This is a genomic window from Subtercola sp. Z020, from assembly GCF_002931235.1.
Taxonomy (GTDB): Bacteria; Actinomycetota; Actinomycetes; order Actinomycetales; family Microbacteriaceae; genus Subtercola.
In genome coordinates, this window is record NZ_PSTT01000121.1 from 1 (window position 1) to 56,702 (window position 56,702).

The window sequence follows — 56,702 nt, forward strand, 5'->3', positions numbered from 1 at the left end:
GTGTGGGGGTGAGTGTGGGGGTGGGGGTGAGTCCCGCGGCCTCCGGCGAGCCCCACGCCTCCGTGCGCTGGGTGTCGTCGACTGCGGGAAGGGAGCCGACCGCGGCGTCGAAGGAGTGTGCGCCCTGGGTCACGACGGTGCGCAGCCGGCCGGAGGAGTGAGTTCCAGCATCCACCTGTACCTCGACAGTGTCGCCCGGCACGACCACCGACGATCCTGCGGGGGTGCCCGTGAGGATGACGTCGCCGGTCTCGAGCGTGAAATGCTGCGACAGGTCGGCGACGATCTGCGCGAGCGAGAAGATGAGACCTGCCGTCGTGTCGTCTTGAACGACCTCGCCGTTCACCCAGGTGCGAAGACGCAGACCGGCGGGGTCGACCTCGTGGGCATCGATCAGCGAGGGGCCGAGGGGGGTGTATCCGTCGCCGCCTTTGGAGCGGACGTTCGAGCCCTTGTCGTTGGCTCGAAGGTCGTAGAGGCCGAAGTCGTTTGCGGCGGTGACGAATGCTACGTGTGACCATGCGGCCTCCGCAGTCACCCACCGCGCTGGGGCGCCGATGACGAGTGCGATCTCACCCTCGAAAGCGAGCAGCTCGGTGCCGGCAGGGCGGACGATCTCGTCACCCGAGGGGGCGAGGGAGCTCGACGGTTTGAAGAAGTAGGAGGGGGCGCCCGGGCGGCGGCCGCGCTGGTCAGCGCGCGAGGCGTAGGCGAGGTGAACGGCCACGATCTTGCCGGGCCTCGCGCCGAGAACGGCAAACCGGGGGTCGGTGTCGGTCATCAAAGCTCCCTTGCGTCGTGCTCGAAATCGTATACGATAACGAACACCCCAGCAACCAGGCCTCGTCATCGACGACGAACTCAGGGGTACGACGACGACGTCCAGAAGGAGACTTCATGTCCAGCTCGCATCCTCAGGGCTTCACGCCCACCGGCACCATCTCCACCTCCACAGACCGCCGCCGCGTGGTCCTTGCCACGATTGTCGGGACCACCGTCGAGTGGTACGACTTCTTTCTGTACGCCTCGGCCGCCGGTCTCGTCTTCGGTCAGCTGTTCTTCGCTCCCGCGGGCCCCGGTGTCGCGCAGATCCTTTCGTTTCTCACCGTGGGTCTGAGCTTCCTGTTCCGCCCGCTCGGCGCCTTCATCGCCGGGCACCTCGGCGACAAATACGGCCGCCGTTTCGTGCTCATGATCACGCTCATCCTCATGGGCGCGTCGACCACTCTCATCGGCGTACTGCCCACGTATGACGCCATCGGCGTCGCAGCTCCCTCGCTGCTGATCCTGCTTCGTGTGTTGCAGGGTATCTCGGCCGGTGGGGAGTGGGGCGGTGCGGTGCTCATGGCCGTCGAGCATGCCCCCAAGGCCAAACGAAGCCTGTTCGGCGCCGCGCCGCAGCTCGGCGTGCCCCTTGGTCTGCTGCTCGCGAGCGGCATGCTGGCGCTCATGGCACTCATCGCCCCCGGCGACGCCTTCCTCGTTTGGGGCTGGCGTGTGCCGTTCCTGCTGTCGTTCGTGCTCGTTCTCGTGGGCTACTACGTGCGCCGGAAGGTCGAGGAGAGCCCGGTCTTCGTCGAACTGGCCGGGCGCAAGGAGCAGACCCGGATGCCGATCGTGCAACTCTTCCGCAAGCACGCGCTGCTCGTGATCATTGCCGCATTCGTCTTCGCCGGCAACAACGCTGTCGGCTACATGACCACTGGTGGTTACATCCAGCGCTACGCGACCAATCCTGCCGGGCCCCTCGGCCTCGCTACTGCCGACGTGCTCGGTGCAGTATCGCTCTCGGCTGTGTCGTGGTTGGTGTTCACGTGGCTCGGCGGGTGGCTCGGCGACAAGATCGGGCGCCGCAACACCTATGTCATCGGGTGGATCGCGATGCTGGTCGCAATCGTGGCGCTCTTCCCGCTCGTGAATACCGGGAGTGTTGGAATGCTGGCCCTCGGCCTGGTGCTGTTGACGGTCGGCCTCGGGCTGACGTATGGCCCGCAGGCCGCGCTGTACGCTGAGCTGTTTCCGGCATCCATCCGCTTCTCGGGGGTTTCGATCTCGTACGCGATCGGCGCCATCTGCGGCGGCGCATTCGCGCCCACCATCGCGACGGCGCTTGTGGACGCTACGGGGACGACAGTGTCGGTCACGGTGTACCTGGCGATCATGGCCGTGCTCGGACTCGTGGCGACATTGCTGCTGCGCGATCGCAGCGGTATTCCCCTCGGCCCTGACTACGAGGCTGAGCAGGCGGTCAGCCCGATCCGGGCGCTGTCGCGGGCATGACGCGCCACGCTTGATGGCCCCGCGGCATTCGGTGCAGCGGGGCCATCGGGGCGGCCTTGCTCAGAAGGACGCCTCGAGACGCTCCGAGGTCTCAGATCGCGCGGCCCGGCGTGAGGATGCCGCGGGGGTCGAGTGCGACCTTGATCGCGCGTTGCACGTCGAGGGCCGCGGCATCCTGCTGCCAGGGGAGTTCGTGACGCTTGACAGAGCCGATGCCGTGCTCGCCCGAGATCGTGCCGCCGAGTGAAAGCGCCAAGCGGGTGATGTCGTCGATGACGAGCTCGGCGGCGGCGTACTCCTCAGGGCTTTCGCCCGCCTCGACGGTGGGGTGCAGGTTGCCGTCGCCGGCATGGGCGACGACCGCGATACGTCGGCTGTGGCGCTCGGCGATCTCTCCGATGCCGCGGAACACCGTTGCCAGCTCCGCCACGGGTACTCCGACGTCGCACGACACGCGCAGCCCCTGGGCGGTGAGCGCAGGGTTTGCGAGGCGCCGGGCCTCGAGCAGGCTGTCGGACGCGGAGATCTCGGTCTCGGTGGCGCCGTGCGCGCGGCAGATCTCGGTGATCGCGCCGGCGGTCTCGTGGGCGGTGAGTCCGACCGTCTGGCCCACCAGCATCGCGGCGCCGGGCGAGGGCAGCCCGCTGGGATGGAACGCCTCGATGATCTCCACGCTTCTCGCATCGATCAGTTCGAGCACCTCGGGGGTGGCGGGGCCCGACACAATCGCCGTGACCGCACGGCCGGCGTCTTCGATGTCGTCGAAGCTCGCGCGGAACGTACGGGGCTCGCCGGGCGGTACAGGTTTGAGACGCACGGTCGCGGCAGTGATCACGCCGAGCGTGCCCTCGGAGCCGGTGAAGAGGCTGGTGAGGTCGTAGCCGGTGGTGTTCTTGCGGGTGCGGGCGCCCGTGCGCATGACGCGCCCGTCGGCCAGTACCACCTCGAGGGCCGCCACGACATCGGTTGTGACGCCGTGCGCGACGCAGCGCAGACCACCCGCGTTCGTGGCGATGTTGCCGCCGATGGTCGACCATCTGGCGCTTGCCGGGTCGGGCGGGAAGAACAGGCCCTGGGCCAGGGCCGCGTCATCGAGGTCCGCCGTCACCACACCCGCCTCCACGTCGGCGAGACGGTTTTCGACATCGATCGAGACGATACGGTTCATCGCCTCGAGCGAGACAACCAGCCCGCCGGCGTATGCGACGGCCCCGCCGGAGAGGCCCGTGCCCGCTCCGCGCACCGAGACCGGGATGCCGCGGACGTTCGCCCAGGCGAGAGCGAAGGACACGTCTTCGGTCGAGGTGGCCCGGACGACGCCGATCGGCCGCCCTCCGGGTTTCGCGCGGGAGCTGTCGAGCGAGTAGGCGATGAGGCTCTCGGGGTCTTCGAGCAGGCGGCCGCCGAGGGCGGCGCGGAGCTCGTCGAAGCCGTCAGCGCTCACGAGTTGGCCTTGATGATCTCGCGCTGGTACGGCGCAATGACGTCGCCGCTGATGCGCAGGTCGAGCAGCAGGAACGGGCGCTCCGAGGGAGTGCGCCGCGTCCACTGCTCAAGGGCATCGAGATCGGCGATTTCACGCACGACGACACCTTCGGCGCCGAAGCCCCGCGCAACCGCCGCGAAGTCGACCTCAGGGATGAGCATCGGTTCGCGGGCGAGACCCTTGAGGCCGTAGAGGTTGACCTCGGCGCCGTAGGCGGCATCGTTCCAGACCACCGCGATGCCGTGGCCGCGCGCCGAGCGCACGGCGCTTTCGAGATCGGCGATCGCCATCAGTCCGCCGCCGTCGCCCGTGGTGAGCACAACGGTCGACTCCGGGCGGGCGGCGATGGCACCCGCCACCGAGGGGAAGCCCAGGCCGATCGACTGATAGGCGGTGCCGATCATCATGATGCGTTCGGGGGACTCGACGGGCCAGTACATGTTGGACCAGCCGATGAAGTGGCCACCGTCGGAGACGACGACGCGGTCCTCCGGCAGCAGTGTGGCGAGGCGCGCGGCGGCCGAGCGTGGATCGAGACGGCCGTCGGGGGCCTGACCCGCTCCCTCCTCCTGCGCGCGCAGAGGCGCTACGTCCACCTGATCCCGCCACCCGGAGGAAACCGCTCCGCGAGAGCGCAGGCGCTCGAGGAGCGCCTCGGCCGCCACCGCAGCATCCGCCCGAAGGAACCCGCCCACCTGCGCGTGTGTCGCGGTGGCGGCGACGTCGATTTGGAAGACTGTCGTGTTCGGGGCGAGAAGCTCGCCGAAGCGCATCGTGAACTGGTTGAGGCCAGCGCCGAAGACAACGGCCACATCGGCTTCGCGAACGAGCTCCATGGCCCCCGCGGCGCCGAAGCCGCCTGTGACGCCGAGGTCGTAGGCGGGCTCGGGGAAGATCCCGCGCCCGAGGGCAGTGGATGCGGTGATCGCGCCGGTTGCCTCGGCCAGTCGCCCGAGTGCGGGGCCGGCCCCGCAGAGCCACGCGCCGCGGCCGGCGAGCAGGAACGGCCGTTCCGCTCCAGCGAGGGCCTCGGCGATGCGGTCGAGGGTCGCGTCGGCGGCGGCGCCGTGCGGCGCGAGCGGCGCGGGGAGGGTGACAGTGCCGGCATCCGTGATCGGCCCGGCCTCGCGCGCAACGACGTCGTACGGGATCGCGAGCACGACCGGTGTGCGGTAGGTCAGCGCGTGCTCGAGTGCGATGAGTACGGTGGCTGTGGCATCCCGATCGCCGACGGTGTAGGTTCGCACACCTACCGCCGAAGCGAGGGCGACCTGGTCTACGCCCCACGGGCGAGGGCCCGAGGTGGGCTCGTCGCCGACGACGAGGAGCAGCGGAATGCGGGCCTGCGCCGCCTCGGCCAGGGCTGTGAGGGTGTTGGTGAATCCGGCACCATAGGTCGCAGTGGCTGCAGCGATGCGGCCCGAAGCGCGATAGTGCGCGTCGGCGGCGACCACGCCGCCCGCCTCGTGCCGCATCGCGGTGAAGCTGACATCGGTTTCGCGGTGCAGCACGTCGAGAAAATGCGCGTTGCCGTTGCCCATCACGCCGAAGACGTGGTTGAGGTGGCGGCCGAGAGCGTGGGCGACATGCGCGGAGACGATGGGCATTGCGAAGCCTTTCGCGAAACAGGAACGGGAACGGGCCGTATGTGTCTCGCGCGGCGTGGCGCTACATGCTCCTTTTTCGAGCCGCGACGCTCGACCTCGAGCGTCTGACAGCACTGATCGTATACGATCAGTGCTGCTCCGCGCAATGTACGGGGCGGAGCAACGCGGCCTAGAGGGCCCTGCGGATAGCGGCTGCTGTGGCCTTGAGTCGCTCCGCGACTGTCGCGTCGTCGGCGTCGGTGCTCACGTGCACAGCGGCCACTGCCGCGGGCGTCCGGCCCTGCACGGCGAGGGGGACCGCCACGGCGTGCAGAGACGGAACGACCTCGTCGTGGCTCGTCGCCCAGCCGCGCTCGGCGGCGTCGGCGATCTCGGCGGCGAGTCGGGCATCGATGCCCTCCGGCCAGCGTCTCGGCGGCAGTTGCGCGAGGATCGCCCGTCCGGGCGCTCCTCGCGTCACTGAGTGCCGGGCGCCAGGCCGTTGAGCCACGGCCGTGGTGGCATGCCGGGGCTCGACGCTGGTGAGAGTGACGCAATCGTCGTGATCGAGCACAACGAGGAAGCACGTCATTCCGAGGTCGTTGGCCGCGGCGGTCAGCTCGGGCAGAGCCTCGGCTTGCAGGTCGGCAGCGACGCCGGCGGCCAGCGCGGCGAGGCCTGTTCCCAGGCGCACCGCGCCCGCAGCATCCCGTGAAACCAGTCCGTGTACCTCGAGGGTGCGCAGCAGGCGATAGGCCACGGAGCGATGAAGCTCGACGCGAGCGGCGAGGTCGTCGATCGAAAGGGGAGTGCGGGCGTCGGCAAGTTCTTCGAGGAGGCGGATGCCGCGGCTCAGGGTCTGCGACGCGGGTGTCGCGTCTTGCCGTGGAGTCATGGTTCGACTACTCTCTCGTTCGATAGCGGAACGCTGTGTTCGAATATAGAACACGGCGCGACGTGACGCAACGGTGACAGTGACGTCAGGAGAAACAATGCAGTTCCACCACCACGGCTACGTCTCGGGCGACCCGCGCATACAAGTTGCCGCGGGTGGCGGTATCGATCGCCCCGCCGACCTGCCCGACGAGGTAGACGTTCTGATCGTCGGCTCGGGACCGGCGGGCATGTTGCTCGCGGCTCAGCTGTCACAATTCTCGCAGTTCACCACTCGCCTCGTAGAGAAGCGCGGCGGGCGCCTTGCTCTCGGCCAGGCTGACGGCATCCAGCCCCGCAGTCTCGAGACCTTCCAGGCGTTCGGGTTTGCCGACCGCCTCACCGCCGAGGCGTACAACATCGGCTGGATGAACTTCTGGTCGCCTGACCCAGAGGACCCCACACGGATTGTCCGGAGCAGCCGCACCGAGGACTACGGCTACAAGATCAGTGAGTTCCCGCATCTGATCGTCAACCAGGCTCGCGTGCTCGACTACTTCGCGGAGGCCGCCGCCCACGGCCCTGCCCGCATCGTGCCCGACTACGGTGTGGAGTTTCTCGACCTCACGGTCGGTGAGGGTCTGGTCGAGGTGCGCGTGCGGACCGAGACGGGCGAGCGCACTGTTCGCGCGAAGTACGTCGTCGGCTGCGACGGTGCGCGTAGCGGGGTGCGCCAGGCGATCGGTCGCACGCTCGTCGGAGGGGACGCCCGCCACGCGTGGGGCGTCATGGACGTGCTTGTCGAAACAGACTTCCCCGATTGGCGTATCAAATGCGCAATCAACGCTGCCGCGGGCAACATCCTGCACATCCCGCGCGAGGGCGGGTATCTCAGTCGCATGTACATCGACCTCGGTGAGGTCGCCGAAGACGACGATCACCGCGTTCGTCAGACGTCGATCGACGAGGTGATTCGCAGGGCGAACGCGATCCTTCACCCGTACTCCGTCGACGTGAAAGAAGTGGCGTGGCACAGCGTGTACGAGGTGGGGCATCGGGTCACTGACCGGTTCGTCGATGACCTCGACGAACCGCGCGTCTTCCTCACAGGTGACGCCTGCCACACGCACAGCGCGAAGGCTGGTCAGGGTATGAACGTCTCGATGCAAGACGGCTTCAACCTCGGTTGGAAGCTCGCACACGTGCTCACCGGCCGTGCGCCCGCGGAGCTGTTGCGCACCTACGACGCGGAGCGTCGCCCTGTCGCCCAGCAGCTCATCGACTTCGACCGCGAGTGGTCGTCGCTCATGGCGCGCAAGCCCGGCGAGACCACCGACCCCGACGAGCTCGCGACCTACTACCTCGCCACCGCCGAGTTCCCCTCCGGCTTCGGTACGCACTACGCCCCGTCCAGCATCGTTGCACCTGAGGCAGCCCAGGAACTGGCATCCGGATTCCCCGTCGGAAAGCGCTTCCGAAGCGTCGAGGTCGTGCGGGTGTGCGACGGCAATGCTGTGCACCTCGGGCATCACGCCAAGGCCGACGGACGGTGGCGCATGTATGTCTTCGCTGATGCCGACGGCTCGGCGCTTCGTGAATGGGCGTCGAAGGCCCAGGGCATGGTCGAGCGGTTCACGCCCGAGGGCTCCGACCTCGATGCCGTCTTCGACGTGAAAGCCATCTTCCCCGGCCGCTGGGAGGACGTCGTCGATGTGCCGTCGCTGTTTCGCCCGCGCTCCGGGCCGCTCGGCTTGACCGACCTCGAGAAGGTGTTCGCCGCCGCGCCTTCGGCCTGGACGAGCGCCGACATTTTTGCGGAGCGCGGGATCGGTGCCGACGGCGCCCTGGTCCTCGTGCGCCCGGACCAGTACGTCGCGCACGTACTCCCGTTGACGGCCTCGGACGAGCTTGAGCAGTTCCTGGCCGGGGCACTCACCGTGCCCGCAGTTGCCGAAAAGAGGCGGAAGCCCGCCCTGATCCAGGAGGACCGATGACCGATCCGCGCGAGAGCGAGCTGCTCGCATCCGTGCCCACCGGGCTGCTCATCAACGGCGCGTGGCGTGAGGCAGTGGGAGGCAGGACCGTCGCAGTGAACGACCCAGCCACTGGCGACGTCATCCGCGAGATTGCCGACGCGAGCGTCGATGACGGCATCGCGGCGATGAATGCCGCGGCCGATGCGTTCCCATCGTGGGCGGCGACGCCGGCACGTGAGCGTGCCGAGATCCTCCGCCGGGCGTTCGACCTCCTACAGGAGCGCACAGAAGACGTTGCGCTGCTCATGACGCTCGAGATGGGCAAGCCCCTCGCCGAGGCGCGGGGCGAGGTCGCGTACGGCGGCGAGTTCCTCCGCTGGTTCAGCGAGATCACCGCTCACACCCAGGGCCGTTACGGCGCGAATCCCGAGGGCACCGGCCACATGATCGTCACCCATCACCCGGTCGGCCCTTGCTACCTCATCACTCCATGGAACTTTCCGCTGGCGATGGCGACCCGCAAGATCGCGCCTGCGCTTGCTGCGGGCTGCACGGTCGTGATCAAGCCCGCGACGCTCACCCCGCTCACGACGATGTTCTTCGCGCAGATACTGCAGGACGCCGGTCTCCCCGCCGGTGTCGTCAACGTCATCACGACAACAGACACCGGCCCGGTCTCGGAGCGCATCATCTCCGATCCGCGCCTACGAAAGCTTTCCTTCACGGGCTCCAACCCGGTCGGTGTGAAGCTGCTGCAGCAGGCCGCGCCCAGCGTGCTCCGCACCTCGATGGAGCTCGGCGGCAACGCTCCCTTCGTCGTTTTCGACGACGCCGATCTCGACAAGGCGGTCGAAGGGGCGATGCTCGCAAAATTCCGCAACATGGGCCAGGCGTGCACCGCGGCGAACCGATTCATTGTGCACCGCTCGATCGTCGGGGAATTCACGCGCCGGGTCACCGAGCGCGTGCGCAGTATGAAGGTGGGCCGTGGCACGGAGGAGGGCGTGCAGATCGGACCCCTCATCGACGACCGCGCGGTCGTCAAGGCCAGGACCTTGGTGGAGGATGCCGTAGAGCGCGGCGCTGTCGTCACCGCCGGCGGGGCCGGGATGGACGGCCCTGGCACCTTTTTTCAGCCGACCGTCATCGCCGACGTTCAGCCGGGGAGTGACATCCTGCGCGAAGAGATCTTCGGACCCGTGCTCGCGATCATCCCTTTCGACGACGAGGACGACGCCGTGCGGCTCGCCAATGACACCGAATACGGGCTCGTCTCCTACGTCTTCACCGAGTCGATCGTGCGCGGGCAACGCATGATCGACCGACTCGAGACTGGAATGATGGGCCTCAACGTCGGTGTCGTCTCCAATGCCGCGGCCCCGTTTGGTGGCTGGAAGCAGTCCGGTCTCGGCCGCGAGGGCGGCGACGAGGGCATCCACGAATATCTGCAGACGAAGTACACCTTGACGGCTAGCCCCCTTCCGGCCTGATCATTCCGCATCGACGGGCGCGGAGGCGGAGTCAGGCATCGACGCGGCCGCCCACACGGATGGCGGGGTCGTTCAGGGCGTCTTCGGGCACGTTCAGGTCTCTGCCGCCGGGCTCAGCGATGGTGAAGGTCGTGAGCACGGTGATGAGGCAGAGCAGGGAGAGATAGCCGGCGATCGGTATCCACGCACCGATACCGGCACCCGGCACGCCCGGGCCGCCCTCTGCGGTGATGGAGAGGGAGAGGATCAGTGCTCCGAGAAGCGGGGCGATTCCGCCGGCGAGTACAGCCGAGACTTCGCGAGCGGTGGCTACCCCGAGATAGCGCTGGCGCGAACCGAACAGCTCGCACATGAAGGCGCTCTGCGAACCGAACATGCCCCACGAACCGATCCCCAGCGCAAGGGTCACCGCCACGATGATCAACACGGTGTTGCCGGTGCTGAGCAGATACCAGAGCGGGAAGGCTGTCACGAGCTGGTAGATGGCGAACGCGCGATACACCTTGACCCGTCCGTATCGGTCGGTGAGGCGCCCGGCGATCGGCACGACGACAGCGCCGAGCGAGGCGGCGAAGACGAGGGAGAGGGCACCGATCGGTCCGGTGACACCGACGGCTGCGCTGGTGACGTACGCCACGGCGAGTGCCTGGAAGATGGACGACGATCCGTTCTCTGCCATACGGATGCCGATGCCACGCAGCACCGTGCCCCGAGAGACCGTGAGCAGGCTGCGGATGGGGGTCCGGTCGATCTCGTCGTGAGCCTGGAGCTTCTTGAACGTGGGCGATTCTTTGAGGCGGAGCCGGATGAAGATCGCTGCGACAAGGAGGAGCGCGCTGGCGAGAAAGGGGATGCGCCAGAGCCAGGTGTCGGTGATGGGAATGGTCTGGCTGACGTTGAAGAGGAGGAAGTAGACGAGCGCGGCTGCGACGGTACCGATCTGGATGCTCATGAACGGGAGGGACGCCCAGAATCCGCGTTCTGTGGCGGGCGCTGATTCGGTCATGATGATCGATGCGCCGGCCATCTCGGCACCCGCACCGAGGCCCTGCAGCATCCGTAGCGCCACCAGGAGTATCGGGGCGAGGATTCCCACTCCGCCCCACCAGTCGCCGGGATGGGAGTTGTAGGTCGGCAGGAGGCCGATGAGCGTGCTCGAACCGCCCATCAACAGGATCGTGACGACGAGGACGAACTTGCGTCCGACCTTGTCGCCGATGCGGCCGAAGACGATGCCGCCGAGCGGCCGCACCGCGAATCCCAGGAAGTAGGTTGCAAAGCTCAGGATGAGGCCGGTCGCCGGGTTCGCAGAAGGAAAGAACAGTGGGCCGAAGATGAGTGCCGAGGCCAGGCTGTAGAGGGCGAAGTCGTAGTACTCGAGCGCGCTGCCGATGCTGCTGCCGAGTGCGGCTCGACGGAGGTCTGCGCGCGTGATCCCGGGGATGGGGGTATCGAGGGTCGTAACGTCGTTGTCAGTGGACATGTTCTACCTATTCTCTGCTCAGGGTGTAATGGCGGGATGGACCGAGTGCGGTCATTCCCCGGTGAAGCGCGGCGCCGTCTTGTTCAGGAACGAGGTGACGCCCTCGGCGAAGTCGGCGGTCGCGGCTGTGTAACCGCTGGCGAGTGCTTCGAGAGTTGAGGAGGGTGCGCTTAGCGAGGCGGCGCGGACCAGCTGTTTAGAGACCTGCACGGCGAGGGGAGCGCCGCCCAGGAGGTCTGCCGTCAGCTGTTCGACGGCCTCATCGAGCGTGTTGCTGGGGTGGTGCTCTGAGATGAGCCCCCAGCTCAGCGCTGTGGGCGCATCGATCTGGCGGCGGGCGAGGATGAGCTGTTTCGCTCGGGACTCGCCGACGATGCGGGTGAGTCTCTCTGTGCCTCCCCAGCCGGGGATGGTGCCGAGTCCGGTCTCGGGCAGGCCGAAGCGCGCCGAATCCGCTGCCACACGGAAGTCGCAGCACAGGGCGAGTTCGAGGCCTCCGCCGATGGCGACTCCGTCGACGACGGCGATGGTGGGTTGACGGAGCTCTGCGAGCAGGGTGAAGACACGATGGCCCTCGGCGATCCACGTCTGCCACATCTGCTGCGGCGTGAACTCGGAGAACTGACGGATGTCCGCTCCGACCGAGAAGGCGCGGTCGCCGGCGGAACGGAGCACGACGGCTCGGGCATCTGACGTGCGGATCTCCGTCAGGGCCGATTCGAGCTGCTGCACCATCTCCATGGTCAGGGCGTTGAGCTTCGCGGGGCGGTCGATGAGAACCTCTGCGACCCCTCGTTCATCGATGGACACGGCGATGCGGCCGTTCGTCACGGTCTGTTCGGTCATGAGAGGGCTGATCCTTCCCGGGCGAAGCCCGACTCCTGTTGGAGGAGTTTCGTCATGACGCGAGAGTTCCGCTGATGCTCGGGCAGCTCGAGGCCGAGCGGGCCCGGGCGGAACAGCCGTGCATCCATCTGGCGCAGGTCGGGGGCAACCGCGAGGGGGAATTCACTGCGGTCGAGTACGTCGCGTTCGAGGTTGGCACCCGGGGCGACCTCGACGACGGTCAGACCGCTCGGGCGCAACTCGAGCACGGCACGTTCCGTGATGTAGGTGACCCGCTGCCCCGTTTCGAGAGCGCGGCGGCCGGAGAAAGTCACCTGCTGGACCTTGTTCACGAGCTTGGTGTGGGGTCCGTCGCGTCGGATGTCGAGACGGCCGTCGGTGATCGCTATGTCACGGCGACCGGCCGTCAACGAGCCGACGAAGACGATGTTCCGAGCGGCCGAGGTGATGTCGGCGAACCCGCCGACGCCGGCTGTGACGTGGCGCCGGCCGGGCAGGTAGTGCACGTTGACGCTGCCCTCCTGGTCGATCTCGAGGAACGAGAGGAGGGTGCGATCGAAGCCTGCGCCCTGCAGCAGGGTGAACTGGTCGCTGCTCGGCATGATGGCGTCTGGATTCTGGGCCACACCGAAGACGAAGTCCAGCAGCGGTATGCCGCCGACGGCACCCTGTTCGATGACCCAGCTCACCGCATCGGCATGCCCTTCCTCGAGGAGGATGTGCGGTACGAGTGCTGAGACACCGAAGCCCAGGTTCACGATCTCACCGTCACGGAGTTCCAGTGCTGCCCGCCGGGCCATGATCTTCTCCAGCGAGAAGGCCGGAGCTTCGAGCGCCGAGAGTGGTCGCCGCAACTGGCCCGAGATGGCGGGGTCGTAGAAGGTGTTCGTCGTCTGCATCTGATCGGGAACGACGACGATCGCGTCGACGAGTATGCCCGGAACCCGTACGCTCTGCGGCGGGATCGAGCCGGCGCTGGCGAGACGCTTGACCTGCGCGATCACCAGGCCGCCGTTGTTGTGCGCTGCGTAGGCGAGATCGAGGGCGCCCAGTGGCGAGGCCTCTTCTTCGAAGGAGAGATTGCCACCCTCGTCGGCGGTGGTGGCCCTGATGATCGCGACGTCTGGTCGGAGAGCTTCGAAGAACAGCCATTCCTCACCGCGACGTTCGGTCACCTCGATGAGATCGTGCGGAGTCGTGTCATTCATCCGCGCGCCCTGGCGCCGCGGGTCGACGAAGGTGTCGAGGCCCACTGTGGTCAGGACACCCGGCTGTCGGGCCGCACCTGCGCGATGCATCTGGTAGATGACGCCCGAGGGGAGGTTGAAGGCCTCGACGCGGTTCTCTTCGACCATCGCCCAGATCTTCGGGGGTGTGATGGAGGAGGGTCCTGAGGGGAGCGAGCCGGCGATGATGCGTCTGAGTAACCCGGGCTCCGCCAAGTGATCCACGCCGGTGATGCCCGAGGTGTCGCCGGCTGCGATGGGATGAACGGAGGTGATGTTCCTGGGGGAGCCCGTTTCGGCGAACCGCAGGCCGATGCCGGCCAGGGTCGCATCGGGACAGCCGAGCCCCGAGGAGGAACTCACGGAGACCGTGTCTTCGTCGCTCACGAGGTCAGCTGCCTCGCGAGGGGTGAGTATGGGCTTCTTCGTCATTGAGGTGCTCTCGATCCGGCTGATCCATTGCGGAACCGATCTTTCGTCGATCCGATGATGGATGAATCTACGCTTTACTGGATCGATCCACAAGCCGTGCAAGAGATATTTGGGCGCTTTCGATAATTATTGCCCGTGATGTGGTAGATCGATCCAGTGAGGTCGGTCGGCACAGCAGGTGCTATCCGTGGCGCGGTCGCCAGGAGACTGTCGAGGCCCGAATCCTCAGCTGTGGCTCGATCAGCGTGTGCGAGTACGACTCGGGAACACCTTCGGCGATGCGTCGGAGGAGAAGTTCGCCGCACGCCAGACCGATGGCGCTCGGGAAGGTCGCGACAGTTGTCAGTGGCGGAACCTGGTGCTCCGAACCCGGGATGTCGTCGAACGCGGCGACGGCGATGTCCGTACCGGGCCGGAGGCCTCGCGCGTGGAGTTCGGCGTATACTCCGACGGCGATCACGTCGCTGTAGGCGACGATCACGTCGGGAAGGGTGCCGCCGTCGAGGAGCCTGGCCGTGGCGCGGGCCCCGTCGGAAGCGTTCGTGTGACTGGTGATCCGCTGCTCGGGCACGACTTCGATTCCTGCGCCGGATACCGAACGCGTGAATCCGTCGATCCGTTCCAGGCCGGCCGAGGTGGAAGCCGGCCCGCCGAGGATCGAGACAGAGCGCGCCCCCAGAGACGAGATGTGGGCGCCGAGCAGTTCCCCGGCGCGGATGTTGTCGGCTCCGACGTAGTCGTGCTCGAGGCCGAAGTGCCTGGCCAGGAGCACGAAGGGTACCTGCGATCCCCGAAGCAGCAGGTCCATCTTCGCGGGCTCCGTCTCGGCCGCGGGGAGAAGGACCAACCCGTCGACACCTCGCTCGAAAAGCCTCTCGATCTGGGTCTCCTGCCGGCGGAGGTCGTCTCGGCTGTAGCAGAGCAGCAGGGTGTACCCGGCCTCGTAGGCTGCGCCCTCGAGCGACATGGCCAACTCGGCGAAGTACTCGTTCCTGATCTCTGTCACGACGAGCCCGAGAGCCATCGACTTCTGGCTGCGAAGGGTGGCTGCCTGTCGGTTGTAGACATAGCCCAACTCGAGCATCGAGGCCCTGACCCGCTTCTTGGTGACCTCGGGGATGCTCGGATCGTCGTTGAGCACGAGCGACGCAGTGGAGCGGCTCACGCCCGCGTGCTCGCTGACGTCTTTGAGAGTGATGCGACCCATGGTGCTACCTTCCCGGTGTGGAGGTGGAGTCCCGGATCACGAGATCTGCCGTCACGATGACCGGCTCGGGCGTCTCGGGCGAATGAAGGCGTGCCTGCAGGAGCTTCCATGCTCCCGACCCGACCACCGAGGTGGGACTTCGAACGGTCGTGAGTGCGGGCCGGACGTGTCGCGTCAGCGGGATGTCGTCGAAGCCCGTGACAGAGATGTCGTCAGGGACTCGAACGCCCAGGTCGCCCAGCCTGGTCATGACGCTGACGGCCGAGAGGTCGTTGAAGCAGACGATGGCTGATGCCCCCGTCGCGAGCAGATCCTCCACCGCGTCGGCCGCCGTCTCCAGCGATCCGTCACCTTCGATGCGCGTTGCTGCGAGACCGAGTCGACGGGCTGTCTCGACGGCCCGCCAGCGCTCCCTGTCCTGCCAGGAGAGGGACGGTCCACTGAGATACGCGACCTCGGTGTGCCCGAGCTCGAGAAGGTGGCCGCAGAGATCGAGAGTCGGCGTGAAGTTGTCCACGGCGATGGCCGGCAAGCCGACCCCGGATTCGAGCCGGTTCACCAGAACGATGGGCTCACCTTTGTCGCCCAGCCTGCGGAGGCCGGCGTTGGAGATGCGGGATGACAGCAGGATGAGCCCGTCGACCTGGGGGCGCAGGTCGGCGACGGCTTGTTCTTCGCGATGGGGGTCGCCCCCGGTGTCGGCCAGAAGAAGCCGGAAGCCGGCAGCGCTGGCACCGATTCCGACCTGCTCGACGACGTCGTAGAAGTACGGGTTCGTCATCGACGGCATGAGGATTCCGACATTTCCCAGATGACCGAGGGAAAGGCTCCTCGCCGCCACGTTGGGCGTGTATCCCAGCTCGGCGACCACCGCAGTGACCCTGGCGGAGAGGGATGCGCTCACGGTACCGCTTCTGGTCAGGACTCGAGACACGGTCGCTGTGGACACACCGGCCGCGTGCGCCACCTCGTTTATCGTCACGGGCGACGCTGGTTTTCGGCGGGGGCTACGGGCCTCTGCCACCGGTGCGTCCTCTCGTCAAATGTTCCCGAAGCCATCCAGGGCTGCCTGCAGTGCCTCTTCGGGTTGCCGCGCCCACCAGAGATCGCTGAGCACTTCGACTTCGATCAGTCCCGAGTATCCCGCGGCCTCGGCGTGGTCGACGAACGCTCTCAGGTCGATCACGCCTTCTCCGGGCATCCCTCGGCTGGACAGTTGGCCGTGGATCGGGGTGACCCAGTCGCAGACCTGCACTGAGTATATTCGGGCTCCGGCCCTGGCCACCTCTGCCGGATACGTGACATCCCAGAACACGTGATAGGCGTCGAGTGCTATGCCGACGACGTCGACTCCGAGCTCTTCCACGAGGTCGTTCGCTTCACTGAGACTGCTGATGGCGGAGCGGTCCGCAATCATCATGGGGTGCATGGGTTCCACGGCGAGTCTCACACCGGCGGCGGTGGCGTAGGGCGCGAGTTCGGCGAGACCGTCCCGGATCTGTCGTCTGGCGCGTTCCAGGCTCCCGCCGCGCGGGGCGCCGCACACCATCACGAGGCAGTCCGCGTCGAGCGCGTGGGCCTCGTCGATGGCGCGGCGGTTGTCGTCTCTGAGTGCTCCCACTTCGGTCGGATCGGCGTGCGTGAACATGCCGCCGCGGCAGATGCTCGACACCCGCAGTCCTGACTCCCTCATGGTGCGGGCGGCTCTGGCTGCTCCACGGTCGGCGTAGACGTTCCGCCAGAGGGCGACACCGGGTATCCCTGCAGCTGTTGCACGTCGTATGAGTTCGTCGAAACCCGTGGATCGAAGAGTGATCGAATTGAGGCTGAAGCGGTTCACCTCCACCTAGACCACCCCGTGCATCTCGAAGAAGCGCGTGGCGCGGAACGCCGTCACCTCGGGGTCGGGGAACAGGCCGATCCTGTCGGCCTCGCGCACGATATCGGCGAGGTGCAGGAGCGTTCGGCCGCTCTCCAATCCGCCCAGCATGCGGAAATGATTCTGGAAGCCCGAGAGGTAGGCGATCCAGGCGATCCCGACCTTGTAGAAGGGCGTCGGGTTCGCGAAGACGAGCCGGCTGAGCGCCTGCGTCGGCTCCAGGATGCTCCGGAATCCGTCGACATCGCCCACGTCGAGGCGGGCGAGAGCGGCAGAGGCGAACGGAGCGAGGGCGGCGAACGCTCCGAGAAGTGCGTGACTGTGTCGGGCCCCGTCGCCGGCGATCATATCGACGTAGTTGTAGTCGTCTCCGGTGAACAGCAGCACTCCCTCGGGGAGTCGACGCCGCAGCTCGAGCTCGTATGCGGGGTCCAGTAGCGAGATCTTTATTCCGGCGACCTTGGAGGTGTTCGCCTCGATGAGGTCGACCACGGTCTGCAGGGCGGCGGCTGGTGTGGGCTGGCCCCAGTACCCGGCGAGAGTGGGGTCGAACACCTCTCCCAGCCAGTGCAGGATGATCGTGCCGCCACTCGCATCGAGCACCCTCTGATAGACCGAGAGATAGTCCTCGGTGGTCCGCGCAGCCTGAACGAGCTGTCGGCTGGCCATCACGACGGCGGTCCCGCCCCGGGACTCGACGAATTCCAGTTGCGACAGATAGGCGTCGCCGATCTGCATCAGCGAAGCCGTCTGCGTCTGAATCGCATCCGTTGCGATGCCGACGACGACTCCGGCGCCGCCACGAGGGTCGGCTTCCATGGTGCGACGGGCCAGTTCGAGCGCGTCGTCTGCGGCCAGGCCCATTCCCCGCTGGGCCGTGTCCATCGACTCGGCGACGCCGAGGCCCGTGTCCCAGATGCGGTGTCGCAGTTCCAGTGTGGTGTCCCAGTCGATGTGATCGTGTCGAACGGATTGCGCGGCCCTGAGCGGATCGGCGACCACGTGACTGGCAGCGAAAGCAGCACGGCTGCGAACGGGTCTGCCGGGAACGTCGAGGTGCTCAGGCGCCCGGAGCACCAGGGATTCCCCGCGGCCTTCAGTGGTGGGCAGGGTGATCTTGCAAGTCATAAGTAAGGCCTTACATTTGTCGGTTGTGCTTCCTCTAAAGGCAGGCTAATGTCACTGACAGCCGATTGTAAAGGCTTACATAAAGCACTCCTCACGGGGACTGCAGAGGAGGCATCTATGGGTGAAACCCCTTCGGAAGACGAGTTCGCCGGCCGCACCGTCGTCGTCACCGGCGCGGCCGGAGGCATCGGCAGAGAGATAGCCGCGGCGTTCGATCGTCTCGGAGCAGATCTGGTCCTCGTCGATGTGCAGGTCGTTCCGAGTGCACTTCGGCACGTTGTCGCGACCGTCGAAGGAGACCTGCGACAACCGGAGACGGTCGCTGAGGTGGTTCAGGCGGCACTGTCTGAGACGGGCCACCTCGATGTGCTGGTGAACGCTGCCGGTGTGCAGCTCCGCAAGCCCGCCGTCGACCTTGTCGACGACGAATGGCGGCGACTGGTCGACATCAACCTTTCCTCCCTCTTCGCGCTCTGCCGCGCCGCGGCCCCCCATCTCGTCGCCAGCGGTGGATCGATCGTGAACATCTCATCGAGTGCTGCCACCCATGTGCAACCCGACATCGCTCCGTACGGGGCGACGAAGGCGGCCGTCTCGCAGTTGACGAAAGGGCTGGCCGCCGAGCTCGGGCCACTGGGCGTCAGGGCGAACGGTGTTGCGCCGGGATACATCACCACGCCCATGACGGCGTCCAATCTGGCGCGCGCAGACGTGCAGGAGCGGATCTTCGGGCGGCTGCCGCTGCAGCGCCTCGGGACTGCCGCCGAGGTCGCAGACACGGTCACCTTCCTGGCATCTGATCGGGCCCGATACATCACGGGCGCGATCATCCCTGTCGATGGCGGCTACAGCGTCACCTGATCAACCGGCCCCACTGAAACGAGTTGCCGAACCATGAAAGTCGTCATCGCACCGGACTCCTTCAAGGGGTCCCTCGCCGCTCCGAGAATCGCTCACATCATCGCCGAGGAATGGCGGAGGACTCGCCCTGCTGATCAGACCGTCATCGTCCCCATGGCCGACGGGGGTGAAGGCACCCTCGAGGCGTGCGCGACGGCGATGCCGGAGGCTGTTCGCCACCACCTCACCGTGATCGGCCCGGACGACCGACCGGTCGAGAGTTCGTGGTTGCAGCTCGCCGATCCGGGCGATGGCAGCGGTGCGACCGGGATCATCGAGTTTGCGGAGTCGAGCGGGATCACGCTGCTCGAGCAGCCTCTCCCCTTCTCAGCCCACAGCTACGGCTTCGGCCAGGTCATTCGGGCAGCAGTGACCGCGGGCTGCCGTCATCTCGTGCTCGGTCTCGGGGGGAGCGGTTCCTCCGACGGCGGGCACGGTGCACTGACCGCCCTCGGCGCCCGATTCGAGGATCGTCGGGGTCTGCCGGTCGGTCTGGGCAATTCGGCTCTTCGATCCATTGAGCGCGTCGACGTGAGCGCCATGCACCGCCCTCCTCGAGGTGGCCGGGTGACCGTTCTCTCGGACGTGACCAATCCGCTGCTGGGAGCCGCCGGTGCCGTGCGAACCTTCGGCGAGCAGAAGGGGATCACCGCCGCCACGGCCGCCGCTGCAGAGTCCAACCTGAAGCACTATGCGCGGCAGGTGCAAGCCGCGTTGACGGCCGACCCGGATCGACCGGGTGCTGGGGCGGCCGGCGGAGTGGGCTTCGGATTGGTCGCCTGGGGCGCCACCATCACCTCGGGTGCGCGCGCGGTCGGTGAACTCCTCGACCTACCGGCCCAGATCGAGCGAGCCGACATCGTCATCACCGGCGAAGGCCGCTACGACAGCCAGTCGGAGCGCGGAAAGGTGGCTGACCACGTTCGGCGGTTGGCCGACCGGTTCGACAAGCCTGCGCTTCTCATCGCGGGCCAGATCACGGTCGAGTCCACACCGTTCGCCCTTCGTCGGTCGCTCGCCGACCTGGCCGGGAGCCCCGAGGCGGCACTCCGCTCGCCAGAGCGATGGTTGCGTCAGGCCGTCTCCGAACTCGCTCAGGCCAGCGCCTCGCTGCCCGGCTGAGCCCCGGATGCCCCGGGCGCCCCTGCTTGCCACTGCCAGTTCGTGCGGTCGTAGAGGTGCCCGAACCCCGCCCGCACGAGGTTGCGGTACGAGGTGTCGTCGGGCGCCGCGCCCGTCTCCGCAGAGACGAGCCGGCAGCCGGCCTCAGCGGCCGCCCTGACGCGTGCCACCAGCAGCGCGTACTGCACACCGCGGCGCCGGTGGGAGGGGAGCGTGCCGCCGGTGTTGAGGGAGGCGGCGTCGCCGACCAGGTGGAGGGCCCCGGCGCCGACGAGCAGGTCGCCGTCGAAGGCGCCGAAGACACGCGCGTCGGGGTCGGCGATCGTCCCGCGCAACATCGGGGTCAGGTCGGGCTCCAGCATGCCGAACGCTTCGCGTACCACCCGCTGCCACGCGGGGGCATCCTCATCGGTCAGCGCCCGCACCGCGAGCCCGGTCGGCCGGTCGTCGATGGGGCCGGTCAGGCGCGCAAATTTGGCCCACTTCGAGGCGGGAACCAACCCGAACCGGCGACGGATGGCCGCCCAGTCCGGCGGCTCGGCCGCGGGTGCCAGTGCGATGATCCCGGCATCCTTTCCTGACGAGCGGAAGAAGTCTACGATCTCGCGAACGGTCGCGGCGTCGACGGTGTCGCCCGGCCCGAATCCCAGAGCCTTCGTCCAGTACCCGGAGGGGTCTTTCCGCATGGCGGTGACGACGCCGCCGCCGATGCGGGCCGTGCGGATGCCCAGCTCTTCGCGAACGCTCTCGGGAGCTCCGAGGAGGAAACGGCGGAAGTACTCGGCCTCGGCCTTCTCGGCGAGGGTGGCCTGGTGTGCGTCGTGCGAGGGAGTCATGGAGTCCTGGGGTGTGTGGGCGGATCGATCTGCCGAATCTGTCACCGAACAGCACCGGCGACGTCAGGGTTTTCCCTCAAATCCCGATCATCGCTCTCGATTTCGCCGCGTATCCCGAGCTTCGGGATCTCTTCACCGGTCATGATGAGTGTGCTTTCGCCACACACTCGAGTTGGGAAGGGTCGGAACGAGGATGCCCTCTGTGCTTCTCTGCAGCATGCCGGCCGACGGCATCCGCGACGCGCTGGCCCGCGAGACCGTCGACGCGGTGCTCCACGAGCCCACCTTCGTCGGGATCGCGGGGTTGCAGTCCCTGGCGCCCGCGCTGAGACCCCTGACGGTGATGTGCGGCATCCTGCCCCTCGGCATCTCCAGCCGGGACACGGCCCCGTTCGGGCTCGGCCTGCCCCCACGGTCGGGGATCACGGGTCGGATGCGCAACGGCCTGTTGCGGTGGGTCGCGAGAGCGATCATCCTGAGGCCGGTGCACCGGCAGGCCGACGAGGTGCTGCGGCAACTCGGCGCCCCACCGCTCGGCGGTCGCTTCTTCCTGGACCTGTTGGCTTCCGACGACCTGCTGGCACAGTTCACCGTGCCCGATTTCGAGTACCACCGAAGCGACGCGCCGGCGAACCTGGAGTTCTTCGGTCCTCTGCTCCCTCGCTCGTCGGCTGCGACGACACTTCCCCCGTGGTGGCCCCAGCTCGGCGACTCGAGGCCTGTCATCCACGTGAGCCAGGGCACCGTCGCCAACCAGGACTTCGGCGAACTCATCCGGCCCACTCTTCGTGCCCTGGCGGCGGAGGACGTGACCATCGTCGTGACAACCGGAGGCAGGCCGCTCGGCGATCTCCCTGAACTGCCCGCCAATGCGTTTGCAGCGGAATTCATCCCGTACGACACTCTGATGCCGAAGACCGACGTCTTCGTCACGAACGGCGGTTACGGCGGCCTGCACTCTGCGATGAGGTACGGGGTGCCCGTCGTCGTGGCCGGCGACACCGAAGACAAAGTCGAAACGTCTGCGCGGGTGGCGTGGGCGGGGGTCGGTGTCAACCTGAAGACACGCGGACCCAGCCCGCGCTCGGTGAATCACGCGGTGCACAGGGTTTTGAACGATCCCGGCTTCGCGAGGCGAAGCGCGCTCATCGGCGAGTCCATCCAGGCCGCACCCGGCGTGGCGGGGTTCGCCGCTTCGCTCGAACGCCTGATCGAGGCGCGAGGCGCGCGGCCCTGAGATGCCCTGCGACCCACGGCCGCACGATCAGGCGATCAGAGATCAGGCGATCAGACGATCAGGCCGCCTGACACCGGCACCGTCGCCCCCGTCATGTAGGTCGACTGCGAGACCCAGTAGACGACGTCGGCGATCTCCACCGGCTCACCGACGCGGCGCATGGGCGTGCCCTGCTCCATCGCCGCCCGCGCCTCGGCTCCCGCCGCGAGGAACATGTCTGTGCGGGTCGGACCGGGTGCGACGATGTTGATGCGGAACTTCGACGCGAACTCCTGCGCGACCGTTCGCACGAAGCCTTCGAGGCCCGCCTTCGAGGCCGTGTAGTTCGCCTGGCCCACGTGGCCCAGCCGGGCTCCGACAGACGACACCAGAACGATGGACCCGCCCCTGACGATCTTCGATGCTGCCGCACGAACGACGCGCATCGGCCCGACCAGATTGGTCGCGATCACCTCGTCGATGTCGCTGTCGGACATGCGCACGAGCGGGGAATCCCGCGTGATTCCCGAGGCGACGACAACGACGTCTGCTCTGCCGAATCCACCGACGAACGAGAACAGCCCGGCCACCGCTCCCGGGTCGGTGATGTCGAACTCGAACCCGATGACCCCGTCGGGCGTTCCCGACCCGCGGTGGGTGCCGATCACTCGGTGGCCGTGTGAGGCGAAGGTGGATGCCACGACCGCGCCGATTCCGCGGGAAGCGCCGATCACCACCACGTTCTTCGCTGAGTCGGGCACGACGGGCGGGTTTGTACTGGGCATGGGTTCTCCCGAACGGTTGAGACGGATGAGCGTGACGACCCTGTCAGATCACGCCACCTCCAGACACCAGTGGTTTCCCTGAAGCTCCGGATGATCCGTGCCCTCACACTCGGAGGGTGACTGCGACTTCTGACCGACGCCTGCGCGTCGCCATCATCGGTGCCGGCATCGGCGGCCTCGCCGCCGCCGTGCTCCTGGAACGCGCTGGGTTCGAGGTGAAGGTGTACGAGCGCGACGCGTCGGTCGACACACGGAACCAGGGCGGGAGCGTGGCGATTGACGGCGACCTCGGAGGTGCTGTCATCCGTTCCATGGGCCTGGCCCGGGAGTTCGCGCTCATCGCGCACCCCGAGGCAGCCACGTCCCAGCACCGCGATTCGACAGGATGCGTGCTCGCGGAACAGCCGGCGGATGCTCGGAGCGGCGATGCCGAAGTCGAGCGACCGGAACTGCGCCGGATGCTCCTGAATGCTCTCCCCGACGGCCTGGTGCGCTGGGGGCATGCCCTGACAGGGCTCCGCCCGGTCGAGGGCGGATGTGAACTGGGCTTCTCCTCGGGACGCACCGCGACAGCAGACATCGTGGTCGGGGCGGATGGCGCGTGGTCGCGCGTGCGTCCCTCCCTCTCCGAGGCCGTGCCCATCCACTCGGGAATCACGTTCCTCGACCGTCGGTTCGACAACGTAGCCGTCAGTCATCCCGCTCTCGCCGAACTGATCGGGCCCGGCACGCTGTTCGCTCTCGACGGGCAGCAGGGCTTCATCGCGCAGCGCCTCGGGGACCACGCCCGGGTGTACGTCGCGTTCCGCGCGCCGCTGTCAGAGACGAACAATCGAGATGTCGGCGCCGTGCGCCAGGATCTCATCGGGCTGTTCCGCAGCTGGTCGGCCGAGTTCGAGCCGTTCCTGGCAGACAGGGCATCGTCGGAAGACCTGCGGCCCGTGTTCGAGCTTCCCGTCGCGCACCGGTGGCGCAGTCCCGGGCCCATCACCCTTCTCGGCGACGCCGCCCACCTCCAGTCGCCGTTCTGCGCGCTCGGCTCGAACGGGGCCCTTCTCGACGCCGCTGACCTCGCTGCCGCACTGACCGCCGAACCCCTGGCATCGCGCGCGCTGGCGAACTACGAGAACCGGATGTGGCCGCGGGCTGAGGCCTTCGCCTCTGCCGCCCGCACGACCCTCCGAAACGCCTTCGACGCCAGAGGGCCGAGGTGGTACCTCGCTCAACGCCGCGTCGTGTCGTGCCGGCCGCCGTGGTCGGAGCGGTGATCGCGGGATGGCTGCTGACGCGGGGGCGCTGCTGACGCGAAGCGCCGCTGAGAGGGGGGCGCTGCTGCTCGGGGAGCGCTACTGCTGGGGGAGCGGCTGCGACATCCGGGGCTCCGCATCGACGATGGTGCGACGCAGACCGCGGGCAGCGACCACGGTGCACAGTGCGCACGCGAGCGCAGTCACCCCGAGGAGCAGCCACATCGGAGCGAAGGAGGTCAGCGCAGCGAGGGCCGCCGGGAGGAGGAATCCGACATAGGTCAGCGAGTAGTAGACCGCCGTGATGCCCGCGAGATCCTGCGGTTTCGCGAGGGCCTGCGCTGCGGCGAGCCCGGAGACCATCGCGAGCCCGTAGCCGGCACCGAAGACGGGCGCGGCGACGAGCACGATCCACACCTGGGGCGAGGAGGCGGCCGGAATCAGCAGGAGGGCGCCGACGGCGATGAGGGATCCCCCGACCAACCCCATGCGGCCGCGCAGCACCTTCGCGAGGTGACCCGAGAAGAACTGCGTCACCCAGCCGGTGCCGAGAGTGATGACCGTCACGAGGGTGGCGAAGCCGACGGTGAAACCGGGGATGCGATCGGTCACCAGGCTCGGACCGACGGCGAACGACAGGGCCGGCGCCGCGAACACCCACGGTGCGAGCGGGAGGATGACCCGCCGGAAGGTGGGCCGGGCCGATCGCGGAACTTGGAGGTTGCCGAGGAGCTTCTTCGCGCCCGGGTCGAACCGCCTTGTCTCGGATGCGCCCAGCAGCACGAGCAGAGCCACCACGCTCGCGGCGATCTGCACGAGGTACGGCAGCACGGCCGGCCACGGACCCCACTGCGCGAGCGCCCCGCCGATGCCGGCTCCGCCCCCGAAGCCGATCGTCAGCATGCCCGCCGCGCGCCGGGCGCCGGCCGCAGACCGGCCCTCGGCGATCGAGAGCTCCTTGATCCACGACGTGCCGACGACCATCCCGGCCGCCACACTCAGACCGCAGATGAACCTCCCGGCGCAGAGCCCGGCGAAACTCGCGCTGGAACCGGCGAGCACGACGCTGCCGAGGATGCCGAGCACGAGCCCGGCGATCAGCACCGGTCGCCGCCCGTACCGATCCGACCACGCCCCCGACAGAGCGAACCCGGGAACGATTCCGATCACATAGGTTCCGAGCAGGATGAACACCTGCACCTGCGAGAACCCCTCCACCTGCCGGTAGTACTGCAGCAACGGCAGAAACTGGTTGCCACCCCACCCCAGCACGATGAGCGAGGGGGCGACGAGCAGCCAGGAACGGGGGCGCGGGATGCCGCTCACTCAGGCGTTTCGGGTTGGTAGACCTTTCGGAACGCGTCTTTGCGGGCGATTTTGCCGCCGCGGAACTCGTAGATGTCGCAGCCGCGCGTCTCCCTGACCACCCCGTCGGGACCGGGCCCGGTGAAGGACCAGGTGCCCGCACCGCGGGACCCCGCGATGATGGGGCCCTCATCCTCGTGCCTCTCCTGCCCGGTGTCGTGGGCGAGCATGAGCGCGAAGCCCTCCCGCACCTGCTCCCTGCCCGACCAGGTGCGGCCGGGCTCGGGGCCGACAGAGGCGCTGTAGACGCAGTCGTCGGTGACGTGGCTCATCAGCGCCTCGAGGTCGTGGCGGGCCCACGCGTCACTGAACGCGGCCAGCACCTCGGGCGTCATCTCGCTCGTGCCGTCATCGGGCGGGAGGGAATCGTTCATACCTGAACTATGGCACCGGCCCCGGGGCATCTCCAGCCCGCTTGCGGACATGGCCGCTAGAGGGCGGTGCGGCCGCGCCGTTGCGCGCGGCGGGCTCAGTAGGCGAGGGTGTCTTTCGGGTACTCGCTGAAGCGGGCGGTGTAGGAGGAGGAGAAGCGGCCGAGGTGGCCGAAACCCCAGCGGCGGGCGACATCGGCGACCCGGGTGGTGGCGGGATCGGCCGAGAGCAGGTCTTGCCGCACCCGGTCGAGACGCACCTCGCGGAGGTACGTTGACGGAGTGCAGCCGAGGTGCCGGCTCATCAGTTCCTGCAGACTGCGGATGTGCATGCCCGCCGCGACCGCGATGTCTGCGGTGTTCAGGGGCTGATCGGCGTTGGCGTGAACGTATTCGAGGGCGAGGCGGAGGCGCCGGGTGCTCTCGGTGCGCAACTCGTCGGGCACGTCGACCGCTCGCCACGGGAACAGGTCGAGCAACTCCCGCACGAGTGCCGTCTGCGCCGAGAGTCTCGCCAGGGGAGGGGTGGTGTCGCCGACGATGAGCGGCGTGACGTCGCCGAGCGTGTTGCGCCATCGGGTGAACGCCTCTGCGCTGGGCGTGGCCGCGTAGTCGAACACGATGCGCTGCGACGGGCCGGCGTGGCGCTCCGCCGCGATGTCTTCGAGGAACCGGGCGTCGATGTCGACGATGCCGTGCCGGTGCGGGGTCATGGAGAACGCGAACGACGTCTCGGTGGGGGTGAGGAACGGCTGCGAGCCGACGCTGGTCAGCTGGCCCTGCGGATAGTCGATCGTCACCGAGCCGGAACGGAACCACGACATGACGTAGTTGCGGGACCACGGAATGACCCCCTGCAGATGCCCGGTGAACAGGCCCGACTGCAGCTTCAGGCGGTCGTCACCAGCCGACGCGAAGCGAAAGCTGAACGCTCCCGGTCCCGGCCAGGCCCTGAACTGCCGGCCGGTGTATCCGGCCTCCAGGCGGCTGCGCGCCTCCTCGATGTCCGTGGTCGTCCACTCGATGCGCTCGACGGGTGGGAACGGAGCGGAGGTGGGTTCTTCGTACGGGCTTGCCGTGTAGATGGTGGTCACAGATCTCCTTGCCAATCTCCACGAGCATCCTCAATTACGAAGTCCATCGAACACGATCTCACCCGTTTTGCGCCACCCGGAGGGTGACGGCATTCGGGCGCCGTGGTCTGCGCCCGGTCACTCGATCGACGCGGAGTGCGCCCACCGGCCTGCATCCGAGGTGTAGACGACCCGGGTGTGGCGCCGGTCGGGTGACCCCTGCCAGAACTCGACGCGGGTCGGGATGATGCGCCAGAGCGCCCAGTCGGCGGGGTCGACGCCGGCGCGGGCGGCGGGTGAGCGGGCTGCGAAGTCGGCGTCGCTCTCCGCCCGCGTCGCCGGCTGCACCGCACCGCGCATCCGCACGGCCCGCATCACCGGCTGCCACCAGAAGTCGAGCGCCGCGACAGGCTGGCCGGAGAGCTGAGCGCCTTTGCGTGAGGAGCGCTGGCTCGCGAACGCCCAGCCCCGCCCGTCGACGCCCTTGACGATGAGGGTGCGCGCATCCGGAACCCCGTCGTCGTCCACCGTGGCGAGCGTCGCCGCGTGGGGCTCTGCGCCGCCGGCGCGTGCCGGGGCGGCGGGAGTGCGGCACAATTGGGCCGGGGGTGCGTGATGGCTGCTGATGAGCGCGATGTGGAGCAATGGTTGCGGGCGGTGGGCCTGCCGTCGTTCGTGCGCGACGGGGCGCGGGGCGATCGGCTGGTGAGCCGCGTGGTGCCGTTCGTCGTGTTCGCGCTCTGCCTCGGGGTGCTCGTGCAGCTCGCCGTCGGCGCCGATGTCGACGTGGACCTCGATTCGGGGCTGCTCGTGGTGCTGCTCGTCAGCTCGCTGCTGCTCGCGGCGGCAGCGCTCGTGGCCCTGCCGATCATCGTCGGGATTCTGTCGGCGCGGGTGTTCCGGGCGCGCCCTGGAGCCGCTCTGCCGACGGGGATCGTCGCGCTCGTCTGCTACCTGGTCGTACTCCCCGGAGCGACGGCCCTGACCGCCTCGCCCGGCGAAGCCGCCTGGCACGCGGCGGTGCACCTCGCGATCGTGGCGCTCGCCGTGCTGCTCACCTGGCTCGGTGTCGGGTCGTTGCTCGCCTGGGCGGCGCACGCGGCGCTGCAACAGCTGGCGGCGATCGGGGCGCTGGTCACGCGGGCCCTTCCCCTTCTCATGCTCGTTGTCGTGTTCGCGTTCTTCTCCAAGCCGCTCTGGGATGTCACGAGCACGATGTCGGCCCGTCGCCTCGTCGCCGTGGCGCTGTTCTTCCTCGTGCTCGGCATCGTGTTCGTGATTCCGGTGAGCCGCGTCGAGATGAAGGAGCTCGACGAGAGCATCGAGCCGGCGGAACGAATCCGCCTCGTGCAGTCGTCGGGCCTCCTGCAGCTCGACGACTACGCCTCGATGCCCGGCCCCCCGCTCGCCCGCCGGGAGCGCGTCAACCTGCAGGCGGTGCTCGTGCTCGCCCTCGTTCTGCAGACGCTGGTCTTCGCAGCAATCGTCTGCGTGTTCCTCATCGTTCTCGGCTCCTTCGCGTTCTCGCCGGAGGTGCTGCGCGAGTGGGTGGGCGATCGTCTCAGCATGGTCGAGCTGTTCGGCGCGGAGGTGCCGTTCACCTGGGCGCTCGTCAACACGGCGATCTTTCTGAGCTTCGTCTCGTCGCTCAACTTTCTTGTGTCGGTCACGACCAACGGCGCCTACCGCACGGCGTTCTTCCAGCCCCTCATCCACGACGCCCGGGCGGGGCTCGCCGTGCGCGCGGCCTACCTCCGGCGGGTCGAGGCGGCCCACCAGGGGCGCTGAGCTCTCGAGGCGTGCTCCTGCGCGTGAGCTTGCGCGTCAGCTCGCGCGGCGATCGGCGCGGTCAGCCCAGGTGCCCGCCGCCGTCGACGTGCAAGGTGGTGCCGGTGATGAAGGTGTTGTCGACGGCGAGGAGCACTGCCCCCACGATGTCGGCAGGGGTGCCGACCCGTCGCGCGGGGTTCGCGGCCGCCGTCGCCTCGAAGAAGTCGCGCTTGCCGTCGTCGCCCATGAAGTCCCAGAGGCCCGAGTCGATGATGCCGGGGGAGATCGCCACGGCGCGCACGGGGGCGAGCTCCACGGCGAGGGCCTCGGCCATGAAGGCCACGGCACCGTTCACGGTGGCCATCACACTGAGGCCGGGGGCCGGCTTCCAGGCGGCGACGCCGGAGAAGAACACGAACACGCCTCCGGGCCGCATCGAACCGTGCAGGTGCTTGGCGAGCAGCAGGGGCCCGGCGACCTTGGCGTCGAAGGCGTTGTGGATCGCTGTGCGGTCGAGGGCGTCGATCGGGCCGTTCGCCGATGCTGCTGCGAGGGAGACGACGGCGTCGAACGGCCCGCGCTGCTGGAGGTCGACGAGGGTGTACTCGTCGGCGAGGTCGGCGTGCACGATCGGCACGTCACGGAGGGCCTCCGGCAGTGTGGATGCCGTGTGTTGCGGGTCGCGGGCCCCGATGACCGGCTGGTCGCCGCGCTCGAGGGCGGCCGCGGCGATGGCGTGGCCGATGCCGGAGCCTCCGCCGATGAGAAGGATGCGCTTGGGGGTGGTGTTCGACACGGTGGTTCTCCTTGACGGTGTGAGTGGTGAGTGGTGGGGGTGGTGAGTGGTGAAGTGGGCGAGTGGAGAGTGGTGGGCGGTCTCAGCGGGTGCCCACGGCGACCCGGCCCCGGGCGGCGCGCAGGCCGAGAACGACCACGGCCGCCGTGCCGATGAGCGCCAGAACGGCGGCGAAGTCGAAGTCGACGGTGAGACCGGAGACGCTGACCGCGATGCCGCCGAGGGTGGAGCCGACGGCGAGGGCGACCTGGATCGTGGTGACGAACATCGCGAGGCCGGCTTCGGCGCCCTCGGGCATCGCGCTGACCATCCAGGTCTGCAGGGCGAGCGGAAGGCCACCCCACGCCAGGCCCCAGACGATGAGGAGCGCGAAGACGGCCGCCGGCAGATGGGCGGCGAGCGGGAGCAGGGCCACGGACGCCGCCAGGGCCAGTCCGCCGCCGACGAGAGTTCCCCGCAGGGACCGGTTGAGCGCGGCGCTGGTGGCGAAGTTGCCGACGATCCCGGCGACACCGAACACGAGCAGCGCGACAGAGACCAGATCGGGGCTGATTCGCGCCGCACCCCCAAGGAACGGGCTGATGTAGGTGTAGGCCGCGAACTGCGCCGCGAACAGCAGCGCCGCGACGACCAGGCCGACCCGCGCACGGGGAACCGTGAACAGCTCCAGCAGCGCCGCCGGGCGCACGCGCTGCTGCGAGGGCAGCGCCGGGAGCGCGCTCAGCTGCAGCACGATCGCCATCACGCCGATGGCCGCGCCGATGACGAAGGCCAGGCGCCAGCTCGACGTCGCGGCGATGAACGCGCCGAGGGGCAGGCTGACCACCGTCGCGAGCGAGATCCCCACAGTGATGAGGGAGGCCGCCCGCACGGTGTGCTCCGGGGCGACGAGCCGGGGTGCGATTCCGAGCCCGATGGCCCAGAACCCGCCGAGGGCGACCCCGAGCAGGATGCGCGCCAGCAGCAGAACGGGGAAGGCCACGGCGGTCGCGGCGACCACGTCGGCCAGAACCAGAACGACACTCAGGCCGAGCAGCACGACCCGTCGGTCGAGCCGCGAGGTCGCAACCGTGACCACGGGCGCGGCCACCGCGGCGGCGAGGCCGGTCACGACCACCATGAGTCCGGCGACCCCGATCGAGACGCCGAGGTCACCGGAGATGGAGGGGAGGAGCCCGATGGGCAGGAACTCAGAGAGGACCGTTCCGAATGAACCCACGGCTACTGCCGTGACCCCGAACCAGCCGTTGCGTTGTGTGCGTGTCATGATCGTGCTCCTTCTCTCTGGTGGGTTCGGGTCAGGCGATGGTGCTGCCGCCGTCGACGGCGAGCTCGCTGCCGGTCATCCCCGAGCTCTGGTCGGAGACGAGGAAGAGCACCGCCGACGCGACCTCTTCGGGCCGCAGCACCCGGCCGAACGGCAGGCCGCTCGCGATCTTGGCCAGCAGCTCGTCGGGGTTGCCCGGTGCGAGCCCCTTGAGGCCGGGTGTCTCCGTCGGGCCGGGAACGACCGTGTTGATGCGGATGCCGCGGGGGGCGAGTTCAGCAGCCCAGGTGCGGGTGAGGGTCGCCACGGCGGCCTTCGACGCACCGTAGAGACCGAACGCCGGCTCCGTGCCCGAGGCCGATGAGGACCCCGTCACCACAATCGCCGACCCGTCGTGAAGGAAGGGCAGCGCACCCTGCACCGTGAGGGTGGTCGCGCGAACGTTGGTACCGAACGTGGTGTCGATGTCTTCTGCGGTGACGAACTCGAGCGGCTTGAACTCGCCGATGCCGGCGTTGACGTGCACGGCATCGAGTCCTGTGCCGCGCGCGGCCACCGCCTTGTAGACCGTTGCGATTCCGTCGGGCTCCGTGGCGTCGGCCCGTACCGGCGTGACGGCGTCGCCGAGTTCGGAAGCAAGCGCGTCGAGCGCCTCCTGGCGTCGCCCGGTGACGAAGACGTGGGCGCCCTCTTCGACGAAGCGGCGAACGACCGCCAGCCCGATTCCCGATGTTCCGCCCGAGACGAGCGCCGTCTTTCCCTGCAATGCTCCGACCATGATGTCCTCCGATGTGAGTTGTTGACTGCTTGATCTAAAACGATAGGTCATACTGGATGAAATAGTCAATAACTCTTTCCTGGAGGTTTCGGATGCCACGCCCACGCATGTTCGACGAGGCTGAGGTCATCGACCGCGCCCGGCGCGCCTTCGCCGAGACAGGGTTCGCGGGAACGTCGCTCGACGATCTCCTCGAAGCGACGGGTCTCGCCCGACAGAGTCTCTACAACAGCTTCGGTGGCAAGAAGGAGCTCTTCATGCGCGCCTTCCTCAGCGACACCGCCGGCGCCGTCGACGCCGTCAAGACCGTTCTGCAGAGCGCGGAGGACCCGATCGCGCGCATCCGCACCCAGCTGGTGAGTGCCGCCATCGAACACGGCTCCGCCCAGTCCGCGCCGTCGCTGTTCCTGCGGGCCGCCGTCGAGCTCTCCAGCCGGGAGCCGGATGTCGCGGCCACCGTCGCCGCCGCGTTCGACTCGATCCGGGCCGACTACACGGCGTGCATTGTCGACGCCCAGAACGCCGGCGAGATCGACAGCGGCGCCGACGCCGATGCGCTCGGCACGTACTTCTGCGCCGTCATCGAGGGCATGTCGACGCTCGGCCGGGTCGGCGTGCCCCGCGCGACCCTCCTGCAGATCGGGTTCACCAGCCTCGCCACCGTTCCGATCACGCCGCTCGGTCTCGAGCACCTCGGCACAGAAGACGGCGACTGGACGTAACAGCTCGCGTCTTGCGTGTTTGTACGCATGCCGTGGAGTAGGCCGCAGTGCGACCATGGCCGCACACTGTGCATCCGTTCCGATCGACGAGGAGAATCATGACCGCGCATCCCGCCCCCGTGCAGAACCTCGACCTCGGCGGCATCACCCTCACCTTCGTGCCCGACGGCGAGTTCCGTGCCGAACCGCAGGTGGCGTATCCGCACGGGCACGAGCACATCGTCGGGGAGGGTCTCGACCTGGTCGACGAGAACGGGATGCTCGTGCTCAGCGTCGGGGCGGTGCTCCTTCGTTCGGGCGATCGGCGGGTTCTCATCGACGCAGGCATCGGTGCACGGAACATCCCGCTCGTCAGGCCCGGCACCACCCACGACGCCTACATGCGCGGGGGCGCGCTGCTGCAGAACCTCCGGGCACTCGGCGTGGAACCCGGGCAGATCGATGCCGTTCTGCTGACCCACCTGCACGCCGACCACGTGGGATGGCTCGGCGATGAGAGAGGTTCGAGTGTGCCGACCTTCGCCAATGCCGAGTACTGGGTGACCGAGGAGGAGTGGAGCTTCTGGGCGAAGCCGGAGAACGGCGGCGACCCGGTCGGCCCCAGGCGGCACGAACTCGACATCATCGACTCGCGCCGGCGCCCGCTGACGGCCGGGTCGCAGCCGCTCGACGGAGTGTTCGCCGTGCCGACGACCGGGCACACGCCGGGCCACGTCGCCTTCTCGATCGAGGGGACGGAGGGGCGCGCACTCGTCGTCGGTGACGCGGTGCACTGCCCCGCCGAGATCGTTCACCCGGAACTCGTCTGGGTCGGCGATCACGATGCCCCGCACGCCGTGCGCACGCGCGTGGAGATCGCCCGGAGGCTTGCGGAGGAGGGGGTGACGCTCGTGGCCCCGCACTTCCCCGATTCGGTGTTCCGGCGCGGGTCGTGACTCCGGCGATGCGCGCATCATGAGTGAGCAGAGGGCCGTCTTCGGCTGGCGCTTCACCGCGCCGCTGATGCTGGCGTCGACACTCAACCCGATCAACAGCTCGATGTTGGCGACGGGCCTGGTTCCGATCGCCGACGAGTTCTCTGTCGGGCCGGGTACGGCCGCCATTCTGGTGTCGGTGTTGTACCTCTGCAGCGCGATCATGCAGCCGACCATCGGAAAGCTCGGCACCGTTGTGGGCCAGCGCCGGGTCTTCGTGATCGGACTCGTTCTCGTGTCTGTCAGCGGGGTCGTCGGCACGGTGGCTCCGACCTTCTCCTGGTTGCTCGTCTCGCGCGCTCTGCTCGGCATCGGCACCTCGGCCGCCTTTCCGACAGCCATGGCGATGATCCGCCAGCGCGCCGACCAGGCCGGCGCGGGTGCTCCGACTCGTGTCATCGGGTCGCTGTCGATCGCCTCGCAGGTCTGCACTGTGATCGGTCTGCCGCTGGGCGGTCTGATGGTCGGCCTGTTCGGCTGGCGCTCGCTGTTCGCTCTCAACATTCCGCTGGCGATCGCTGCCGCCGTCGCCGTGCTCGTCTGGGTCGACCGGGACGAGCCGCGGCAACGCCGGCCTCTCGGGAACGTCGTGCGTTCGCTCGACCTCCCGGGCGTCGTGCTCTTCTCGGGTGCGACGATCGCCCTGCTCGTGTTCCTCGGCGATCTCTCTTCGCCGGTGTGGTGGATGCTCGCCGCCGCCGTGCTTCTCACCGCCGGGCTCATCGCGTGGGAACGCCGGGCGCTCGACCCGCTCATCGACGTGCGGGCGCTCGCCGGCAATCCGGCGCTGGCCCGAACGTACCTGCGCCAGTTGGTCACCGAACTCGCGGTGTACACGGCGTTGTACGGCCTGAGCCAGTGGATGGGTGAGGCGGTCGGGCTGGATCCGGAAACCATCGGACTGGTGATGATCCCTCTCTCCGCCACCTCGATCGTGATCGCCCGGATCGCATCGACGCGGGGCTGGGTGCGGGGGCCGCTGATCATCGGCGGCGTCGCGGTGGTCGCGGCAGGCGGTCTGCTCCTCGTGGTCGGCAGTTCGACGACCGGGGTGATCGTCGTCGTGATCGGTGTTCTCGTGCTCTTCGGCATCGCGAACGGCTTCGGCACGATCGCGATCCAGACCTCGCTCTACCTGCAGGCGCCCGCGCACCAGATCGGCGCCGCCTCGGGTCTGCTCAGGACTTTCGGATATGTCGGTGCCATCTTTTCGTCCAGCCTCATCACCCTGACGTTCGGCGCCCGGGCTGAGGATGCCGGACTCCACACGCAGGGGCTGATCGTCGGTGGTCTCGGCATACTCCTTGTTCTCCTTGCCTTCGATCGTCACGTGCCGTGGTCGACCGAGCGCACCACGGCCCCGTCTCGAAGAAAGGTCGCCTCGAGTGAACTCCCCTGACAAGCGCCACCGCCCGAACGCGCGGGTCTCCCATCCGGTCGCCATGCGTCATGCCCGCAGACCCTCGCGGCGCCCGCTCGGCTTCATCGTGCGGTTCGCGACTGTCGGCCTGGCCGTCGTTCTCGTGAGCACGGTCTCGGTGGCCGCGATCGCGGTGTGGGAGACGACGGGGCGGCTGCAGCCGGGCATCCATCTCACCGCACCGACCGGATCGGCAGCTCCCGTGCCCGGGATCGGGGCGGCCGAGGGGGAGGTGAACATCCTGCTGACGGGAACGGACACGCGAACCGGGCAGGGCGGCGAGTTCACCAGCAAGGACCAGCTGGCGGGCAGCTCGGGGGTGGGGAACAACGACGTCACGATGGTGCTGCACATCTCGGCCGACCACGACAACGCGTCGGTCATCAGCATTCCCCGCGACCTCGTCGGCCCGGTGCCCGCCTGCCCCGACCCGACGAACGGGGACCACCCGGCTCGGGAAGCCGCACAGTTCAACACGACCCTCTCGGAGGGTGGGCTGAACTGTGTGGTGCTGACGGCCGAGAAGCTGACGGGCCTGACCATTCCGTTCGCCGCGATCATCAGCTTCGACGGCGTGATCGCGCTGTCGAACGCCGTGGGCGGGGTCACGGTCTGCCTGGCCTCCGATGTCGACGACTCCGACACGGGCCTCCACCTGCAGGCCGGCGAGCGCACCATCCAGGGCGACACGGCGCTGCAGTTCGTTCGAACGCGGTACGGCGTCGGCGACGGCAGCGACCTCGGCAGGATCAGCAACCAGCAGGTCTTTCTCTCAGCGTTGATGAGAAAGATCACATCTGCCGGCGTGCTCGGCAATCCCGTGACCCTGTACAGCCTCGCCAACGCGGCGGTGGCGAACATCACGCCCTCCGACACCCTGACGAACCCCGCCAGCCTCGTGTCGATCGCGCTGGCGATCAAAGACATCAGCCTCAGCCGTTTCGTCTTCGTGCAGTACCCCACAGACCCGGATCCGGATGATCGGGCCCGCGTCATCGCAGACAAGCCGGCCGCACAGGCTCTGGTCGCCGCTCTCGCCGCAGGGCAGCCGTTGCAGCTCGCCGGCGGGCTCGGTGTCGCCGCCGTGGCGCAGAGCGACCCGACCCCCGACGCGGGCGCGCCGAGCGCCACCGCCTCCGCCGCCGATCCAACGGATGCCCCCTCCGATGCGCCGACCGATCCGACCGCTGCGCCCTCCAGCCCGACTCCCGGGTCGACCGCGGTCACGCTGCCCGACAACGTGAGCGGGCAGACGGCGGAGGAGCAGACCTGCACGAAGGGCAACAACTGATTCCGCCGTTCACAGGCCGCCCTCAGAGGAGGGCACCTATTATTGACCTATCAGTCAAATACAACCACCACGGTTCATCGACGCACCGGGCATCCACCCTCCCAGGAATCGATGACATGACAAACCCTGTGGCACAGCTCTTCGCCCTTCCCTCTGCACCCTCTGCACGCTCCGTCCCCGCCGTCGCCCGTTCGCTGTCGTTCCAGCTCCTCGGCCCGGTGCGCGCCTGGATCGGCCGGGACGAGGTCGATCTCGGAACACGACAGCAGCGCGCGGTGCTCGCGGTGCTGCTTCTGGCCGACGGACAGCCGGTGACGGTCGACGACGTGGTCGACCGGGTCTGGGGAGAGAACCCGCCTCGCAGCGCGCGAGGAACCCTGCGCACCTACATCTACCGCCTGCGCCGCGTTCTGGAATCGGCAGCCCCGGGCAGTGACCTGATCCAGTTCACCGCCAGCTCCTACCGGATCGCGACCCAGGATGTCGACATCGACTCGGCTGAGTTCTTCGAGCTGCTGCGCCTGGCCGAGGAGGTCAGACGGTTCGACGATCGTGCCGCGCGCGACTCCCTGCGGTCGGCTCTGGCGCTGTGGAAGGGCGACGCGTTGCAGGGCTGTGACGGGGAGTGGCTGGTGGCGCGGCGGGCCTGGCTGGAGAGCCGCCGGGTGGATGCCCTGATCGCGCTCTTTCCGCTGGAGCAGTCTGGCGGGGAACCCGGCGGGGTGCTCGAGATCATCGGTGAACTGTGGCGGCAGCAGCCGACGCAGGAGAAGCTCGCCGAGCTGTACATGACGGGTCTGTGGCAGAAGAACCAGCGTTCTGACGCGCTGGGTGTCTATGAGCACGTGCGGCAGGTGCTGGGCTCAGAACTCGGCATCGATCCTGGTGCCGAGCTGCAGGCGCTGCACCTGCGCATCCTGCGTGCCGAGAACACGGTTGCAGGCGCGAGTGAGACCGAAGCGACGCGTGGTCTCCCGCATCCCGCTCGTGTTCCTGCAGAACTACCGAGCGATGCAGCACCATTCGTCGGGCGCGAGCGGGAGGTCGCACTGCTGACGGGCGCGCTGACAGGGCAGACGGTGCGGCACGTCGGCATAGCGGGACTCGACGGGATAGGTAAGACCCGCCTGGCGATCAGGGTCGCCCATTCCGTGCGGGGCAATTTCCCCGACGGCCAGATCTTCCTGACAGTCGGCGACATGCCGGTCGCCGATGCCCTCGGCGATCTTCTCGCCACCCTCGGCATTCCGCACCGGGACATCCCCGCGGGAGCGCTGCACCGTGCTGCGCTCTGGCGCACGGTGACGTCGGAACTCCGCCTGCTGCTCGTGGCCGACGACGTCGTCGATCCCTCAGACCTCGCGCTGCTGCTGCCATCGAGCAGCCGGTCGGCGATCATCGTCACCGCCCAGCGCCGCGTGGTGCATTCGCCCGCGGTGACGTGGGTGCGTCTGACGCCCTTCACGACCCGGGAGTCCACCGACCTGATGGGCATTCTGGCGGGCCCGGCCCGGGTGGCAGCGGAGGAGCGCACGGCCTGCCGGCTGGCGGAGGAGTGCTCGAACATCCCCCTCGCCGTCGAAGTCGCTGCTGCGCGCCTGAACGATCGCCCGCACTGGTCGCTGGCGGAGATCGAGCAACAGCTGCTCGACGACCTGCAGAGCCCGGTCGTCATGCAGGAGGACTGCCGGATCGTCGATGCGCCCCTGGCCCGGGCGGAGTCGATCGTGAGCGCTGCGGCGCTGGCACTCTGCCACCGGCTCGCGGTGGTCGCGGTGGGAGCGTTCGACGCAGCCTGGGCAGCAGCGCAGGCGGGTGTCGAACCGGCGCTCGTGACGCGGCTGCTGGAAGAACTCGTCGACGCCAACCTGCTGGTCTCCGAGCCGGCACATCGCTACGCGTTCCTCTCCCTCGTGCAGGCGTACACGCGCCGGCAGGCCGGCCAGAGGCTCGCCTGAGACCATTCCACGGCCCGTCGACAGCGCGTCGACCGGGCATCCACAGCACGGGTGTGGAATCTGACTCACCCGCTTCGATCCACGAGGCGGCCTGAGAGAGGAACCGGATGACCCTGTCCATCGACAGCACGACGTCGCCCTTCAGCGACCATGACTTCAGCGAGCTGGCCGCGCGCACAGCCGGCCGGGTGCTCGGCCGCAACTCGGCCGGCTACGACGCGGCGACCGCCGGCTACAACCTCGCTGCCCTGCGTCGCCCCGACCTCGTCGTGCTGGCCGCCGACGCGGCCGACGTCGTCGCGGCAGTGCAGTTCGCGGCGGAGCGCAGCATGCCCGTCGCGGTGATGTCGACCGGCCACCACGCGGCCCGGCCGATCGAGGGCGGGATGCTCATCGTCACCCGGGCACTCGACCACGTGAACGTCGACACCGAGGCGCGACGCGCCCAGATCGGTGCGGGCGCCGTCTGGGCAGACGTTCTCGCGAAGACGCTGCCGGTGGGCCTGGCGCCGCTGCACGGGTCGTCGCCGCAGGTGGGCGTCGTCGGTTTCAGCCTCGGGGGTGGCATCAGCCCGACCTTCGGGCGGGCGCGCGGCTGGGCGGTCGACCACGTGACCGCGCTGCGGGTCGTGGTCGCAGACGGATCGCTGCTCGAGGTCTCGGCCCACGAGCACGCGGATCTCTTCTGGGCGCTTCGCGGCGGGCGCAGCAACATCGGCATCGTCACCGCCATCGAGGTGGAACTCTTTCCCGTCGGCACGTTCACGGGTGGCGGCCTCTTCTTCGACGGAGCCGACGCCGAGCGTGTGCTGGAGGCCTACCGGGTGCTCACCGAGAACGCGCCCGACGAGCTCACCACGTCGGTGGCACTGCTGCGGATGCCCCCTCTGCCGGGCATTCCGGAGCTTCTCGCGGGCCGCTTCGTCGTGCATCTGCGGGTCGCCTTCCTCGGCTCCGTCGAGGCCGCCGACGACCTGCTGGCGGGCATCCGCCGCGCCGCACCCGTTCGGCTCGACACGGTGGGGGAGTTGCCCTACGAGCAGTTCGCCAGCATCCACTCCGATCCCGTCGACCCGGCACCCTTCACCGAGCGCACCACCTTCCTCCGCGCTCTCGACGCAGACGCGGTGCAGGCGGTGCTGGCCGTGGCCGGCCCCGGGGCAGACCCGGGAGTCGAGATCGTCGAACTGCGCCACCTCGGAGGCGCCCTGAGTCGCGAGGTGCCCTCACCCGGCGCCCTGACCGGCGACGACGCGGCCTTCGTGCTCTGGACGGTGGCCGTGGGGATGCCGTCGGAGCGGAGCGACGCCATCCAGAACGCCGAGCACATCGTCGAGGCGATGCGGCCCTGGAGTACGGGGCGGCAGTACCTCAACTTCACGCCCGACGTCGACGGCTCACCGGCGGAGAACCTCTTCGCGCCGGATGCGCTGGCTCGTCTCCGGGAGATCAAGCACTCCGTCGACCCGCAGAACCTCTTCCGGCTCCAGCAGCCCCTCATCTGAACACCCACCAAGGAAAACGAACATGACGATCAACACTTTCACCCTGCCCGCCGAGCTGACCGACGAGGAGCGGAATCTGCACTCCGTGCCGCTGTTGTGGGCACGCGCCCTCGACACTGCCGATGCGTCGATCCTCGTCGACCTCCTCACCGACGACGTGGTCGTCGACCTCACCCCCGCGACGATCAAGATCGGCCTGGAGTTCCCGGTGCTCTCGGGCAGTGAGACGGTCATCCCCACGATGATCGGCGCTGTCGGGCCGCTCGACACGATGCACGCCGTCAGCAACGTCTTCGTCGAGCGGCAGAGCGACGGCTACCGGATCGAGGCCTACGCCCTGGCCCAGCACTTCCTTCCCGGCGAGGGGCCCGATCCCCGTTCCACCCGGCATGCCCTGATGGGCAACCGCTGGACCTTCTTCATCAGGCGCGGCGACGCCGGCCCGCGCGTGGCACGGTTCGTCATGGACTGCGTCTGGTTCGAAGGCGACCCGTCTGTACTGCTCGCCGCGGTCTCGGGGGAGTGATGGGCGAGGGTGCGAGCGTGTTGACGACGGCCGACGTCGATGTGCTGAGAGACACAGGGGTGTTCCGGGCGTTCGTGCCCGAGCAGTACGGCGGCGGCGCGGAGACCGTGGAGGAGATCGCGCGACGCATCGCGCAGGTGTCGGCCTGGAACGCCGACGCCGGCTGGCTTGCCGCCATCGCGGCGGTCACGAACCTCGCGGTCGCGCAGTTCCCCGAGGCGACCCTCGACGAGATCTGGGGCGCGGACGCCGACGCACTGATCGGCGGAACGCTCGCACCCTCCGGCACCCTCAGCACCACCGCGGGCGAGACCGTCGTGACGGCGGTCTCGGCGCCCGTGAGCGGGCTCCGGTTCGCGAGCTGGGTGATGGCGACGGTGGCAGACACCGATTCGCACCGTCTCAGCCGGGTGCTCGTGCCGATCGGCCAGGTGCGCGCCGAATGCACCTGGAACGCGCTCGGGCTCACCGGGGCCGGGGGAGACACGGCGCACCTCGACGGGGTGGCCGTACCGGCCAGGCGCGTGCTCTCCCTGGCCGACCCGAGGGCAGAGGCGCCCCTGACGTTCTTCGCCACCCTGTTTTTCGCCTCGTCCGTCGTCGGCATGGCTCGGTCGGCGGCATCCCTCCTCGACAGGGAGATCACCGCGGCCCGCGGTGCCGAGACACCGTCGAAGCGCTGGTCGAGGCCGGACGTGAGGCTGTCGGCTTCGGATGCACTGCGGCAGATGGAGAGGGCCGAAGCCCTGCTCGCGGCGGCGACCTCCGGGCTGACCACGCGTGCCAGAATCGACGGTATGACCGCCCGGGCCCTGAGCCGCGCCGCCGATCTCGCGGTGAGTGCCGTGGGTGAGGCGGAGTCGGTCGTTCCCCGCCTCCTCGGCAGTCTCGGGCCGGATGCGCTCGCCCCCGGTCACCCCTTGGCCCGCGCCCACGGGAATGTCACCACCGCGGCCCGCCACACGTCGCTCTCTGCGGCCAAAGCAGCGCTCGCCCACCAGGCGGCTCTCTTCCCGGAGGCCACATGTACCGCGTAGCGCGCAATGTCTTTCTCGGCCGAGGCACGGCGGTGAACTTCGTCGTTCTGCGCGAGGGGCGCGATCTCACCCTCATCGACGCCGGGTATCCGGCCGACGCGAGCGCGGTCGTGGCCGGAATCGAACAGATCGGGCACCGGTGGGAAGACGTTCGCGCGGTGCTCGTCACGCATGCGCACGTCGACCACGTCGGCGGGCTCCCCGCCCTGCTCGGCCGCGGGGAGGTTCCGGTGTTCGCGCACTCCCGGGAACTGCCGAACGTGCACGGGTCGGCGCACGAACAGGCGAGCGTCGGCGATGTGGTGCGTCACTCCTGGAAGCCCCGCGGTGCGCGCTGGCTGGCCGCGATCGCGATGGCGGGCGGCGCGCAGCACGTCTCCCTCCCGTCAGCCGAACCCTTCCCGCAGGAGGGTCGGCTCGACCTGCCGGGAGGGCCGATCCCGGTTCTCAGCGGCGGCCACACCAGCGGGCACACGGGATTCCTCCTCCCCGATGTGGGCATGCTCGCCTCCGGTGATGCTCTCGTCACCGGGCATCCCCTCACCCGGCAGACCGGGCCGCAGCTTCTCCCCTCGTTCTTCGCCCACGACCCGGCGGCTGCGGTGGAGGGGCTCAGCTACCTGCAGCATCTCTCTGCGGACACTCTGCTGCCCGGTCACGGCGAACTCTGGACGGGTGATCTGGCGCAGGCTGTCGAACGCGTTCGGGCGGGCGCTTCCCTGCCCCCTCGCCGAACCTGACAGCTGCCGCGAGCAGAACCGGAACCGCCGCACCGAGAAGAGCTCCGGCGAGGGTGTCGGTGAGCCAGTGCACGTTCAGGAACGTTCTGCTGAGAGCCATCACGACGACGGCGAGGGCGCCGAGCAGGGCGACGCGCCGGAGCGGTACAACCAGGAGCACGACCACCGCGAGCGTGGCGATGTTCGCGACATGACCCGACGGGAACGAGCCCAGGTCGCTCGGTACGAGCATGGGAGCCGGGCGGGCCCTCTCGGCGACGTGCTTGAGAAGCTGGGCGGCAGCGAGCGAAACCAGCGACGACAGGATCACCAGGCCGACGGCGCCGCGCCCGCGCCGCCACAGGAGGGCGGCCACGACCAGTGGCAGAACGACGAAGCCGATCACGCCCTGCCCCAGTACGTCGAGCACCCGGGCGACGTCGAGCACAGGTGGGAGCGGGTTCGCGAGCATCAGCCGCTGCCACTCCGCGTCGATCGTCGGCACGTACGTCGGGTGCGTACTCAGCCAGATGGCGGCGAGGCAGACCAGCACGACGACGCCCCCGGCGGCCACCAGCAGCCCCGTGCGCTTCACGTCAGAACCAGGCCTGCACCCAGCGCGAGTGCGAAGAGCAGCGCGCCGAACGACGTCGACTTCAGCGCGGTGATGAGCTCGAGGGCCTTCGCGCTTCTCGTGCCGAGCGCGAACGCCCGGATGGTGAGCGGGAGCGACACCACGACGAGCAGAGCGGCGGGGTGTTCGACCACGAGAAGTGCGGCGAGCACGTAGGGCGCCACGAGGAGCGCGCCGTAGAAGACCCGGGCCCGGCGAAGACCCACGATCACCGCCAGCGTTCGTTTGCCCGCTCTCTCATCCGGAACGATGTCGCGGATGTTGTTGACCATCAGCACGGCGCAGGCGAAGAAGCCGGCCGCCGCCGCACAGGCCAGACCGAGCAGGCTGAACGTTCTGGTCTGCACATACTCGCTGCCGATCGTGGCCACCAGCCCGAAGAAGACGAAGACGGCCACCTCGCCCAGCCCGGCATAGCCGTACGGACGTGTGCCACCGGTGTACGACCAAGCCGCGAGAATGGCTGCGGCGCCGACAGCGACCAGCCACCATTCCTGGGTCACCACGATCAGGGCGAGCCCTGACACCGCGGCGAGCACGAAGAAGGTGAGTGCGACGGCCAGCACCCTCCGCGGGTGGGCCGCGCCGGACCCGGTGAGCCGCGGCGGACCCACCCGGAACTGATCGGTGCCCCGCACTCCGTCGGAGTAGTCGTTGCTGTAGTTGACACCCACCTGCAGGAAGAGCGCCGTCGCCAGGGCGAGAACGGCCAGCCCGAGGTCGGCGCGGCCCGCATGCAGGGCCGCGGCGGTGCCGAGCACGACGGGCACGGCGCAGAGGGTCAGAGTTCGGGGGCGAGCCCCGCTCAGCCACGTGGAGAATGCTCCCCGTGCGGGTGCATCACTGCTCATGACGTTCCTCCAGCTCTGTGGTGAGCCGGGCTGCGACGACGTCGGCGTTCGGCAGTGCGGCGATCTGTTCCGCGATGATGCGGGAGCGTTCGTGGTGGCGCGGGTCGGACAGCACGCGGGTCGCGGCCCTCCCGATCTCGCCGGGATCGTGCACGACCACGGCGACACCCGCCGCTTCGGCTCGGGCGGCGTTGATGTCGTGGTCTGCCCCGAGCGGCAGGATCACCATCGGAATGCCGGCGATCAGCGCAGAGAGCACGGTTCCCGCCCCGCCTGCCGTGATCACGAGGTCGGTGCCGGGCAGGAGGTCGCCGAGGGGGGTGAACGGTACGTACCGGCGTTCCGGATGCGACGACCCGGTGGCGCCGTCGTCGTCGGTCCCCGTCGTGATGACCAGGTCCCAGTGCTTCGGGTCCATCGAGTCCACCGCAGCGTCTCTCACCAGCGGATCGGTGAAGACCGTGCCGAAGGTCACCAGGGCCCGCAGCCGAGAAGGATCCCCGGCCGGTGGGATCTGGGCCGGGATCTGCCCTGCCCGGTGGTGGATCTCGGGCCTGAGCGGGATCTGCCTCAGCGGACTGGCGACGCCCTCGGCCTGGAGACCCGCGGGGAAGATGTCGATGAGGGCCTCGGTCGCTGTCAGCGGCACGCCGAGCGCAGCTGCCCGCCCTGCCGCCACCCGATCGAGTGACTCGGTCAGTATGCGGGGGCGCGTGGGCCCGAAGGAATGGCGGTAGAAGGGCACTCCGAGCGTTCCGGCGACCAGCAGGCCGATGTAGTCCATCGCCTCGCCGATGATCACGTCGGGTGCCCACACCGTGGCTTCGTGGCGGGCGCGTTCGAACCCCGCATCCACCTGCTGGCCGGCGAAGAACTCCGCGATGACCGGGGGCACCGGCTCGATCGCCGGGCTGACCCCCGATCTCTCGCCCATCCTCTTCATGGTGACGCCGGCGGGCGGCCCGGCCGGCAGCACGACCAGGTGCTCAGACGCTTCACGGTGGATGAAGGGTTCCAACTCGGGGCTGGTGATGACCGCCACCTCGTGGCCGGCTACCACGAAGGCTCTCATCAGGGGAAACATCGGAACGAGATGCCCGACGAACCCGGTGCTGCTGAATGCCACTCGCATGACTGCTCCCATTCTGTACGGGGTGAAGCAGACAGTCTGGCCGGGGGGTGTCGGGGTGCACATCGGTGGAAGCACGCAGACGCCCGGGCTGACGGGGTGCGAGACGGCCGGTTCCACTCCGCGTCGACCGCCCGTTGACAGCTGTGGGCTGCGCTGGATGCATGACATCTGCTGCTCGCACACAGACGCTCGAGGCGTTCCGCACACAGACGACCGAGGCGTTCCGCCCGCCGACACGGAGGGCGCCGCGAACCGTCGCGCCGCTCGCGCGGGTCTGACCGTGCGGGTGAGCATCCTCTCTGCGGGAAGCCGCGGCGACGTGCAACCGTCGGCGGTGCTCGCAGATGAGCTGAAACAGCGCGGGCACGACGTGGTGCTCGTCGCCTCCGACGATCTGACGCGGTTCGGCTCCGAGCTCGGGGTGCCGACGGAGCCGCTGGGGTTCAGCACCCGGGAACTGCTCGATTCGCCGGAAGGCGCCGCGTGGCTGGAGGCGGGCGACATGCGGGCGTTCCTGCAGGGAGTCGTGCGCCTCAAGACGGAACGTCGCGCCGGTCTCCGCCAGGCCATCAGCCGGGCGAGCGACGGCAGCGACGTGATCGTGTCGGGCGTCAACACGATGGAGGAGGGCAGCGCGATGGCCGAGGCCCGGGGCATCCCGCTCGTCGGCCTCTTCTATGCGCCGCGGCGGAGCAACCCGTACTTTCCGGCGTATGCCCTCACCACCCGGCGTCTCGGCGGGCCGGCCAACAGGCTCACCCACCGCCTCGTCGCCCGCGCCGAGTGGAAGGCGACAGCCGAGTATGCGAACGCCTTCCGCGCCGACCTCGGGCTCCCGCCCACCCGCGAGAACCTCGCCGTGCGGCTCCGCCGGCAGCGCACTCTCGAACTGCAGGCCTACAGCGGCGTGCTCGTTCCCCAGCTCGTCGACTGGTCACCGCAGCGGCCGCTGACCGGATTCATCGCTCCGAGCTCGCTGCACCGGCGCCTGTGGGGCGAGGATGCGGCAGACGACGGCCTCGCGGACTGGCTCAGGGCCGGCTCCCCGCCGGTCTACTTCGGCTTCGGCAGCATGCCGGTTCGCGAGCCGCGGCTGATGATCGATCTCATCAGCCGGGTCGCGACGCGCCTCGGGGTGCGAGCGCTCATCGGGGCGGGCTGGTCCAGCTACTCCGAGGGCGGCCGGGGCCGGTTCGGGGATCGCGTGCGGGTCACCGGCGAGATCGACCACCGCGCGGTGTTCCCGCTCTGCCGCGCTGCCGTGCACCACGGGGGCGCAGGCACGACGGCGGCCAGCCTCACCGCCGGTCTTCCGACGCTGGTCTGTTCGGTGAACTTCGACCAGCCCTTCTGGGGGCGGCGCCTCGAAGACCTGCGGGTCGGCAGGTGGCTGCCGTTCGACCGACTGTCGGAGGCGACCCTCGTCACGGCCCTCCGCGACCTCCTGCGCCCGGAATTCACGGCGCGGGCCCGCGCGCTCGGGTCGGCCCTCGGTGCGGAGTCAGGCGCCAGCGCGGCGGCCGACGCGATCGAACGCCTCCGGGCCTGACGGTTCGCCGAGCGGAATGCCGACGCGGCTGAGCGCGTCGTTCAGCCCGGCCGCGAGCGGGCCGTCGTTCGGGCTCGCCCACGAGAGGTGACCGTCGGGGCGCACGAGCATCGCGCGCGGGAGCGGATGCTCCCGACGCGGTTCGGCGAAGAGCATCACGATGTCGTCTGAGGCGATCTCCAGCGCTTCCCGCACGGTGGCGTAGAGGGTCGCATCGGAGATCACCAGCACGGGTCGACCGCCGGTGAATGCCTCGGGAAGGCCCTCGACGCCGACAGGGAGAGTGCTCTCGCGACTCAGGCCGGCGAGCCAGGTGCCGATGGACTCGTTGCCCTCGGCCGTGGCGAGCAGGCGGTTCATGGTCGCGCGGAGGGCGAGGCCGGCCGGGTCTGCCGCCGTGATCAGCGCGCCCTGCGCCAGGGTGGAGGTGCGGAGCGCCTCACCGGAGGCTCGCCGTTCCGACGCGTAGTCGTCGAGCAGCGCTGCTGTGCCCCGCCCGCGCACGAATGCCGCAGCACGCCAGCCCAGGCTCATCGCGTCGTGGATGCCGGCGTTCAGGCCGAGCCCGCCGGTGGGCCAGTGGATGTGCGCTGCGTCGCCGGCGAGCAGCACCCGGCCCTGTCGGAACGTGGCCGCGAGACGGTTGGCGTCGCCGAACCGGGACAACCACGAGGGGTCGCGGAGTCCGAAGTCCGTGTCGGCCATCCGACGGGTGAAGGCCCGCAGTGTCTCGAGGTCGAGCTCCTCACCCTCGGACTGGTGTTCAGGGTCCCAACCGGTGAGCCGGTGGCGCCCGTCGGGCAGCGGGGCGACGATGAGCGCACCATCCGGTCGCACGATGCGTGTACCGGGTGCGGGGGGCGTGTCGAGCATCACATCGCCGACGAAGCCCCACGTCGAGCTGGCCTCTCCGACGAACGGGATGTCGGCGAGGCGGCGAACCGCGCTGTGGGCACCGTCGCAGCCCACCACGAGGGCGGCTTCGATCCGCCGCTCTGCGCCGTTCTCGGTGTACGTCGCGGTGACGATCGCGCCGGGTCGGTCGAGGCCGGGCTGGTCGAGGCCGGGTTCATCGAGGCCAGGCTGGTCGAGGCCGGTCAGTTCGGCGCCGGTCACGATCACCACGCCGAGGCCCCGCGCCCGTTCTTCGAGCAACGACTCCGTCGTGGTCTGGGGAAGCAGCAGCATGAACGGAAAGGGCGTGTCGAGCGTGTCGAAACGCACACTCTGCTCGAGCAGGCCGAAATGCCAGGCGGGCACGGGGCGCCCGGCGGCCAGGAAGGGCGAGGCAGCGCCGCGCAGCGCCAGCACTTCGAGGGTGCGGGGCATTATGCCGAGCGCCCGCGCGTGCGGCGAGCGTTCGAGGCGTTTCTCGAGAACGACGACGTGCACGCCGGCCAGGGCGAGTTCGCTGGCGAGCCAGAGGCCTGTCGGCCCGGCGCCGACCACCACGACGGTGTTGTCGGCGGAGAGATCGTGTGTGGAGGTTGTCACAGTGAGGGGTGTTCCCGTCTGGAGAATGCGGTGGGTTGAGCTGACTCCAATTGATCATAGATACCTCTTTTGAATACACACCGGTGTAATCACTTAAGATGGCACGATGACGCCCCGAACCTATTCCTCCGAGAGACGGGCCGAGGGAGCGGCACTGACGCGATCCGAGGTGCTGCAGAGCGCGCTGTCGCTCTTCGTCGAGCAGGGCTATTCGGCCGTCACGATGCCGCAGATCGCAGACCGGGCGCGGGTCTCCGTCGCCACGGTGTACTCCTCGGTCGGCGGAAAGTCGCAGCTCTTCATCGCGCTGTTCGACGAGGCTGCCCGAGATGTCGTGATCGACCGGGCACTGCAGCGTGTGGCCGAGGCGGAGACTCCCTCGGAGGTCGTTCGAGCGATCGGCCACGGCACGCGATCGGTCTCCGAGCGCCACCAGTGGCTGATGACGACCCTGTACGACAATGCCGGCGCCGAGCCCGCCATCGCCGCCCGCGTGCAGGCGGCCCAGCATGATCTGCGCGAGAACTGCGCACGAGCCGCGGAACGCATCCGGGAACTGAACGGCGTGGTCGACCAACCGCTCAGCGAAACGGCGACCGTGCTCCTCTTCTTCTTCGGTGTCGCAGCCTGGCGCGCCCTGCGCGACTCCGGGTGGTCGTGGGATCGGGCCGAGCAGTGGCTGGTGTCACAGGCGCTGCACGCCCTGGGCCTGCGGGTCTAGCCCTTCACGGGCGCGGGAGGCGGCCCTGCCGGTGGCCCGATCAGCCGACGGCAGCGACGAGTTCGATCTCGACCCGCGCACCGAGCGGCAGGGCCGCGACCTCGTACGCCGCTCGCGCGGGCAGCACGTTTCCGGTGAAGACGGCGGCGTAGGCCGCGTTGATCTCCGCGAAGTCGGCGAGGCTGGTGGTGAGCACGGTGGTCTTCACGACGCGTTCGATGGAGCTGCCCGCCGCGACGAGAATGGCCTCGGCATTCCGCAGCGACTGGGTGGTCTCTGCGCCGATGCCGCCGGCGGCGAAGGCGCCGGTCGCGGGGTCGATCGGCAGCTGCCCCGAGACGAACACGAGGTCGCCGAGCCGAACGGCCTGCGAGTACGGCCCCACGGCGGCGGGGGCATCGGGGGTCGCGATGGCGACGGGGGTGGCTGGCTGGGTCATGAGTGGTCCTTCAGAATCGTGGCGACCGCGTCGAAGACGGCGGGCGAGGTGGTGGCGTGCACGGCGAGGCGGATGCGGTCGTTCCCGTGCAGGGTGGCGGTGTAGCCCGCCGCGGCGAGAGCGGCGTGCGCCTCGTGGGCGCGGCCGGGCGAATCCGCGGGCGCGTGGCCGGGGGAGCCGATGCCCACCGCCACGATGCCGGCGCGCTCAGCGGGCCCCCGGGCCGAGAGCACGTCGACGCCGGCGGCATCGAGTGCGGCGAGCAGGGCATCCACGCGGCTGGAGATGGCGGTCTCGATCGCTTCGACCCCCGCGCTCTCGACGAGTTCGAGTGCCGTCGCGAAGGCGCCGGTGGCGAAGGGCGACAGGTTCGAGATGCCGAAGCGCAGGGCGTCGGCCCGCACCGGATGCTCTTCGCCGTCGTAGTGGGAGGGGTCGACGACCCCGGTCCAGCCGCCGAGGATCGGTCGGATGCGCTCGAGGCCCGCGGGGGAGAATGCCAGCGCCCCGGCTCCCCAGCCCGCACGGAGCCACTTCTGCCCGCCGACCACGAGGGCGTCGGCGACCGTCCACGGCAGGTCGACGACACCGAATCCCTGAATCCCGTCGACGATGAGCAACCGGTCGGGCCCGATCGCCGCCCGCAGGGCCGGAAGGTCGGCGCGGAACCCGGTGCGGAAGTCCACGGCGCTCACCGCGAGGGCGGTCACCTGCACCCCGGCTGCGCGGGCATCGTCGAGCGCGGCCGCGACGGCGTCGGGGGTCACCCGTTCGCCGACGGCGCCGAAGAGCCGGGCATCCGTCAGCCCCGCCTCGCGCGAACGCAACCACGGGTAGAGGTTCGCCGGGAACTCGCCCCGGCTGACGAGCACGGTTCCGCCCACACCGAAGGCCACCTGGAAGAGGCCCAGCGAGGTGTGCGGCACCAGGGCGACGGAATCGACGCCGAATCCGCTCAGCCGGGCGAAGGCGGCCCGGGCCCGCGCGTCTTCGGCGTGCACGACGTCGCTCGCGCCCACGGCGCCCCCGACGGCGATCGCCATCAGGTCGGCGGCCCGCTGCGCGACGGCCGTCGAGGGCGGGCCGTAGCTGGCGAAGTTGAGGTACCCCGGCTCCTCGCCGAAGAAGGCGAGGTAGGCGTCGAACCCGTCGGTCACTTCAGCACCCGTTCGAGAAAGCGCTGGGTGCGGGCCTCGCGGGGGTGCACGAGCACCTCGTCGACCGTTCCCTGCTCGACGATGCCGCCGTCGGCCATGAAGACCACGCGGTCGGCGACCTCACGGGCGAACCCCATCTCGTGGGTGACCACCAGCATGGTCATGCCGTCGGCGGCGAGGTCGGCCATCACGGTCAGCACCTCGCCGACCAGCTCGGGGTCGAGCGCGCTCGTCGGCTCATCGAAGAGCATGAAGAGGGGTTTCATCGCCACGGCACGGGCGATGGCCACCCGCTGGCGCTGGCCGCCCGAGAGCTGGCTGGGGTAGCTGTCGATCTTGTCGCCGAGCCCCACCCGCTCGAGGATCTGCAGGGCCTCGGCCTCTACCAGCTTGGGCTTGCGCTTCTGCACGTGCACGGGCCCCTCGGTGACGTTCGCCAGAACGGTGAGGTGCGGAAAGAGGTTGAAGTGCTGGAAGACCATTCCCGTCGAGGCGCGCTGCTTCGACAGTCGGGCTTCGTTCAGTTCGTGCAGCCTTCCGCCGCGCTCCTCGAACCCCATCGGCTGGCCGTCGACCCAGACCTCGCCCGCGTCGGGTACCTCGAGCCGGTTGATGCAGCGCAGGAAGGTCGACTTGCCCGCGCCGGAGGGCCCGATGATGCAGACCACCTCGCCCGAGGCGACCTGCAGCGAGACATCCGTCAGCACCTGGTGCGCGCCGTAGTGCTTGCTCACGCGCACGGCATCGAGCAGGGGAGCGGTGGCGCCGTTCGGGGTCTGCCGGGCATCCGGAACCGTGTTCGTCATACTTCGCTCCTCATCAGGGGTGGCGTGACCAGGTCGCGCGCCAGGCGGCGCCGTGCCCGGCGGGTGGGGCCACCGCGGGCGCGGTCGCTGCGGTCGAAGGACTTCTCGAGGTACGACTGGCCGATGCTCGCGACACTCACGATCACCATGTACCAGAACGCGGCCGCGATCAGCGTCTCCATCACCTGCAGGTTGAACGAGGCGATGTTGTTCGCGGCCCTGATGAGTTCGACATAGCCGATGACCGAGGCCATGGCCGTACCCTTCAGCATGTTGATGAAATCGTTGCCGGTGGGCGGGATGATCACCCGCATCGCCTGCGGAAGAACGATGCGCCACATCCGCTGCAGAGGCGTCTCGCCGATCGACTGGGCGGCCTCGATCTGCCCGCGGTCGACGCTGTTCAGCCCGGCCCGCACGATCTCGGCCATGTAGGCGCTCTCGTTCAGCATGAGGCCGAGGAAGGCTGCGACGAAGGTGGTCATCACGGCGTTCGTCGACAGGTCGACGAAGACCACGTCGGTGAACGGGATGCCCAGCTGCAGCCGGGGAAAGATGAGTGCGAGGTTGTACCAGAGCAAAATCTGCAGCAGAACGGGCAGGCCGCGGAAGAGCCAGGTGTACGCCCCGGCGAACCAGCGGGCGACGGGGTTGGCCGAGATGCGCATCAGCGCGATGATCACGCCGATGATGACGGCTGTGACCTGGGCCGCCACCGCCAGGATGATGGTGTTGACCAGCCCCTGCAGGATGATCGGCGAGATGACGTAGTACGGAATGTCGCGCCACGAGATGTCACCCTGCGACGCACCGTATGCCAGCGCTGCCAGCAGCACGAGGATGACCGCTGCGACCACCCACCTGCCCCAGTGGCGCAGGCGCACCTGGGGCAGGAGTTCCCGAAGGGCGGGAGTCGTCATTACTTTCCGCCGTTGACCGCTGCGGCCGTGACGGCGCCCGAGGAGATGCCCCACGCGTCGAGGATCTTGCCGTAGGTGCCGTCGGCGATCAGGTCGTCGAGCGCCTTGGCCATCGCGTCGCGGAGCCCGGGGTTGTCTTTGTTCACGCCGATACCGTAGGGGGCGCCGTCGATCACATCGCCGGGCACGACCTCGAAGGCGTTCCCGTCCTGCGTGGTCTTGGAGATGTAGACCGCGCTCGGCAGGTCGTTGACGATCGCGTCGATACGCCCGGTGCGCAGCTGGGTCTGGTTCTGGCTGTCGCTGTCGGTGACCGAGATGTTCAGCGCGGCCTTGCCGTCTGTGGTGCACTTCGTGCTCGTGTCTTCGGCGAAGGTCTGCTGGCTGGTGCCCGTCACGACGGCGATGTTCTTGCCGCAGAGGGTGTCGGGGCCGGTGATGCCGGCGGGGTTGCCCTTCTGCACCATGAGCGTGATGCCGCTGGTGAGGTAGTCGACGAAGTCGATCGACTGCTGGCGGGTGGCGGTGTCGTTCATCGCGGCGATGGTGGTGTCGACGCGACCCGACTGCAGGCTCGTGATGAGTGCGCCGAAGTCGAGGTTCGAGTAGGTCACGGTGAGGCCGAGCTTGGTGCCGATGGCGGTGATGAGGTCGTGGTCGGAGCCGACCACCGTGGCTCCGTCTGCGGCGTAGAAGTTGTTCGGGGCCGACTGCACGTTCGAGCCCACCTTCAGCTCCTTGGTGCTGGCGATGGCGCTCGGCACCATCGCCGAGAGAGCCGAGTCCTCTTTCACGGCGGAGAGCAGGGCCGAGGTGTCGGGGATGCTGCTGGCCGAGCTGCCGCCCGAGGCGGAATCGGACGAGCCGGGCTGCGGCGCTGAGGGCCCCCCGCAACCGGTCAGCACGACGGCCAGCGAAACGGCCGCGACGGTGGCGGCAAGAGCGGACTTGCGAGTGACGTGCATGTGAATCCCCTTTGATCTTTCCTGACGAGCGTTATCAGCATGATAATAGTTATTTATCACGGTGATGCATTTCTGTTACATGAAGGACACATTGTCAAGAGACGCGACGGTGCGACAGGATGTCGCCATGCCCGACCAACGCACGAACCCTCCGCAGCGTGAGATCCGGCCCGAGTTCGCTCCCTACCTGGGGCTGCTCGACTTTCTCGGCGCTCTGCTGGGCCCGCGCACCGAGATCGTGCTGCACGACGTGAGCGACCTCTCGCGCTCGATCATCGCCGTGGTGAACGGCGAGATGAGCGGGCGGAGCGTCGGCGGGCCGGCGACCGACCTGGTGCTGAAGATTCTGCAGAACCGCGAGTACCTCGAACGCGACTACCTCACGAACTACCTGGCGCAGGGGCAGTCGGGCGGGTACTTCCGCTCGTCGACCTACTTCATCAGGGACGAGCGGGGCGAGGTGATCGGGATGCTCTGCCTCAACGTCGACGACGGGCCCCTGCACGAGGCCCGAAAGCTGCTCGAGGCACTGACGCAGACGACCGGTCTGCTGAAGTCGACAGGGCTGGCTCCGGATGCCCGATCCGAACCCTCGGCAGACGAGGGGCCGCACGAGGTGGCCGAGCGCCTCACGCTGAGCGTCGACGAGCTCACCCACGACAGCGTGGCGCGCACCGTCGCGCGCCTGCGCGTGGAGGGCAGCCGCATGACGCAGGAGGAGAAGCTCGAAGCCGTGAGCGAACTCGATGCGGCGGGCATCTTCCTGATGAAGGGCTCGGTCGCTCACGCTGCGCACGCGCTGCACGTGTCGGAGCCCACCATCTATCGTTACCTGAAGCAGCTGCGAACGAGGGGCGTCCCCGCCCGCAGCTGACGCCACCCGCCCGCCCGCTGCTGCGCCTGGCTGGTCGGCCGCGCGACAGGTGGGACAAGCCCCGGGGGATCAGCCCGAGGGGTTCTCCACGGGCGTCCCGTTCTGCTCGGTGCCCTCTTCGGGGTCGATCTCGTCGGGCTTCGGGGTGTTGTCGGGGCGCGGGTCACTCATCGTCGGCGCCTCCGCCCGAGACCGTGTCTTCGCCGTCTTCGGAGTCGCTCCCGTCGGAGCCGGAGCCGTCGGGCAGCTGCTCAGCGTCGCCGCTTCGCGTGTCGCGCGCCTGCGCATCGTCGTCGGGGGTCGTCTCGTCGGCGCCGGCCATGATGGGGGCGTCCTGTGTCTCGTCTGTCGTCATGACCCGAACTGTACGGCCGGGCGCTCGCGGCCGCTACCCATTGCGCCGCGGCCGAACGGTTGTGTCGTACCTGGAGTCTGCCGCGCAGCTGGGACTGGCCGGGCGGCTCAGCCCCAGAACGCCCGCACGTCGTCTGCCACGAGGTCGGCCTGGCGGCGACCGGCTTCGGCGGAGGCTCGGCGGGTGTGCATGAGCAGCGGGTTCGCGCCGAACGCTTCGGTGCTCTCATCGTCGGCCTCCACCACGAGCACCTCGCTGGTGCCCCTCAGGGTGTCGACGACGCCCGGCAGCGTCGGGCCCATCCCGCTCACGGGCGGCTCGGGGGAGCAGGCGATCACCAGGATGCGGGTGCAGTCGGCGGCCACGTCGGCGTTCGTCGCGGAGCGCATCCCCCCGTCCATGTACACGTGCCCATCGATGGTGATCGGTTTGAAGACGCCCGGAACGGCGCAACTCGCGGCGACCGCGCTGGTGAGGTCGGCATCCGAGTCGCGATCGAAGACGGTGAAGTGCCCGCTCTCGGCGTCGACCGCGGTGATGCGCAACTCGCCGGCCGGCCAGCCCTCCTCGGGCAGCAGCGGCGCGATGCGGGCGCGGCTCGCCGCGTCGTCGGAGCGCTGGTAGTCCTCGCGGGCGAACTCGCCGATCGTGCGGCGGGCGGCCGCCTCGCCCTCTGTGCTGGCGACACCGGCCATGATGACCTTCATCGTGCGGGAGAGGTCGCGGTCCTCCGCGCCGTCGGGCGCAGGGTCGACGACGGGTCGCCCGTCGGCGTCAGCGGCGGCGGCGTCAGCGGCAGCGGCCGCATCAGCGACGGCCGCGTCATCGGTGGCGCCGGCAGCCGCGTCATCGGCGACCAGGGCGGCATAGGTCGCGTCGAGGGAGCCGGCGCGGAGGCCGACACCCACGACCGACCCGGCCGACGTTCCGACCACGACGTCGGCGCCCTGCAGGTCGATGCCGTGCTGCAGGAGGCCGGTCAGCAGGCCGGTCTCCCACGCGATGCCGGCGACGCCCCCTCCGCCCAGCACGATGGCGCGGCGTTCGGTGCCCTGGTCGAGTCGGTCGTCTGTATCACTCATGCTGCAACGCTACCCGCGCCCGGCGACATCGGCGCTCTCGCTTAGGATCGGTTGGATGCCCTCCCCCCGCGTCCGCCCTGCCAGCCCTCCCGCGAACCCCGAGAACGAGGGCTTCATCCGTGTGCGCGGCGCGCGGGAGAACAACCTGCGCGATGTGGATGTCGACGTGCCGCGCGACTGCATCGTCGCCTTCACCGGCGTCTCCGGTTCGGGTAAGTCGTCGCTCGCGTTCGGAACGATCTTCGCCGAGGCGCAGCGCCGGTTCCTCGAATCGGTGGCGCCCTACGCCCGGCGCCTGATCGCGCAGGGCACCACCCCGCACGTCGACTCCATCACGGGCCTGCCGCCGGCCGTCGCGTTGCAGCAGCGGAGGGGCGCGCCCAGCTCTCGGTCGACCGTCGGCACGCTGACGACACTGTCGAACTCGGTGCGCATGCTGTATTCGCGGGCCGGAAGCTACCCGCAGGGGGCGGCGCGGCTCGAATCGGACTCCTTCTCGCCGAACACGGTCGCGGGTGCCTGCCCGCGCTGCCACGGCATGGGCGTCGCCCACGAGGTCACGGAGGCCTCCGCCGTTCGCGACGACTCCCTCACCATCCGCGAGGGCGCGATCTCGGCGTGGCCCGGAGCGTGGCAGGGCAAGAACCTCCGCGATGTGACGGCGGGCCTCGGCTACGACATCGACCGCCCGTGGCGGGAACTCGGCCGGGAGGAGCGGGACTGGCTGCTGTTCACCGAAGAACAGCCCGTGGTCGAGGTGCACCCGCAGCGCGACCGCGTCGCCAAACCCTACAAGGGCCGGTTCTGGAGCGCCCGGCAGTTCGTGATGCACACCCTCGCCGACTCGCAGAGCGAGTCGCAGCGCACCAAGGTGCTGCAGTTCGTCGAATCGGGGCCGTGCTCCCTCTGCGGCGGAAGCGGGCTGACGCGAGCGGCGCTGGCGGTCACCGTCGCCGGGCTGACGATCGCCGAGGTGAACGGGCTCACCCTCGCCGACCTCGCGGCGATGCTGAACCCCATCGCCTCGCTCGAGCACGCCGCCCCGGCCACGTCGCGCGCGTCGTCGGGCGAGGGAACGGAGGTCTCCGTGGCGATCGCCCGCGACCTGCTGGGCCGGGTCGAGGTGCTGACCGGGCTGGGCCTCGGGTACCTCAGCCTCGACAGGGCGACCCCCACCCTCTCTCCCGGGGAGATGCAGCGGCTGCGCATCGCCACCCAGCTGCGGTCGGGCCTGTTCGGTGTGGTCTACGTTCTCGACGAACCGAGCGCCGGCCTGCATCCGGCCGACGCCGAACCTCTCATCGAGGTTCTGGAGAGCCTCCGCGCCAGCGGCAACAGCGTCTTCGTCGTCGAGCACGACATGGACATCGTGCGGCGGGCGGACTGGATCGTCGACGTCGGGCCCGGCGCAGGCGCCGGCGGCGGCGAGGTGCTCTACAGCGGGCCTGTCGAGGGTCTCGCCGAGATCGAAGCGTCTGTGACGCGGCGTTTCCTGCAGCCGACGCCGCATCGGCCTGCCGGGCATGCCCTGCGGGCCCCGGTCGACTGGCTCCGCCTGCGGGATGTCACGCTGCACAACCTCGATCATCTCGACGCCGATGTGCCGCTCGGCGTGCTGACCGCGGTCACCGGAGTGTCGGGTTCGGGCAAATCGACGCTCGTGGGGAGGGTGCTCGCCGAACGTGGCACCGAGCATCCACTCGTCGACAGGGTCGTGCAGGTCGACCAGAGGGCGATCGGGCGAACGCCCCGGTCGAACCTCGCGACCTACACGGGGCTGTTCGACGCGGTGCGCGCCGCATTCGCGGCGACACCCGATGCGGCGGCGAGGGGATGGTCGGCGGGGCGCTTCTCGTTCAATGTCGTCGGCGGCCGATGCGAGGTGTGCCAGGGCGAGGGATACGTGTCTGTCGAGCTGCTGTTCCTGCCCGGCAGCTGGGCGCCCTGCCCCGAATGCCACGGCACCAGGTACAACCGGGAGACGCTCGAAGTGCTGTGGCACGGCGCATCGATCGCCGACGTGCTCGGCATGACCGTCGAAGAGGCCGCGCCCTTCCTCGCCGAGGTGCCGGCCGCCTCCCGGGCGCTCGAGACCCTCCACCAGGTCGGGCTCGGCTACCTGCGGCTCGGCCAGCCCGCCCCCCAGCTCTCGG

Annotated in this window: 51 protein-coding genes and 1 pseudogene (1 of these 52 running past the window's edge); 21 read left to right on the forward strand and 31 right to left on the reverse strand. The window is 69.0% G+C overall.

Translation table 11 applies throughout. The features are described 5' to 3' along the window. On the reverse strand, positions 1 to 781 hold a 781-nt coding region (locus C5B96_RS15360), incomplete at its 3' end, for a fumarylacetoacetate hydrolase family protein (protein ID WP_199176679.1). 116 nt (positions 782 to 897) lie between these two features. Here C5B96_RS15360 and C5B96_RS15365 point away from each other — a divergent pair. Then, on the forward strand, positions 898 to 2,280 hold the full coding sequence (locus C5B96_RS15365; protein WP_104246235.1) for an MFS transporter: 1,383 nt from the start codon (positions 898 to 900) through the stop codon (positions 2,278 to 2,280). A gap of 91 nt (positions 2,281 to 2,371) precedes the next feature. Here C5B96_RS15365 and C5B96_RS15370 read toward each other — a convergent pair whose 3' ends face one another. The 3 genes from C5B96_RS15370 to C5B96_RS15380 all read right to left on the reverse strand — a co-directional run bounded on the left by C5B96_RS15370 (position 2,372) and on the right by C5B96_RS15380 (position 6,247). Next, on the reverse strand, positions 2,372 to 3,724 hold the full coding sequence (locus tag C5B96_RS15370; protein ID WP_104246236.1) for an FAD-binding oxidoreductase: 1,353 nt from the start codon (positions 3,722 to 3,724) through the stop codon (positions 2,372 to 2,374). After that, on the reverse strand, positions 3,721 to 5,373 hold the full coding sequence (locus C5B96_RS15375) for a thiamine pyrophosphate-binding protein (protein ID WP_104246237.1): 1,653 nt from the start codon (positions 5,371 to 5,373) through the stop codon (positions 3,721 to 3,723). Before C5B96_RS15375 ends, C5B96_RS15370 begins: the two co-directional genes overlap by 4 nt. Before the next feature lie 169 nt (positions 5,374 to 5,542). Continuing rightward, the gene (locus tag C5B96_RS15380) at positions 5,543 to 6,247 is read right to left on the reverse strand and encodes an IclR family transcriptional regulator (RefSeq protein ID WP_104246238.1); all 705 of its coding nucleotides are present in this window, start codon (positions 6,245 to 6,247) and stop codon (positions 5,543 to 5,545) included. Positions 6,248 to 6,344: 97 nt separating this feature from the next. On the opposite strand from C5B96_RS15380, the gene C5B96_RS15385 reads away from it, so the two are divergent. Together C5B96_RS15385 and C5B96_RS15390 are read left to right on the forward strand one after the other, a co-directional pair. Then, positions 6,345 to 8,219, forward strand: a complete 1,875-nt coding sequence (locus C5B96_RS15385; protein ID WP_104246239.1) for an FAD-dependent monooxygenase — start codon at positions 6,345 to 6,347, stop codon at positions 8,217 to 8,219. After that, complete coding sequence (locus tag C5B96_RS15390; protein WP_104246240.1) at positions 8,216 to 9,691, forward strand: NAD-dependent succinate-semialdehyde dehydrogenase; 1,476 nt, start codon at positions 8,216 to 8,218, stop codon at positions 9,689 to 9,691. The genes C5B96_RS15385 and C5B96_RS15390 overlap by 4 nt, the downstream gene beginning before the upstream one ends. Positions 9,692 to 9,722: 31 nt before the next feature. Here the strand turns inward: C5B96_RS15390 and C5B96_RS15395 are convergent, their stop codons facing one another. From C5B96_RS15395 to C5B96_RS15425, 7 genes are all read right to left on the reverse strand, one after another. Then, a complete protein-coding gene (locus C5B96_RS15395; RefSeq protein ID WP_104246241.1) occupies positions 9,723 to 11,174 on the reverse strand; it encodes an MFS transporter in 1,452 nt (483 codons plus the stop codon). A gap of 51 nt (positions 11,175 to 11,225) precedes the next feature. Further along, the gene (locus tag C5B96_RS15400) at positions 11,226 to 12,020 is read right to left on the reverse strand and encodes an enoyl-CoA hydratase/isomerase family protein (RefSeq protein WP_104246242.1); all 795 of its coding nucleotides are present in this window, start codon (positions 12,018 to 12,020) and stop codon (positions 11,226 to 11,228) included. Further along, positions 12,017 to 13,678, reverse strand: coding sequence for an acyl CoA:acetate/3-ketoacid CoA transferase (locus C5B96_RS15405; protein WP_104246243.1), 1,662 nt, complete (start codon positions 13,676 to 13,678; stop codon positions 12,017 to 12,019). Before C5B96_RS15405 ends, C5B96_RS15400 begins: the two co-directional genes overlap by 4 nt. A 181-nt stretch (positions 13,679 to 13,859) precedes the next feature. Further along, on the reverse strand, positions 13,860 to 14,885 hold the full coding sequence (locus tag C5B96_RS15410) for a LacI family DNA-binding transcriptional regulator (RefSeq protein WP_104246244.1): 1,026 nt from the start codon (positions 14,883 to 14,885) through the stop codon (positions 13,860 to 13,862). A 4-nt stretch (positions 14,886 to 14,889) separates the two neighbouring features. Beyond that, entirely contained in the window at positions 14,890 to 15,909 is a 1,020-nt protein-coding gene (locus C5B96_RS15415; protein WP_369826489.1) for a LacI family DNA-binding transcriptional regulator, read from the reverse strand. A gap of 15 nt (positions 15,910 to 15,924) precedes the next feature. After that, a complete protein-coding gene (locus C5B96_RS15420; protein WP_104246246.1) occupies positions 15,925 to 16,731 on the reverse strand; it encodes a sugar phosphate isomerase/epimerase in 807 nt (268 codons plus the stop codon). Continuing rightward, positions 16,732 to 17,892, reverse strand: coding sequence for a DUF993 family protein (locus C5B96_RS15425; protein WP_104246247.1), 1,161 nt, complete (start codon positions 17,890 to 17,892; stop codon positions 16,732 to 16,734). It abuts the gene before it with no gap. Between the two features lie 117 nt (positions 17,893 to 18,009). Between C5B96_RS15425 and C5B96_RS15430 the strand changes: the two genes are divergently transcribed. Beyond that, positions 18,010 to 18,753: an SDR family NAD(P)-dependent oxidoreductase gene (locus tag C5B96_RS15430; RefSeq protein ID WP_104246248.1), complete on the forward strand. Its 744-nt coding sequence runs from the start codon at positions 18,010 to 18,012 to the stop codon at positions 18,751 to 18,753. A gap of 33 nt (positions 18,754 to 18,786) precedes the next feature. Continuing rightward, entirely contained in the window at positions 18,787 to 19,914 is a 1,128-nt protein-coding gene (locus C5B96_RS15435) for a glycerate kinase (protein ID WP_104246249.1), read from the forward strand. On the opposite strand, the gene C5B96_RS15440 is transcribed toward C5B96_RS15435, so the two are convergent. Continuing rightward, entirely contained in the window at positions 19,887 to 20,750 is an 864-nt protein-coding gene (locus C5B96_RS15440) for a GNAT family N-acetyltransferase (protein WP_104246250.1), read from the reverse strand. The two genes, C5B96_RS15435 and C5B96_RS15440, sit on opposite strands and share 28 nt — an antisense overlap. A gap of 193 nt (positions 20,751 to 20,943) precedes the next feature. On the opposite strand from C5B96_RS15440, the gene C5B96_RS15445 reads away from it, so the two are divergent. Next, a complete protein-coding gene (locus C5B96_RS15445; RefSeq protein WP_146078217.1) occupies positions 20,944 to 21,987 on the forward strand; it encodes a glycosyltransferase in 1,044 nt (347 codons plus the stop codon). Positions 21,988 to 22,037: 50 nt separating this feature from the next. On the opposite strand, the gene C5B96_RS15450 is transcribed toward C5B96_RS15445, so the two are convergent. Next, on the reverse strand, positions 22,038 to 22,727 hold the full coding sequence (locus tag C5B96_RS15450; RefSeq protein ID WP_158507204.1) for an SDR family oxidoreductase: 690 nt from the start codon (positions 22,725 to 22,727) through the stop codon (positions 22,038 to 22,040). A gap of 140 nt (positions 22,728 to 22,867) precedes the next feature. Between C5B96_RS15450 and C5B96_RS15455 the strand changes: the two genes are divergently transcribed. After that, a complete protein-coding gene (locus C5B96_RS15455) occupies positions 22,868 to 24,019 on the forward strand; it encodes an NAD(P)/FAD-dependent oxidoreductase (protein ID WP_104246253.1) in 1,152 nt (383 codons plus the stop codon). A 78-nt stretch (positions 24,020 to 24,097) separates the two neighbouring features. Here C5B96_RS15455 and C5B96_RS15460 read toward each other — a convergent pair whose 3' ends face one another. The 4 genes from C5B96_RS15460 to C5B96_RS15475 all read right to left on the reverse strand — a co-directional run bounded on the left by C5B96_RS15460 (position 24,098) and on the right by C5B96_RS15475 (position 27,452). Continuing rightward, positions 24,098 to 25,324 (reverse strand): MFS transporter, encoded by a 1,227-nt coding sequence (locus tag C5B96_RS15460; RefSeq protein WP_104246254.1) that lies wholly within the window; start codon positions 25,322 to 25,324, stop codon positions 24,098 to 24,100. After that, complete coding sequence (locus tag C5B96_RS15465; RefSeq protein ID WP_199176681.1) at positions 25,321 to 25,737, reverse strand: nuclear transport factor 2 family protein; 417 nt, start codon at positions 25,735 to 25,737, stop codon at positions 25,321 to 25,323. Before C5B96_RS15465 ends, C5B96_RS15460 begins: the two co-directional genes overlap by 4 nt. Before the next feature lie 95 nt (positions 25,738 to 25,832). Then, complete coding sequence (locus C5B96_RS15470; protein ID WP_104246255.1) at positions 25,833 to 26,828, reverse strand: helix-turn-helix transcriptional regulator; 996 nt, start codon at positions 26,826 to 26,828, stop codon at positions 25,833 to 25,835. A gap of 117 nt (positions 26,829 to 26,945) precedes the next feature. Beyond that, positions 26,946 to 27,452 carry a pyridoxal 5'-phosphate synthase gene (locus tag C5B96_RS15475; RefSeq protein ID WP_104246256.1) on the reverse strand — a complete coding sequence of 169 codons (507 nt, stop codon included), beginning with the start codon at positions 27,450 to 27,452 and terminating at the stop codon, positions 26,946 to 26,948. On the opposite strand from C5B96_RS15475, the gene C5B96_RS15480 reads away from it, so the two are divergent. Continuing rightward, positions 27,423 to 28,595 carry a hypothetical protein gene (locus tag C5B96_RS15480; protein ID WP_199176682.1) on the forward strand — a complete coding sequence of 391 codons (1,173 nt, stop codon included), beginning with the start codon at positions 27,423 to 27,425 and terminating at the stop codon, positions 28,593 to 28,595. The two genes, C5B96_RS15475 and C5B96_RS15480, sit on opposite strands and share 30 nt — an antisense overlap. Before the next feature lie 61 nt (positions 28,596 to 28,656). Here C5B96_RS15480 and C5B96_RS15485 read toward each other — a convergent pair whose 3' ends face one another. From C5B96_RS15485 to C5B96_RS15495, 3 genes are all read right to left on the reverse strand, one after another. Next, a complete protein-coding gene (locus C5B96_RS15485; RefSeq protein ID WP_104246258.1) occupies positions 28,657 to 29,373 on the reverse strand; it encodes an SDR family oxidoreductase in 717 nt (238 codons plus the stop codon). An 82-nt stretch (positions 29,374 to 29,455) separates the two neighbouring features. After that, positions 29,456 to 30,640: an MFS transporter gene (locus C5B96_RS15490; protein WP_104246259.1), complete on the reverse strand. Its 1,185-nt coding sequence runs from the start codon at positions 30,638 to 30,640 to the stop codon at positions 29,456 to 29,458. 31 nt (positions 30,641 to 30,671) lie between these two features. Continuing rightward, a complete protein-coding gene (locus tag C5B96_RS15495; RefSeq protein ID WP_104246260.1) occupies positions 30,672 to 31,418 on the reverse strand; it encodes an SDR family NAD(P)-dependent oxidoreductase in 747 nt (248 codons plus the stop codon). Between the two features lie 92 nt (positions 31,419 to 31,510). Between C5B96_RS15495 and C5B96_RS15500 the strand changes: the two genes are divergently transcribed. The 9 genes from C5B96_RS15500 to C5B96_RS15540 all read left to right on the forward strand — a co-directional run bounded on the left by C5B96_RS15500 (position 31,511) and on the right by C5B96_RS15540 (position 41,591). Continuing rightward, complete coding sequence (locus C5B96_RS15500) at positions 31,511 to 32,140, forward strand: TetR/AcrR family transcriptional regulator (RefSeq protein ID WP_104246261.1); 630 nt, start codon at positions 31,511 to 31,513, stop codon at positions 32,138 to 32,140. A 98-nt stretch (positions 32,141 to 32,238) separates the two neighbouring features. Then, entirely contained in the window at positions 32,239 to 33,075 is an 837-nt protein-coding gene (locus tag C5B96_RS15505) for an MBL fold metallo-hydrolase (protein WP_104246262.1), read from the forward strand. 19 nt (positions 33,076 to 33,094) lie between these two features. Then, a complete protein-coding gene (locus C5B96_RS15510) occupies positions 33,095 to 34,513 on the forward strand; it encodes an MFS transporter (protein WP_104246263.1) in 1,419 nt (472 codons plus the stop codon). Next, positions 34,500 to 35,825 carry an LCP family protein gene (locus C5B96_RS15515; RefSeq protein ID WP_233189244.1) on the forward strand — a complete coding sequence of 442 codons (1,326 nt, stop codon included), beginning with the start codon at positions 34,500 to 34,502 and terminating at the stop codon, positions 35,823 to 35,825. The genes C5B96_RS15510 and C5B96_RS15515 overlap by 14 nt, the downstream gene beginning before the upstream one ends. A gap of 116 nt (positions 35,826 to 35,941) precedes the next feature. Then, the gene (locus tag C5B96_RS15520) at positions 35,942 to 37,783 is read left to right on the forward strand and encodes a BTAD domain-containing putative transcriptional regulator (RefSeq protein ID WP_104246264.1); all 1,842 of its coding nucleotides are present in this window, start codon (positions 35,942 to 35,944) and stop codon (positions 37,781 to 37,783) included. 107 nt (positions 37,784 to 37,890) lie between these two features. Next, positions 37,891 to 39,288: an FAD-binding oxidoreductase gene (locus C5B96_RS15525; RefSeq protein ID WP_104246265.1), complete on the forward strand. Its 1,398-nt coding sequence runs from the start codon at positions 37,891 to 37,893 to the stop codon at positions 39,286 to 39,288. Between the two features lie 22 nt (positions 39,289 to 39,310). Next, positions 39,311 to 39,814 (forward strand): nuclear transport factor 2 family protein, encoded by a 504-nt coding sequence (locus tag C5B96_RS15530; protein ID WP_158507205.1) that lies wholly within the window; start codon positions 39,311 to 39,313, stop codon positions 39,812 to 39,814. A gap of 17 nt (positions 39,815 to 39,831) precedes the next feature. Further along, the gene (locus tag C5B96_RS15535; protein WP_146078219.1) at positions 39,832 to 40,851 is read left to right on the forward strand and encodes a hypothetical protein; all 1,020 of its coding nucleotides are present in this window, start codon (positions 39,832 to 39,834) and stop codon (positions 40,849 to 40,851) included. After that, entirely contained in the window at positions 40,839 to 41,591 is a 753-nt protein-coding gene (locus tag C5B96_RS15540; protein ID WP_104246268.1) for an MBL fold metallo-hydrolase, read from the forward strand. The genes C5B96_RS15535 and C5B96_RS15540 overlap by 13 nt, the downstream gene beginning before the upstream one ends. A gap of 22 nt (positions 41,592 to 41,613) precedes the next feature. On the opposite strand, the pseudogene C5B96_RS17890 reads toward C5B96_RS15540, so the two are convergent. From C5B96_RS17890 to C5B96_RS15555, 3 genes and pseudogenes are all read right to left on the reverse strand, one after another. Continuing rightward, positions 41,614 to 42,042, reverse strand: a pseudogene (locus C5B96_RS17890) (phosphatase PAP2 family protein); the annotation flags it as partial. A 119-nt stretch (positions 42,043 to 42,161) separates the two neighbouring features. Then, a complete protein-coding gene (locus C5B96_RS15550; protein ID WP_104246270.1) occupies positions 42,162 to 43,055 on the reverse strand; it encodes a 1,4-dihydroxy-2-naphthoate polyprenyltransferase in 894 nt (297 codons plus the stop codon). Beyond that, positions 43,045 to 44,181, reverse strand: a complete 1,137-nt coding sequence (locus tag C5B96_RS15555; RefSeq protein ID WP_158507206.1) for a glycosyltransferase — start codon at positions 44,179 to 44,181, stop codon at positions 43,045 to 43,047. Before C5B96_RS15555 ends, C5B96_RS15550 begins: the two co-directional genes overlap by 11 nt. 163 nt (positions 44,182 to 44,344) lie before the next feature. On the opposite strand from C5B96_RS15555, the gene C5B96_RS17220 reads away from it, so the two are divergent. Then, complete coding sequence (locus C5B96_RS17220) at positions 44,345 to 45,736, forward strand: glycosyltransferase (protein ID WP_158507207.1); 1,392 nt, start codon at positions 44,345 to 44,347, stop codon at positions 45,734 to 45,736. Here the strand turns inward: C5B96_RS17220 and C5B96_RS15565 are convergent. Continuing rightward, the gene (locus tag C5B96_RS15565; RefSeq protein WP_158507208.1) at positions 45,689 to 47,230 is read right to left on the reverse strand and encodes an FAD-dependent monooxygenase; all 1,542 of its coding nucleotides are present in this window, start codon (positions 47,228 to 47,230) and stop codon (positions 45,689 to 45,691) included. The two genes, C5B96_RS17220 and C5B96_RS15565, sit on opposite strands and share 48 nt — an antisense overlap. A gap of 106 nt (positions 47,231 to 47,336) precedes the next feature. Here C5B96_RS15565 and C5B96_RS15570 point away from each other — a divergent pair, with 106 nt between their 5' ends. Continuing rightward, positions 47,337 to 47,951: a TetR/AcrR family transcriptional regulator gene (locus C5B96_RS15570; RefSeq protein ID WP_104246274.1), complete on the forward strand. Its 615-nt coding sequence runs from the start codon at positions 47,337 to 47,339 to the stop codon at positions 47,949 to 47,951. 40 nt (positions 47,952 to 47,991) lie between these two features. On the opposite strand, the gene C5B96_RS15575 is transcribed toward C5B96_RS15570, so the two are convergent. From C5B96_RS15575 to C5B96_RS15595, 5 genes are read right to left on the reverse strand one after another with little or no spacing between them, the layout of a single operon-like run. After that, positions 47,992 to 48,390, reverse strand: coding sequence for a Rid family detoxifying hydrolase (locus C5B96_RS15575; protein WP_104246275.1), 399 nt, complete (start codon positions 48,388 to 48,390; stop codon positions 47,992 to 47,994). Beyond that, complete coding sequence (locus tag C5B96_RS15580) at positions 48,387 to 49,547, reverse strand: aminotransferase class V-fold PLP-dependent enzyme (RefSeq protein WP_104246276.1); 1,161 nt, start codon at positions 49,545 to 49,547, stop codon at positions 48,387 to 48,389. Before C5B96_RS15580 ends, C5B96_RS15575 begins: the two co-directional genes overlap by 4 nt. Next, on the reverse strand, positions 49,544 to 50,353 hold the full coding sequence (locus C5B96_RS15585) for an amino acid ABC transporter ATP-binding protein (RefSeq protein WP_104246277.1): 810 nt from the start codon (positions 50,351 to 50,353) through the stop codon (positions 49,544 to 49,546). Before C5B96_RS15585 ends, C5B96_RS15580 begins: the two co-directional genes overlap by 4 nt. Further along, the gene (locus C5B96_RS15590) at positions 50,350 to 51,273 is read right to left on the reverse strand and encodes an amino acid ABC transporter permease (RefSeq protein WP_104246278.1); all 924 of its coding nucleotides are present in this window, start codon (positions 51,271 to 51,273) and stop codon (positions 50,350 to 50,352) included. The genes C5B96_RS15585 and C5B96_RS15590 overlap by 4 nt, the downstream gene beginning before the upstream one ends. Continuing rightward, on the reverse strand, positions 51,273 to 52,238 hold the full coding sequence (locus tag C5B96_RS15595) for an ABC transporter substrate-binding protein (RefSeq protein WP_104246279.1): 966 nt from the start codon (positions 52,236 to 52,238) through the stop codon (positions 51,273 to 51,275). The genes C5B96_RS15590 and C5B96_RS15595 overlap by 1 nt, the downstream gene beginning before the upstream one ends. A gap of 127 nt (positions 52,239 to 52,365) precedes the next feature. On the opposite strand from C5B96_RS15595, the gene C5B96_RS15600 reads away from it, so the two are divergent. Beyond that, positions 52,366 to 53,112 carry a transcriptional regulator gene (locus C5B96_RS15600; RefSeq protein WP_158507209.1) on the forward strand — a complete coding sequence of 249 codons (747 nt, stop codon included), beginning with the start codon at positions 52,366 to 52,368 and terminating at the stop codon, positions 53,110 to 53,112. Between the two features lie 163 nt (positions 53,113 to 53,275). Here the strand turns inward: C5B96_RS15600 and C5B96_RS15605 are convergent, their stop codons facing one another. Continuing rightward, positions 53,276 to 53,467, reverse strand: coding sequence for a hypothetical protein (locus C5B96_RS15605; protein WP_104246281.1), 192 nt, complete (start codon positions 53,465 to 53,467; stop codon positions 53,276 to 53,278). Positions 53,468 to 53,574: 107 nt separating this feature from the next. Further along, positions 53,575 to 54,549: a patatin-like phospholipase family protein gene (locus C5B96_RS15610; protein WP_104246282.1), complete on the reverse strand. Its 975-nt coding sequence runs from the start codon at positions 54,547 to 54,549 to the stop codon at positions 53,575 to 53,577. 55 nt (positions 54,550 to 54,604) lie between these two features. On the opposite strand from C5B96_RS15610, the gene C5B96_RS15615 reads away from it, so the two are divergent. Then, on the forward strand, positions 54,605 to 56,702 hold the 5' portion of the coding sequence (locus tag C5B96_RS15615) for an excinuclease ABC subunit UvrA (protein ID WP_104246283.1). The gene runs 335 nt beyond the window's last position; the window shows 2,098 of its 2,433 coding nt (coding positions 1-2,098); it begins with the start codon at positions 54,605 to 54,607; the stop codon falls past the right edge of the window.

Bases quoted from the DNA above. Each gene is read 5' to 3' on its own strand.
- C5B96_RS17220 (WP_158507207.1), top strand. From the start codon at position 44,345: ATGCATGACATCTGCTGCTCGCACACAGACGCTCGAGGCGTTCCGCAC.
- C5B96_RS15385 (WP_104246239.1), top strand. From the start codon at position 6,345: ATGCAGTTCCACCACCACGGCTACGTCTCGGGCGACCCGCGCATACAA.
- C5B96_RS15480 (WP_199176682.1), top strand. From the start codon at position 27,423: ATGGCTGCTGATGAGCGCGATGTGGAGCAATGGTTGCGGGCGGTGGGC.
- C5B96_RS15510 (WP_104246263.1), top strand. From the start codon at position 33,095: ATGAGTGAGCAGAGGGCCGTCTTCGGCTGGCGCTTCACCGCGCCGCTG.
- C5B96_RS15410 (WP_104246244.1), bottom strand. From the start codon at position 14,885: ATGGGTCGCATCACTCTCAAAGACGTCAGCGAGCACGCGGGCGTGAGC.
- C5B96_RS15505 (WP_104246262.1), top strand. From the start codon at position 32,239: ATGACCGCGCATCCCGCCCCCGTGCAGAACCTCGACCTCGGCGGCATC.
- C5B96_RS15365 (WP_104246235.1), top strand. From the start codon at position 898: ATGTCCAGCTCGCATCCTCAGGGCTTCACGCCCACCGGCACCATCTCC.
- C5B96_RS15430 (WP_104246248.1), top strand. From the start codon at position 18,010: ATGGGTGAAACCCCTTCGGAAGACGAGTTCGCCGGCCGCACCGTCGTC.
- C5B96_RS15610 (WP_104246282.1), bottom strand. From the start codon at position 54,549: ATGAGTGATACAGACGACCGACTCGACCAGGGCACCGAACGCCGCGCC.
- C5B96_RS15445 (WP_146078217.1), top strand. From the start codon at position 20,944: ATGCCCTCTGTGCTTCTCTGCAGCATGCCGGCCGACGGCATCCGCGAC.
- C5B96_RS15395 (WP_104246241.1), bottom strand. From the start codon at position 11,174: ATGTCCACTGACAACGACGTTACGACCCTCGATACCCCCATCCCCGGG.
- C5B96_RS15440 (WP_104246250.1), bottom strand. From the start codon at position 20,750: ATGACTCCCTCGCACGACGCACACCAGGCCACCCTCGCCGAGAAGGCC.
- C5B96_RS15595 (WP_104246279.1), bottom strand. From the start codon at position 52,238: ATGCACGTCACTCGCAAGTCCGCTCTTGCCGCCACCGTCGCGGCCGTT.
- C5B96_RS15390 (WP_104246240.1), top strand. From the start codon at position 8,216: ATGACCGATCCGCGCGAGAGCGAGCTGCTCGCATCCGTGCCCACCGGG.
- C5B96_RS15540 (WP_104246268.1), top strand. From the start codon at position 40,839: ATGTACCGCGTAGCGCGCAATGTCTTTCTCGGCCGAGGCACGGCGGTG.
- C5B96_RS15490 (WP_104246259.1), bottom strand. From the start codon at position 30,640: ATGACACGCACACAACGCAACGGCTGGTTCGGGGTCACGGCAGTAGCC.
- C5B96_RS15590 (WP_104246278.1), bottom strand. From the start codon at position 51,273: ATGACGACTCCCGCCCTTCGGGAACTCCTGCCCCAGGTGCGCCTGCGC.
- C5B96_RS15380 (WP_104246238.1), bottom strand. From the start codon at position 6,247: ATGACTCCACGGCAAGACGCGACACCCGCGTCGCAGACCCTGAGCCGC.
- C5B96_RS15550 (WP_104246270.1), bottom strand. From the start codon at position 43,055: ATGAGCAGTGATGCACCCGCACGGGGAGCATTCTCCACGTGGCTGAGC.
- C5B96_RS15435 (WP_104246249.1), top strand. From the start codon at position 18,787: ATGAAAGTCGTCATCGCACCGGACTCCTTCAAGGGGTCCCTCGCCGCT.
- C5B96_RS15575 (WP_104246275.1), bottom strand. From the start codon at position 48,390: ATGACCCAGCCAGCCACCCCCGTCGCCATCGCGACCCCCGATGCCCCC.
- C5B96_RS15500 (WP_104246261.1), top strand. From the start codon at position 31,511: ATGCCACGCCCACGCATGTTCGACGAGGCTGAGGTCATCGACCGCGCC.
- C5B96_RS15425 (WP_104246247.1), bottom strand. From the start codon at position 17,892: ATGACTTGCAAGATCACCCTGCCCACCACTGAAGGCCGCGGGGAATCC.
- C5B96_RS15465 (WP_199176681.1), bottom strand. From the start codon at position 25,737: ATGAACGATTCCCTCCCGCCCGATGACGGCACGAGCGAGATGACGCCC.
- C5B96_RS15585 (WP_104246277.1), bottom strand. From the start codon at position 50,353: ATGACGAACACGGTTCCGGATGCCCGGCAGACCCCGAACGGCGCCACC.
- C5B96_RS15605 (WP_104246281.1), bottom strand. From the start codon at position 53,467: ATGACGACAGACGAGACACAGGACGCCCCCATCATGGCCGGCGCCGAC.
- C5B96_RS15520 (WP_104246264.1), top strand. From the start codon at position 35,942: ATGACAAACCCTGTGGCACAGCTCTTCGCCCTTCCCTCTGCACCCTCT.
- C5B96_RS15570 (WP_104246274.1), top strand. From the start codon at position 47,337: ATGACGCCCCGAACCTATTCCTCCGAGAGACGGGCCGAGGGAGCGGCA.
- C5B96_RS15530 (WP_158507205.1), top strand. From the start codon at position 39,311: ATGACGATCAACACTTTCACCCTGCCCGCCGAGCTGACCGACGAGGAG.
- C5B96_RS15525 (WP_104246265.1), top strand. From the start codon at position 37,891: ATGACCCTGTCCATCGACAGCACGACGTCGCCCTTCAGCGACCATGAC.
- C5B96_RS15375 (WP_104246237.1), bottom strand. From the start codon at position 5,373: ATGCCCATCGTCTCCGCGCATGTCGCCCACGCTCTCGGCCGCCACCTC.
- C5B96_RS15400 (WP_104246242.1), bottom strand. From the start codon at position 12,020: ATGACCGAACAGACCGTGACGAACGGCCGCATCGCCGTGTCCATCGAT.
- C5B96_RS15495 (WP_104246260.1), bottom strand. From the start codon at position 31,418: ATGGTCGGAGCATTGCAGGGAAAGACGGCGCTCGTCTCGGGCGGAACA.
- C5B96_RS15405 (WP_104246243.1), bottom strand. From the start codon at position 13,678: ATGACGAAGAAGCCCATACTCACCCCTCGCGAGGCAGCTGACCTCGTG.
- C5B96_RS15600 (WP_158507209.1), top strand. From the start codon at position 52,366: ATGCCCGACCAACGCACGAACCCTCCGCAGCGTGAGATCCGGCCCGAG.